This window comes from Pseudomonas proteolytica, from assembly GCF_007858275.1.
Taxonomy (GTDB): domain Bacteria; phylum Pseudomonadota; class Gammaproteobacteria; order Pseudomonadales; family Pseudomonadaceae; genus Aquipseudomonas; species Aquipseudomonas proteolytica.
The window spans coordinates 1-54875 of record NZ_VFEV01000036.1 but is presented as its reverse complement, the minus strand read 5'-3'; the positions used below and the strand labels follow the sequence as shown (position 1 = coordinate 54875).

The following is a 54875-nucleotide window of genomic DNA, read 5'->3' as shown; positions in this document are numbered from 1 at the left end:
AGGCGCCTCGCCCGTCACCGGCGTGGTCGCCTGCAGGTGCACGCCCAGCCGTGCCCAATCGCTCTCGTCCAACTCCAGGGTCAAGTCCACGGGCAGCTCGCCGATGGTTCCACGAATTCGCATCATTGCTCGTCCTCCAAGACTTTTCTGACGAGCATGCTCCCATGCGTCTTGCGCTGCGCCAAGCAGACGGTCAAACTCCTCTGGCTTTCGTTATAAGATTACATAACAAAATATTCATTCACGCCCGGGAGTTTTTCTATGCGCCGCCTGTTGCTCGCTTTGCCGTTTGCCCTGTTGCCCCTGGCTGCCCTGGCGGCTGACGAACACGACCACGATCATGACCATGAACACGGCAGCCTTGGCGCCCATGAGCATGGCGTTGCCCGCCTTAACGCGGTGCTCGATGGCAAGGCCTTGGAACTGGAGCTGGAAAGCCCGGCGATGAACCTGGTGGGTTTCGAACACCTGGCCACCACCGACGCAGACAAAGCCAAGGTCGCCGCCGCCCGTAAACAGTTGGAACAGCCCTTGGCACTGTTCAGCCTGCCAAAAGCCGCCGGTTGTGTGGTCAGCAGCCAAGAGTTCGAAAGCCCGCTGTTCGGCGACAAGCCAGAAGACGATCATGACCACGCCACCGATGGCAAAGGCGCCGCTGCCCATGACCATGACCACAGTGAAATCCACGCCCACTACCAGTTCACCTGCACCAGCCCTGCCGCGCTGAAAAACCTCGACCTGGCGAACCTCTTCAAGACCTTCCCCGCCACCCAAAAAATTCAGGTACAACTGATCGGCCCGAGCGGCCAGCAGGGTGTTGAAACGGCGGCCAAGACTGCCACCCTGAAATTCTGACTCCACACGCTCAACTGTAGGAGCTGGCTTGCCTGCGATGGCATCGGCGCGGTGTCGCAGATACACCGCGTAGTCTGCATCGCAGGCAAGCCAGCTCCTACAGGTGACCGCGCTCTGCAGGTGATACTGAGTTCCCATGACCCAAGCACTGATCGAACTGTCCGACCTGGGCTTTAACTGGCCCGGGCACCCCCAGTTGCTGGATATCCCGGTGTTTCGCCTGGAGCCTGGGGAAACCCTGTTTCTCAAGGGCCCCAGCGGTAGCGGCAAGACCACCCTGCTAGGCCTGTTGGGCGGCGTGCAGAAACCCACGCGTGGCAGCATTCGCTTGCTCGGCCAGGAGCTGACCGAGCTGTCGGCCGGCGCCCGTGATCGGTTTCGGGTCGACCACACCGGCTACATCTTCCAGCAGTTCAACCTGCTGCCGTTTCTCTCGGTACGCGAGAACGTTGAACTGCCTTGCCATTTCTCCAAGCTGCGCGCGCAACGCGCGACCCAGCGGCATGGCAGCATCGATCAAGCCGCCGCGACCTTGCTCGCGCACCTGGGCCTCAAGGATGAGGGCTTGCTTGAACGCCGCGCCGACTCGCTGTCCATCGGCCAACAACAACGGGTCGCCGCCGCCCGCGCACTGATCGGCCAACCGGAACTGGTGATCGCCGACGAGCCGACGTCGGCCCTGGACCACGATGCACGGGAAGCCTTCCTTCAATTGTTGTTCGCCGAATGCCGCGAGGCGGGCGCCAGCCTGTTGTTCGTCAGCCATGACCAGAGCCTGGCTTCGCTGTTCGACCGCAACCTGTCGTTGGCCGAACTCAATCGCGCCGCCACGCCGCTCGAGGTTTGAGATGTATTTGTTCCGTCTAGCCATGGCCAGCCTGGCAAACCGCCGCTTTACCGCGATCCTCACCGCCTTCGCCATCGCCCTGTCGGTGTGCCTGCTATTGGCGGTCGAGCGTGTGCGTACCGAGGCGCGCGCCAGCTTTGCCAGCACCATCAGCGGCACCGACCTGATCGTCGGCGCCCGCTCCGGCTCGGTCAACCTGCTGCTGTACTCGGTATTTCGCATCGGCAACGCCACCAACAACATCCGCTGGGACAGCTTCGAGCACTTCGCCGCCAGCCCGCAGGTGAAATGGGCGATCCCCATGTCCCTGGGCGACTCCCATCGCGGTTACCGAGTGATGGGCACTACCGACGCCTACTTCGAACACTACCAATACGGGCGCAGGCAGAACCTGCAACTGGCCAGCGGCCGCGCCTTTGCCACTGACCCTTTTGAAGTGGTGCTCGGCGCCGAAGTAGCTGACGCGCTGCATTACAAACTCGGTGACAAGCTGGTGCTCGCCCACGGCGTGGCGGTGGTCAGCCTGGTCAAGCACGATGACAAACCCTTCACCGTGGTCGGCATTCTGCAACGCACCGGCACCCCGGTGGACCGAACGCTGCATATCAGCCTGGGCGGCATGGAAGCAATCCATATCGACTGGCACAACGGCGTGCCGGCCCAGGGCAAGGGCCGGATCAGTGCCGACCAGGCGCGCAATATGGACCTCACGCCACAAGCCATCACCGCGTTTATGCTGGGTTTGAACAACAAGATTTCGACCTTCGCCCTGCAACGCCAGATCAACGAGTTCCGTGGCGAGCCGATGCTGGCGATCCTGCCGGGCGTGGCCTTGCAAGAGCTGTGGAGCATGATGGGCACTGCGGAAAAGGCGTTGTTCGTGATCTCCCTGTTTGTGGTGCTGACCGGGTTGATCGGCATGCTCACGGCGATCCTCACCAGCCTCAATGAGCGGCGCCGGGAAATGGCGATCCTGCGTTCCGTGGGGGCGCGGCCCTGGCATATTGCGAGCTTGCTGATTTTCGAGGCCTTCGCCCTGGCCCTGGCCGGCGTGGTGGCGGGGGTTGGCCTGCTGTATGTGTGTATCGCTGCGTCCCGTGGCTATTTGCAGGCCAATTACGGTCTGGACCTGCCGCTGGCGCTGCCCAGCCCGTATGAATGGACGCTGCTCGCCGGTATCCTGATCGCCGCCCTGCTGATGGGCAGCGTGCCGGCCTGGCGCGCCTATCGCCAATCCTTGGCCGATGGCCTGTCGATCCGTTTATGAGGAAGGCTTTGATGCGTCATGCCCTGCTTGCGCTGTTATTGATGATCACCCTGCCCGCCTGGGCCGCCGAGCCTAGAGACTTGTCGTGGCAGGAAATGATTCCACCGGACGCTCCGGTGGAGGTGCCGAACATGACGCCGCTGCACGACCTGTCGAACATGGCCGACGCCCTGTCAGCAGAGGCAGCGCCAGCGGCCAAGCAGGATTTGCCCAACGCGCCGGTGGTCGCAACCCTCAACGACCAGCACATCCGCCTGCCGGGCTATATCGTGCCGCTGGAGGTCAGCGAAGAAGGCCGCACCACTGAATTCCTGCTGGTACCGTACTTCGGCGCCTGCATCCATGTGCCGCCGCCGCCGTCGAACCAGATTGTGCATGTCAGGAGCGAGATCGGCGTGAAGCTCGAAGAGCTGTACCAGCCGTATTGGATCGAAGGACAGATGCAGGTCAAGCCTTCCACCAGCGAACTGGCGGATGCGGGCTATCAGATGGAAGCCGAGAAGATCTACGCCTACGAGTTGCCCGAATAGCACCCTCAATCAAATGTGGAAGCAGGCTTATCGGATCACGGTTTCATTGAGCTGAGTCAAAGGCTCACGCGTAACGATCTTTACCATTGGACACAGCCAACTAAAAACGTCCTTTGGAGCCACCCATGCACAAGTCACTGCTCAGCGCTTCCCTCTTCGCGCTTGCACTCGCCGCCCCTCTCGCCCACGCCCACGAAGCTGGCGACATCCTCGTTCGCGCCGGTGCCATCACCGTTAACCCGAAGGCCGACAGCGGCAGCGTCAAGGTTGACCAGGGCCCATTGGCCGGCACCAACCTGGGTGGCAAGGCGACCATGAGCAGCGACACGCAACTGGGCCTCAACTTCGCCTACATGCTGACCAACCACGTCGGTATCGAACTGCTGGCCGCCACGCCGTTCGAGCATGATGTGAAGATCAAGAACACCGCCCTCGGCGCCGCCAACGGCAAGCTCGGTACCCTCAAGCACCTGCCGCCTACCCTGAGCGTCGTGTACTACCCGCTGGACAGCAAATCGGCGTTCCAGCCTTACGTCGGTGCCGGTATCAACTACACCTGGATCTACGACGAACACGTTGGTAGCCGCGCCCAGGGCGAAGGCTTCAGCAACTTCAAGGCCGAGAACTCCTGGGGCTGGGCCGCGCAGATCGGCGCGGACTACATGATCAATGACAAGTGGATGATCAACGGCCAGGTGCGCTACATCGACATCAGCACCAAAGCCACCGTCGACAACAACGCCCTGGCGGCGGGCACTCGTGCCAAGGTCAATGTGGACGTGGATCCGATGGTCTACATGGTCGGTATCGGCTACAAGTTCTAAGCCCGGCTTAACAAACGCCACACAACAATGTGGGAGCCCCTACACAGGAAGGGCTCCCACATTTTTTTTGTGTTCAGTCAGCTAGTTATGCCGGTAGAAGCGATCGAGTAGCGCCGGCAGTCCCGCGCGCCACGCCCGGGGCTTGATGCCAAAGGTGTGCAGGATCTTCTTGCAGGCCAGCACCGCATGTTGCGGTTCGTCGGCGGCGTCTGGCCGGGCGGCGTGGGCTTGGGCGGTTGGCGCTTCGACCGCCAGCGCATGGAAATTGCGCGCTTCGGTGAGGATCGCCTGGCCAAGGGCCACAGGCGTGGTCGCCTCTTGCCCCGCGTAATGGTAGGTGCCCCACAACGGCGCCGCACAATCGAGTTGCTTGAGCACCGAGATAATCACCCGTGCCGCATCGTCCACCGGCGTCGGGTTGCCCCGTCGATCATCGGCCAGCAACAACTCCTCGGACTTCTCGGCACGCGCCAGGAAGCGCCCAAGCGCACCGTCGACACTGTCATCGAGCAACCAGCCAAAGCGCAGCAGCACATGTTGCGGGCAGGTAGCACGCACACTCTGCTCAATGCGCCATAGCGCCTGGCCGCGCAGGCCCAGGGGCACCGGCTCGTCTTTTTCGCTGTAGGCCGTGGCGCGCGAGCCATCGAACACCCGGTAGCTGGACGGTTGCAGCAGCGTGATGTTGTGGTGTTGGCACAGCTGCGCCAGGCGCTCGACGGCAGATTCCTGCCCGGCCAGACGGGCCTCGTTCACGCTCTCGGCCTGGAACCAGTCGAAATAGTAGGCGAGGTTGATCAAGGCATCGGGACGGGTGTCGTCGAGCAATTGGGTAAGACTGGCGGCATCCCAGCCGTCTTGGGGCGGGCGCGGGGCGAGGAAACCGATATCTTCCTCCGCACCGAGGCGAATCAGCGCCTGCCCGAGGGCATTCCCGCCGCCCAGTAACATAAGGCGCATTCGCATAAATTGAGCAGGCCCGGTCTGTTTGGAACGATGGCTATTGTCGACAGGCGTTGATGCCGTGCCGTTGGTATTTGCCAGAATCGTTGCATTTTGCGGGTTTGTAGCGCAACCGTCACTTACTAAGTGGCGTTAGGACAACGCGCCGTTTGTAGGATCGTCGAAACTTTCGCGCGAGCACCACAGTCAGCCATTAACGAACGGAGGCCACTGCCCCGCCAACCCACGGGAGCCACCATGGCTGTGATTCCAGAATGGGTGCCTGTCACGCCCACTGCTGCCATCACCCGCTTCAAGGTGCTGACAGTCAATACCCACAAGGGCTTCACTGCCCTCAATCGACGCTTCATCCTGCCGGAATTGCGCGAAGCGGTGCGGGGTGTCGCAGCGGATGTGGTGTTCTTGCAGGAGGTGCATGGCACCCATGAGCACCACCCCCGGCGCTACAGCAACTGGCCGAGCATGCCGCAGTATGAGTTTCTCGCCGACAGTATCTGGCCGCAGTTCGCCTACGGGCGCAACGCGGTGTATCCCCATGGCGACCACGGCAACGCGTTGCTGTCGAAATTCCAGATCATTCGCTATGACAACCTCGATATCTCCCAGAGCGGCCACGAAAGCCGCGGGCTGCTGCATTGCGTGTTACGCCTGCCCGGCACCGGCCAAGAGGTGCACGCCATTTGCGTGCACCTGGGGCTGCGCGAGGTGCATCGCCAACAACAGCTCAAATTGCTGGCCCAGCGGGTGGCCGAGATCCCCGGCGACGCGCCGCTGATCGTCGCCGGTGACTTCAATGACTGGCGCCAGCAGGCCGATCTGAGCCACAGCGGCCTGCAGGAAGTGTTTGTGCAGGCCCATGGCAAACCGGCGCGTACGTTTCCGGCGCGCCTGCCCTTGCTGCCGCTGGACCGCATTTACGTGCGCAACCTCAAGGTCCATCACGCGCAAGTGCTGACGGCCCGGCCCTGGTCGCACTTGTCCGATCACGCACCACTGTCGGTGGAGATTGAGTTATGAACGGCGCCGTGGAACACATCGCCACCGATCAGCCACCCGATGACGCCAGGGCCAGGGACCCGGACTACGGCTGGCAACCCGGCAACCAGGTGCAACTGCTGGAAAACGGCGAGGCGTACTTCCCCAAAGTCTTCGAGGCTCTGCGCCAGGCTCGCCAGGAAATCCTCCTGGAGACATTCATTCTGTTCGAAGACAAGGTCGGCCATGAACTGCACCGGATTCTGATCGAGGCCGCCCAGCGTGGGGTGAAGGTAGTGGTCAGTCTTGATGGCTTTGGCTGCGGCGAACTGAGCCCCGGGTTTCTCGGCGAGTTGTCCCAGGCCGGGGTCACGGTCCAGATGTTCGACCCGGCGCCCAAGACCCTGGGGTTTCGCACCAACTGGTTTCGCCGCCTGCACCGCAAGATCGTGGTCGTGGACGCTGAGGTGGGGTTTATCGGCGGGATCAATTTTTCTGCAGACCATCTGGCGGACTTCGGCCCCGAAGCCAAGCAGGATTATGCGGTGCAGGTGATCGGGCCGGCCGTGGCGGACCTGCATCACTTTGCCCTGGCGCAAAGTGGCCGCCCGGTGCGCACGCGGCGCGGTTGGCGACGGCGCCAGCAACCGTCCTGGGCGGCCGACGACGGTGAAGGCCTGGTACGCCTGATCTACCGCGACAATCTGCAACACCGCAGCGATATCGAAGAGGCCTACCTGCACGCCCTGCGCCACGCCCGCCAGCGCGTGGTGATCGCCAACGCTTACTTCTTTCCCGGTTACCGCCTGCTGCGGGAACTGCGCAATGCCGCCCGGCGCGGCGTGCAGGTGCAGTTGATCATGCAGGGCCAGCCCGATGTGCTGCTGGCCAAGCTGGCGGCGCGCATGCTCTACGACTATCTGCTCAAGGAAGGCGTGGTGATCCACGAGTATTGCCAGCGCCCCCTGCACGGCAAGGTGGCCCTGGTGGATGAGGCGTGGAGCACCGTGGGCTCGAGCAACCTCGACCCGTTGAGCCTGTCACTGAACCTGGAGGCCAACGTGCTGATTCGTGACCGGGAGTTCAATCAACACTTATTCGAGCGCCTGGAAGACCTGAGCCGCAACCACTGCAAGACCATGCCGGAAAACCGCACCCCGCGCGGCTGGTTGTGGCGGGTGACCGTGGGGTTTGTGGTGTTCCATGTACTGCGGCATTTCCCGGCCTGGACCGGCTGGCTGCCCGCACACAAACCGCGCTTGAAACCCTTCGTGCATGCCGGGAGCCAGGACCATGAGCCAAGCCCACACAGCTGATGCGCGCGCCCATGCGTTCAAACGCTGGAAGAAGCCGCTGACCGTCGCCTTCTTCCTGTTGCTGATCGTGCTCTTTACCCTGCTCGCGCGGCGTATCGACTGGAGCGAAGTATTTGCCACCCTCAGCGACTTCAAGCTACGCACCTTGTGGATCGCGGCCGGGCTGACGCTGTGCAGTTTCCTGGTGTATGCGTGCTTTGACCTGATCGGGCGGACCTACATCCGCCAGCCCTTGCGCTGGAAGCAGATCCTGCCGGTGGGCATCATCAGTTACGCGTTCAACCTCAACCTCAGCGCCTGGGTCGGCGGGATTGCCATGCGCTACCGGCTGTATTCGCGGCTGGGAGTCAGCAACGCCAATATCGCGAAAATCCTTGGCTTGAGCCTGGCCACCAATTGGTTTGGCTATATGGCCCTGGCCGGGGCGGTGTTCAGCAGCGGCCTGGTGACGATGCCGCCGGGCTGGAAACTCAGTAGCGGCGCCCTGCAAGGTGTTGGCGTATTGCTGGTATTGGCGAGCCTCGGCTATCTGGCTGCCTGTCAGTTCTCCAGGAAACGCGCCTGGTCGATTCGCGGGATCGAGATCAACCTGCCGTCGCTGCGCATGGCATGCCTGCAACTGGCCCTCGGTGCGTTGAACTGGTCGCTGATGGCGGCGGTGATCTTTACCTTGCTGCCGGCCAAGCTCGACTACCCGCTGGTGCTGGGGGTGTTGCTGATCAGCGCGATTGCCGGTGTGGTGACGCATATTCCGGCCGGCCTGGGCGTGCTGGAGGCGGTGTTTATCGCCCTGCTGCAACATGAAGCCTCACGGGGCAGCCTGCTCGCCGGGTTGATTGCCTACCGGGCGATCTATTTTATCTTGCCGTTGCTGATCGCCCTGGTGATGTACCTCGCCGTAGAGGCGAAGGCCAAGGCTTTGCGGGTGAAGAAAACACCCGCGTAAACCCGTCATTGGGATTGAATGATGCTCAACCGCTCGCCCACCACCATCTCGGTGATCCAGTCCACCAGGATCGAGGTATAGGCCTGCTGGGACACCGGGTCGCTCAATGAGTGGTCGCCACCGTCGATGATCCGATGCGTCAGCGAATGGGTCTGCTGGCAGGCAGCGCGGTAGCTCATGATGGTGGCATGGGGCACGTGGTCGTCGGTTTCCGACTCGACGATCAACACATCCCCGGTAAAGGCAGCACAGGCGTGCAGTGCGCGATTGGTTTCGGCGTGCACCAGCGTGCTGCGGTAATCCATCAGGTCGGCTTTATCCAGGTCGCGCTTGGGGGTGTGCCATTGCTGGTCGCGGTACAGCGCCGGCACGCGCAGTGCCAGCCAGCGAACCGGGCGCAGGGAGGTGAGGATCGCTGCCAGGTAACCCCCGTAGCTGGTGCCCACCACCGCCACCGCCGAGGTGTCGATGGCCGGGTGCGCCAGCAGGCGATCATAGGCCGCGAGCAAGTCCCGCAGGTTGTCCTCCCGGGTGACCCGCGACAAGGGAATGCCATTGCCAGCATGCCCGCGCAGATCAAAGGTCAGGCACACACAACCGAGGCCGGCGATGCCCTTGGCCCGCTCCAGGTCGCGCTCTTGGCTACCGCCCCAGCCGTGCACAAACAACACCCCGGGCACTTTTGACTTGGGGCTGAGAAAGGTACCGCTCATCTGTTCATCGTCGATATCAATGGTGATGGTTTCGCTTCTAGCCGTCATAGGGTTGGACCGTTACGTACTTGAGAAGAAAGTCGCTGTTTTCTGCCGGGCCGCGATAGATCTCGATGGCATTGGCGGGCAATGGCTGGTCGATATAGGTCTCCACGGACGATACGCGAATCGCGCGCAGGCCGGGATCGTTGATAAAGCTCTGCAACGCCGCGACCTCCGCGCTGCTGGCGCCGCCCATGCGCCAGGACTGCTCCAGCACACCACTGCGCTGCGTACCTTGGCTGTCCAGGCCCTGGGCAATGTCGTAATTGCGCCGCGAGGCATAAAAACCAGGATAGGCCTCATCGGCGGCGTTATCGAAGACTTGTGCCTGCTCAATGGCCAGGCGCACATCCTCGCCAAGCGACAGGGTCAGCAGCTCTTCGTAGTACCCCGGCACCACCAGCAGGTTGGAGCCACCGTAGACGGCTTCGCCCTGCCCGTCCTGGGTCAGGTATTGCTCGCCGCAGTAACTGAACACCCGCCCGCCAATAAAGCTTTGGCCGACGCTGTGAGTCACCACATCTTGTAGGTCTTGTTCCAGCACCACACCTTGGGCGAACAGGTCTGCCACATCGGCGCGGGCCAGGATTGCGTCGAATTGCTTGAGGCTGTCGACCACCTCTTGGCCCCGACCAGCGCAGGCATGCACCGGCTTCAGGCGAATCGGCCCGAGCTCCAGCAACGGCATGGCGGCCGCGCGAGCATCTTGCACGGCAAACACGCTCAGGCCGTCGAGCACCACGGCGCGTACCCGCTCGGCAAACAGCGGCGACCAGCCCTCGGGCGCCACCGCGTCAGGGCCATGCAGGCCGTGGGTAATGGCTTTGGTGCAGATGAAATCATGGTCAACGTAACCGCCCCACAAGTCCTCCGGGCCCTTTACGCCCAGGCTCAATGCCTGGGCCGGGCCGACCAGTGTCTGGGTGGGCAGCAGGTACAGGTCTGCCTGGCCGTGCTGGTCGACGCTGTAACTACCGCCGTAGTCAAGCCCGAGGATTTGCGCCAGCCAGCGAGCGAGGGCGCGGTTGGTTTCCACTTCGTGAAGGGGCGCGGCGGGCCGGATCGAGTGGGCCACCACGATTTTTTTACGGTTGGTCGGGGTCATGCGTCCCCCTTGGGCGAGGCTTGCAGGTGTGTAGCACCAGGGTTGCAGGGTTCAGGCCAAGCTACGCTCGGGGCAAAAGGTTGGCAGATCAAGCGGTTAGCGGGAAGGAGATGGCATTTGGCCTGCCTCATTCTGCACGAAGCGTGATCAAGGGTCCGGCGTTCTGCACGATGCAGGGCCTGGCAGCGAGCAAAAATGTGGGAGCGGGGTGTCCGGTCGTCAAGCGGGGGCTTTTACCCCGAATCGGTTGCGGTAATCGCTGGGCGCAAGGCCGGTGATTTTTTTGAAGATTGCGCGAAAGGCGCTGGGGTCTTGATAACCCACGGTCCAGGCGATGTGGTCAATGGTGGTATTGGTAAATTCAAGCATCTGCCGCGCTTTGCCGACCCGCAGGTGCTGGCAGTATTCGGTGGGTTTGAGGCCGGTGGCAGTGCGAAAACGGCGCAGGAAAGTGCGTTCTTCCAGGCCGGCTGCCTGCGCCATTGCCGCAAGCGAAACATCCACCGCCCCGCTGGCCTGCAAGGCGTGCTGGACCTTGAGGATCGCCCCATCACCATGGCTCAGGATCGGTGCAAAATTGCTGCCGCACTGGCTGGCGCTGTCACTGTGTTCAATCACCAGAAAACGCGCGGTGCCGGCCGCGATGCTCGGGCCCATGAGGCGGTCGACCAGGCGCAGGCCCAGTTCGGACCAGGCCATCAGCCCGGCGGTGGTAATCAGGTCGCCATCATCGACGATAGGTTTGTCGGCCTCCAAGCGCACCGCGGGAAAACGCCTGGCAAAGGTGCTGGCCGAAGACCAGTGGGTGGTGGCGCTGCGCCCATCGAGCAAGCCGCTGCGCGCCAGCATGATCGAACCGATGCACACGCCTCCCAGCACCGTGCCGGCTGCATGTTGCTCGCGCAGCCACTGCAACAGCCGGGGCGGTGCCTGTTCTTCGCAGAATTCACCAATCGAGGGCGGTACCAGCACCGCCATCAAAGGTTGTTCGGGCCCAGGCAAGCTGTCGAAAGCCCGAACAGGAGTACCATCGCTATCAACCTGCCAATGGCTGATACGCAACACGGGCAACTGCTCGGCCTGATGCTCGGCGGCGATGCGGTTGGCGACCCCAAACAGGTCGGTCAAACCGTGTACAGCAGCCATCTGCGCACCGCTGTAAATCAGCACGCCAAGCTCGACGATCGAGCGTTCCAGAGCCATTGTCAGTTTTCCCCCTGTTATTGTCGGTGCAGCCAATCCCTGAGCCTCGCGCCAGCCACGATACTGGACGCATCAACCCATCACGAGAAAATACTCATGGCCAAGCAAGCACTTATCCTAATTGATATCCAGAACGACTACTTCCCCCAGGGCAAATGGCCACTGGTTGGTGTCGAGGCTGCCGCAGACAAGGCACGACAGCTGCTCCAGGCGTTTCGCCAGGCAGGTGATGCGGTGATCCATGTGCGCCATGAGTTCACCGCCGACGACGCCCCCTTCTTCACGCCTGGCTCCGAAGGCGCGCACTTGCATCCCAAGGTGCTGAACGAGAATGACGAACCGGTGGTGCTCAAGCATTTTGTAAATGCGTTTCGCCAAACCAACCTGCGCGAGGTGCTGGAACAGCGCAGCATCACCGACCTGGTGGTGGTGGGCAGCATGAGCCATATGTGCATCGACGCCGTGGTTCGGGCGGCGGCGGACTATGGCTACACCGTTACCGTGATCCACGATGCCTGTGCCACCCGTGACCTGGAATTCAATGGCAAGACTGTTGCGGCGGCCCAGGTGCATGAGGCCTACATGGCGTCGCTGGCATTTGCCTATGCCAGCGTGGTTTCGGCGGACGAGTTCCTCAAGGCCTGAAAGCTGACTGTCAGCGCGTGGCGATAATGAACAGGCGTGGAAACGGCAGCAACACTGTGCCATCGGCCAGGGCCGGGTAAGCCTCGCGGATGCGCGCCAGATAGGTGTCAAGGAAGGCGCCTTGCTCGGCCTCATCCAGCAACGCCAGGAATGGCCGCAGGCCCGTGCCCTTGAACCACTCCACCACCGCCTCATGGCCGCTGAGCGGGTGGTAATAAGTGGTGTGCCATACATCCACGGCACTGCAATGCTTGCTCAGCAATTCAAAGTAGTAACTCGCCGGGTGACGCGCTTCATGTTTGACCGCGCCGATCTTCCCCGCCCACGGCCCTTGCGCTGCCACTTCACGGGCCAGGCGATGGGCGGGTTCGTTGAGGTTGTCTGGGGTTTGCACCGCCAGCGTACCGCCCGGTGCCAGTTGCGCCACCAGGTGCGGGTAGAGGCTGGCGTGGTCGGGCACCCACTGCAGCGAGGCGTTGGCAAGGATCACATCGAACTGTTGCGCAGGCTGCCAGGCGCCGATATCGGCCTGCTCAAAGCGCAGCGCCGGCAAGCGTTTGCGGGCATCGGCCAACATGTCGTCGGAGCTGTCCATGCCACAGACTTGCGCTCGCGGGAACCTCTGGGCCAACACTTGCGTGGAGTTGCCTGGCCCACACCCCAGGTCGACGGCGGTACGCACCTCGGTATTGGGTATGGCCGCCACTAGGTCGTGGACGGGGCGGGTACGCTGCTGTTCAAACAACGTGTATTGCTTGGCTGACCAGGTCATCACGGCGTTCCTACTTTTTTGTCGGTGGGCACAGCCTAAATCTTGTGAGCCACGAGGACAAACTCCTGGATTGGTGGCGCAGGCAATGGCGCCATTGCATCTGGCAACGTGCCTTCACGGGTTAAAGCGGTTTTGAGCGCGGGTGATTAGCGCAGCATTAAAAGCTGCTTATCTTCCCGGCGCGACACTCGCGAAATCGGACTAACCTTATTTTCGACCAGCCTAGGTGCGACCTTTGAAATGGTCACGAATAAAAGAGGCCAGCGTAGTGTCCACGGACGATTTTTCTGGCTATCGCAGCCACATCAATACGTCATTGGAGCTATGCCATGGCTTATCTTAAAACACGTGAAGGCAACGATATTTTTTACAAAGATTGGGGTAGCGGCCAACCCGTAATGTTTTGCCACGGATGGCCGCTAAACAGCGACAGTTGGGAGTCGCAGATGTTGCATTTCGCCAACAACGGTTTTCGTGCCATTGCGCATGACCGCCGAGGGCATGGCCGCTCAAGCCAGCCCTAGGATGGCAATGACATGGACCACTACGCCGATGATCTGGCGGAACTGATCGAACACCTGGATCTGACCAACCTGATACTTTTCGGGTTTTCTACCGGCGGGGGTGAAGTTGCCCGCTATATCGCGCGTCATGGCACTGCCCGTGTAGCAAAGGCAGGGTTGATCTGCTCGGTAACGCCCCTGATGTTGCAGACCCCCAGCAACCCATACGGCACTCCAATCGAGGTTTTCGATGGGATGCGTGCCAACTCCATCGCTAATCGCTCGCAGCTGTATCTTGATCTGGCCAGTGGCCCATTCTTCGGATTCAACCGCGCGGGTATCGAACGTTCCCAAGGCTTGATCAATTCGTTCTGGATGCAGGGTGTAATGGGCGGGCACATCAACACCTTCGATAGCATCAAGGCATTTTCAGAGACTGACTTTCGGGAGGACCTGACGCACTTCAGTATGCCGACGCTCATTATCCATGGCAGTGACGATCAAATCGTGCCAATCCGTCCATCGGCACTGGAGAGCCAACGTTTGATTCCACACGCCCTTTTGCAGGTGTATAGCGGCGCACCTCATGGGCTGACCGACACTCACAAGCAGCGAGTTAACGACGATATGTTGAACTTCGCACAGCTTTGAGCTGAATAATGGGCATGAAAAAACCGCGTAGCCTGGTCGGCGGCGCGGTTTTCAATTTGCAGCGTTTGGCTTCGATACCTTAGAACGGGATATCGTCATCAAAGCTGTCAAAGTCAGCGGCCGGCTGCGGTGCCGCCTGCTGTGGCGCTGGACGCGACTCACGCTGTGGCTGCTGGCTTGGCTGCGGACGCGACTGCTGTGGACGCGGCGCCGAGTTGGACATACCGCCCTGGCCCTGTTGGTCGCCCTGTGGACGGCCGCCCAGCAGTTGCATGGTGCCTTGCATGTCGACCACGATTTCGGTGGTGTAACGCTTGATACCGTCTTTTTCCCACTCGCGGGTCTGCAGTTTGCCTTCGATGTAGACCTGCGAACCCTTGCGCAGGTATTCACCGGCGATCTCTGCAACCTTGCCGAACATCGATACACGGTGCCATTCGGTTTTCTCGACCTTCTGGCCGGTCTGCTTGTCGGTCCATTGTTCGCTGGTCGCCAGACTCAGGTTGGTCACGGCGTTACCGTTAGGCAAGTAGCGAACTTCGGGATCCTGGCCGCATGTACCGACCAATATGACTTTGTTAACCCCACGGGCCATAACGTTCTCCTAGGCTGGGCGCGCTGTCGGCACTGGGTTGACCAGTTGCTCGAGCGTCGCGCGATCCAATAGTTCGGTGTCCAATTTGATGTAAATGGCCGCCTCTTCAGCGACCACGACTGCATCTGTTACCCCTACGACGGCCTTCAGGCGCTCTACCAGACCGCTTTCACGGATCGCCTCGGGCGATAGCGGCAAACGCAGACTTGTGACGTAGGGAGGTTCGCGCATGGTAACAGCAAAGACCAGCCAAAGTGCAGCCAGCCCGGCGCATCCGAGGAACACAACCGACAAACCGCCATGCTGGAACATCCAGCCGCCCATGATGCCGCCCAGCGCCGAACCAAGGAACTGACTGGTGGAATACACCCCCATTGCCGTGCCTTTGCCGCCTGCCGGTGAAACTTTACTGATCAGCGAAGGCAGTGACGCCTCCAGCAGGTTGAACGCGGTGAAAAACACCACCGTGCCGATTACCAGTGCCCGTAGGCTGTCGCCGAACTGCCAGAAGAATAGTTCAGTGAGCATCAATGTCGCGACGGCGCCGAGCAAAACTCGTTTCATTTTGCGTTTCTTCTCGCCGTAGATGATGAACGGGATCATGGCGAAGAATGAAATCAACAAGGCGGTGAGGTAGACCCACCAGTGCTGCTCCTTGGGCAACCCGGCTTTTTCCACCAGGGCCAGGGGCAAGGCGACGAAGCTGCACATCAGCATCGCATGCAATACAAAGATACCTAAATCCAGGCGCAGCAGGTCGGGGTGCTTGAGCGTCGGCAGCAATGCTTGCTTTGCCACGCCCGATTCACGGTGCTGCAGCGGCCCGGTGGAGCGCGGCACCATAAAGGCCACGATCACGATCCCGACCAGCGCCATGCCGCCGGTGGCCAGGAACAGGCCGTGCAAGCCGAACGCGCGGGTCAGCAGCGGGCCAACCACCATCGCAACGGCAAACGAAAGACCGATGGTCATGCCAATCATGGCCATGGCCTTGGTGCGATGCTGCTCGCGGGTCAGATCTGACAGCAGCGCCATCACCGCCGCAGAAATCGCCCCGGCACCTTGCAGGATACGTCCGGCGATCACGCCCCAGATCGAATCGGCATTGGCTGCCAGCACGCTGCCCAGGGCGAACACGATCAGCCCCAGGTAGATCACCGGCCGGCGGCCAATGCGGTCGGAAATGATCCCGAACGGAATCTGGAAAATCGCCTGGGTCAGACCATAGGCACCAATCGCCAGGCCAATCAAGGCCGGGGTCGCGCCAGCGAGGTCCATGCCATAGGTCGCCAGTACCGGCAACACCATGAACATGCCCAGCATACGGAAGGCGAACACCAGGGCCAGACCGCTTGCCGCTCGGGTCTCGCCGCTACTCATGCGTTCGCTGTGGGGATCGTGCATGGAAAAACCTCGTGTGAACCGGCGGCGATTCTACCAGTCCCATCGATTGAGAGGGTATATGCGGCGCTTTGCCGCGCAGCTTTCATGTAAGGCTGAAATGGGCAAACCGACAGTGTATATTCATCCAGTCTTTAGCCGTATACTCCTGCATTATTTATACGCCCGCCGTGCGAGGCCATCTTGGACAAGATCCTGATTCGTGGGGCTAGAACCCACAACCTGAAGAACATCGACCTGACCCTGCCCCGGGACAAACTGATTGTCATCACCGGCTTGTCCGGGTCCGGCAAGTCATCGCTGGCGTTCGATACGCTGTATGCCGAAGGCCAGCGTCGTTATGTGGAGTCGCTGTCGGCCTATGCCCGGCAGTTCCTGTCGATGATGGAAAAGCCTGATGTCGACACCATTGAAGGCCTGTCGCCAGCCATTTCCATCGAACAGAAGTCGACTTCTCACAACCCACGCTCCACCGTGGGCACCATCACCGAAATCTACGACTACCTGCGCCTGCTGTACGCACGCGTAGGTATTCCACGCTGCCCGGATCACGATATCCCGCTGGAAGCCCAGACCGTCAGCCAGATGGTTGACCTGGTGCTGGCCCAGCCGGAAGGCGCCAAGCTGATGCTGTTGGCGCCGGTGATCCGCGAGCGCAAGGGCGAACACCTGTCGGTCTTCGAAGAGCTGCGCGCCCAGGGTTTTGTCCGCGCCCGGATCAACGGCAAGCTGTATGAGCTGGACGAAGCACCGAAGCTGGATAAGCAGAAGAAGCACACCATTGATGTGGTGGTCGACCGCTTCAAGGTACGTGCCGACCTGCAGCAACGCCTGGCGGAGTCGTTCGAGACCGCGCTGAAGCTGGCGGACGGTATCGCCCTGGTCGCACCGATGGACGACGAGCCCGGTGAAGAAATCATCTTCTCTGCACGCTTCGCCTGCCCGATCTGCGGCCATGCCATCAGCGAACTGGAACCCAAGCTGTTCTCTTTCAACAATCCGGCCGGCGCCTGCCCGACCTGTGACGGGTTGGGGGTCAAGCAGTTCTTCGATATCAAGCGTCTGGTCAATGGCGACCTGACGCTGGCGGAGGGCGCCATACGCGGCTGGGACCGGCGCAATGTCTACTACTTCCAGATGCTCGGGTCGTTGGCTGCCCACTATAAATTCAGCCTGGAAGTACCGTTCAACGAGCTACCTGCAGAGCAGCAGAAAGTCATCCTGCATGGCAGCGGCTCGCAGAACGTCGATTTCAAATACCTGAATGACCGTGGCGATATCGTCAAGCGCTCCCACCCATTCGAAGGCATCGTGCCCAACCTGGAGCGCCGCTACCGGGAAACCGAGTCGGCCAGCGTGCGCGAGGAACTGGCCAAGTTCCTCAGCACCCAGCCCTGCCCGGATTGCCGTGGCACCCGCTTGCGTCGCGAGGCACGCCACGTATGGGTGGGCGAGAAAACATTGCCCGCAGTGACCAACCTGCCCATCGGTGATGCCTGCGAATACTTCGGTGTATTGAAGCTGACCGGGCGACGCGGCGAGATTGCCGACAAGATCCTCAAGGAGATCCGCGAGCGCCTGCAGTTCCTGGTGAATGTGGGCCTGGATTACCTGTCCCTGGACCGCAGTGCCGACACCCTGTCCGGCGGCGAAGCCCAGCGCATTCGCCTGGCCAGCCAGATCGGTGCAGGCCTGGTGGGCGTGCTGTACATCCTCGACGAGCCTTCAATCGGCCTGCACCAGCGCGACAATGATCGCTTGCTGGGCACGCTCAAGCACCTGCGTGATATCGGCAACACGGTGATCGTGGTCGAGCACGATGAGGATGCCATTCGCCTGGCGGACTATGTGGTCGATATCGGCCCCGGCGCTGGCGTCCATGGCGGGCACATCGTTGCCCAGGGCACGCCAGCCGAAGTCATGGCCCACCCGGACTCCCTGACCGGCAAATACTTGTCTGGCCGGGTCAAAATCGAGGTGCCAGCCAAGCGTACGCCACGCAACAAAAAACAGGCGCTGCACCTCAAGGGCGCGCGCGGCAACAATCTGCGCAATGTCGACCTGGAAATCCCCTTGGGCCTGCTGACCTGCGTCACCGGTGTTTCCGGGTCAGGCAAATCCACGCTGATCAACAACACCCTGTTCCCCCTCAGCGCCACGGCGTTGAACGGCGCCACCACCCTGGAAGCTGCAGCGCATGACAGCATCAAGGGCCTGGAGCTCCTGGACAAGGTGGTGGATATCGACCAGAGCCCGATTGGTCGCACCCCCCGCTCCAACCCGGCGACCTATACCGGGCTGTTCACGCCGATTCGCGAACTGTTCGCCGGCGTGCCGGAGTCCCGATCCCGGGGTTATGGGCCTGGGCGCTTCTCCTTCAACGTCAAGGGTGGGCGCTGCGAGGCGTGCCAGGGCGACGGCTTGATCAAGGTGGAGATGCACTTCCTACCGGACATCTACGTGCCATGCGATGTGTGCAAGAGTAAGCGCTACAACCGCGAGACCCTGGAGATCAAATACAAGGGCAAGAACATCCATGAAACCCTCGAGATGACCATCGAGGAAGCGCGGGTGTTCTTTGACGCCGTGCCGGCCCTGGCACGCAAGCTTCAGACCCTGATGGACGTGGGCTTGTCGTATATCAAGCTGGGGCAGTCAGCAACAACACTGTCCGGTGGCGAAGCGCAGCGGGTCAAGTTGTCTCGTGAACTCTCCAAGCGCGATACCGGCAAGACCCTGTACATCCTCGACGAGCCAACCACCGGTCTGCACTTCGCGGATATCCAGCAATTGCTCGACGTGCTGCATCGTTTACGCGATCACGGCAACACCGTGGTGGTGATCGAGCACAACCTGGATGTGATCAAGACGGCCGACTGGCTGGTGGACCTTGGGCCGGAAGGTGGCTCCAAGGGTGGGCAGATAATTGCAGTGGGTACGCCGGAGCAGGTTTCCGAGATGCCGCAATCCCATACTGGCTACTATCTGAAGCCGCTGCTGGCGCGCGACCGGGCCTGATTGCCAGGCCCAACAAAAAGCCCCTGTCACCATAGCGGTGACAGGGGCTTTTTTATTGCCGGCTGAATCAGAACTGCGATTGCAGGTAGTTCTCCAGGCCGATCAACTTGATCAGGCCCAACTGCTTTTCCAGCCAGTAGGTGTGATCTTCTTCAGTGTCGTTCAACTGTACGCGCAGGATTTCCCGGGTCACGTAGTCGTTGTGCTTCTCGCAAAGCTCAATGCCCTTGCATAGCGCGGCGCGGACTTTGTACTCCAGGCGCAAGTCGCTGGCGAGCATCTCAGGCACCGTAGTGCCGGTATCCAGGTCGTCAGGACGCATACGCGGCGTGCCTTCGAGCATCAGGATACGACGCATCAGCGCGTCGGCGTGCTGTGCCTCTTCTTCCATTTCGTGGTTGATACGCTCGTAGAGCTCAGTAAAGCCCCAGTCTTCGTACATACGCGAGTGAATGAAATATTGGTCACGAGCTGCCAGTTCGCCCGTCAGCAACGTGTTGAGGTAATCGATTACGTCGGGGTGACCTTGCATCGCCCTACATCTCCCTGCTTGAAAGGCCCTAGTTTGAACCATGCTGACCTGCAGGTCACGGGACGAACGGCAGAAAAGTGAAGATTTCCGGAGAAAAGTAGCTGAAATAACGCAAAAACCGCCCAAATGAGGGCGGTTCTGCTTATCACTTAGAGTTAGTTAAGCGCTACACCCAGTGCAGTTGCGATTCCTTCTCCATAAGCTGGATCGGCCTTGAGGAAGTGTTGCAGTTGACGCTGAACAACATCACTGGAAACCCCAGCCATTGCACCAGCAATGTTGTTGATCAACAGCGCTTTTTGCTCAGCGTTCATCAGGCGGAACAGCGCACCGGCATGGCTGTAGTAATCGGTGTCTTCGCGGTGATCGTAACGATCCGCCGCGCCACTGAGTGCCAAGGCAGGTTCTGCGTACTGCGGAGCCTGCTTAGGCGCATCCCCATAGCTATTAGGCTCGTAGTTGGGAGCCGCGCCACCGTTGCTGCCAAATGCCATGGAGCCATCACGCTGGTAGTTATGGACCGGACTGCGCGAAGCATTCACCGGCAGGTGCTGATGGTTAGTGCCAATCCGGTAGCGGTGCGCGTCAGCGTAAGCGAACACACGGCCTTGCAGCATGCGGTCCGGCGACAGACCGACACCTGGCACCATGTTGCTTGGGCCGAACGCTGCCTGCTCCACTTCGGCGAAGTAGTTCAGTGGGTTGCGGTTCAACTCCAACTCACCGACCTCAATCAGCGGAAACTCTTTTTGCGACCAGGTCTTGGTCACGTCGAAGGGATTCTCGTAGTGAGCGTTGGCCTGGGCTTCAGTCATGATCTGGATGCAGACGCGCCATTTCGGGAAGTCACCACGCTCGATGGCCTCAAACAGATCGCGCTGGGCGTAATCCGGGTCAGTACCCGCAATGCGCGCCGCATCGGCAGGCGCCAGATTCTTGATGCCTTGCTTGGTCTTGTAGTGCCACTTCACCCAGTGACGCTCGCCATTGGCGCTGATCAAGCTGTAGGTATGGCTACCGAAGCCGTGCATGTGACGGTAGCCGTCCGGGATGCCACGGTCTGAAAACAGAATGGTGACCTGGTGCAGCGCCTCAGGCGAATGCGACCAGAAGTCCCACATCATCTGCGCGCTTTTCAGGTTGCTTTGCGGCAGGCGCTTTTGGGTGTGGATAAAGTCAGGGAATTTCAGCGGGTCACGGATAAAGAACACCGGGGTGTTGTTACCGACAATGTCCCAGTTGCCTTCTTCGGTGTAGAACTTCAACGCAAAGCCACGTGGGTCGCGCTCGGTATCTGCGGAGCCGCGCTCGCCACCGACTGTCGAGAAGCGCAGGAAGGTCGGCGTCTGCTTACCAACAGCTTCAAACAGCTTGGCGCTGGTGTACTGGGTGATGTCTTTGGTGACCGTGAAGGTTCCGTACGCTCCCGAGCCTTTGGCGTGTACACGACGCTCTGGGATGTTTTCACGGTTGAAGTGGGCAAGCTTCTCGATCAGGTGGAAGTCGTCGAGCAGCAACGGGCCACGCGGGCCGGCGGAACGGGAATTCTGATTATCGGCAACGGGAGCGCCGCTGGCGGTTGTAAGGGTTTTCTGGCTCATGCTCAATTTCCTCAGGTCAGTCTTGGAACTGCCGGCTAATCGGCTTGGAAGAAGTATTGACCAGGAAGATGACACCATCAAATTTATTAAATCATGCCTATCGATAGTTAATTACTAACGATGTAATGGCTCGCATAGCCAAAACTCAATCAAGACCCGCCATGGGCTTTTCTATCGCCCACAAAAAACCGGGCACTAGGCCCGGTTTTTCGTAGCAGACTGTCGTCTTACTCGGCGGATACAGCTTCGCCAGCAGTAGCACGATCAACCAACTCGACGTACGCCATAGGCGCGTTGTCGCCAGTGCGGAAACCGCACTTGAGGATGCGCAGGTAGCCACCCTCACGGGTAGCATAACGCTTGCCCAGGTCGTTGAAGAGCTTACCAACGATAGCTTTCGAACGGGTACGGTCGAAAGCCAGACGGCGGTTAGCCAGGCTGTCTGTCTTGGCCAAAGTGATCAGCGGCTCAGCAACGCGACGCAGTTCTTTGGCTTTCGGCAGTGTAGTTTTGATCAGCTCGTGCTCGAACAGCGACACCGCCATGTTTTGAAACATGGCCTTGCGGTGCGAGCTGGTACGGCTCAGGTGACGACCACTTTTACGATGACGCATGGTTCATTCCTTACCAAACTCACGTTCGGTGATTACGACGATCAGGCAGTCGCCTTGTCGTCCTTCTTAAGACTTGCAGGCGGCCAGTTGTCGAGGCGCATGCCGAGGGACAGACCGCGGGAGGCCAGAACGTCCTTGATTTCAGTCAAGGATTTCTTGCCCAGGTTCGGAGTCTTCAACAGTTCTACTTCGGTGCGCTGGATCAGGTCACCGATGTAGTAAATGTTTTCCGCCTTAAGGCAGTTAGCCGAACGTACAGTCAGTTCCAGATCGTCAACCGGGCGAAGCAGGATCGGATCGATCTCGTCTTCCTGCTCGATTACCACTGGTTCGCTGTCACCTTTGAGGTCGACGAACGCAGCCAACTGCTGTTGCAGAATGGTTGCAGCGCGGCGAATAGCCTCTTCAGGATCCAGAGTACCGTTGGTTTCCAGATCAATAACCAGCTTGTCCAGGTTAGTACGCTGCTCGACACGGGCGTTTTCCACCACGTATGCGATGCGGCGAACCGGGCTGAACGAAGAGTCAAGCTGCAAGCGACCAATGCTGCGGCTTTCGTCTTCATCGCTCTGACGCGAGTCGGCCGGTTCATAACCACGACCACGAGCTACGGTGAGCTTCATGTTCAAAGCGCCGTTAGACGCCAGGTTAGCGATTACGTGATCGGGGTTAACGATCTCGACATCATGATCCAGCTGAATATCGGCAGCGGTAACCACCCCCGAACCCTTCTTCGACAAGGTCAGCGTAACTTCGTCACGGCCGTGCAGCTTGATAGCCAGACCTTTAAGGTTCAACAGGATTTCAATTACGTCTTCCTGTACACCTTCGATGGCGCTGTACTCGTGGAGCACACCGTCAATCTCGGCCTCGACTACTGCACAGCCGGGCATTGAGGACAACAGGATGCGGCGCAGCGCGTTGCCCAGGGTGTGGCCAAAACCACGCTCGAGAGGCTCGAGAGTGATCTTGGCGCGGGTTGGACTGACAACCTGCACATCAATGTGGCGGGGTGTCAGGAACTCATTTACCGAAATCTGCATGGATGCACCTATTTTCTAGCCCTTACTTGGAGTAGAGCTCGACAATCAGGCTTTCGTTGATGTCGGCGGACAGATCACTGCGAGCAGGAACGTTCTTGAAAACGCCCGACTTCTTCTCAGTGTCTACTTCTACCCATTCTACGCGGCCACGTTGGGCACACAGATCGAGAGCTTGGACAATGCGAAGTTGGTTTTTTGCTTTCTCGCGAATCGCGACCACGTCACCAGCACGAACCTGGTAGGACGGGACGTTAACGGTTTGGCCGTTTACGCTGACGGATTTGTGCGATACCAGCTGACGGGATTCGGCACGAGTCGAACCAAAGCCCATACGGTATACAACGTTGTCCAGACGGCATTCGAGCAGTTGCAGCAGGTTTTCACCGGTTGCACCTTTCTTGCCAGCAGCTTCTTTGTAGTAGCCGCTGAACTGACGCTCGAGAACGCCGTAGATACGACGGACCTTCTGCTTTTCACGCAGTTGGGTGCCGTAGTCGGACTGGCGACCGCGGCGTTGGCCGTGGATACCAGGTGCTGCTTCAATGTTGCACTTCGATTCGATCGCGCGCACGCCGCTCTTCAGAAAGAGATCGGTGCCTTCGCGACGAGCGAGTTTGCATTTTGGACCAATGTAACGAGCCATTCTTTACAATCTCCTGGATTACACGCGGCGCTTCTTCGGCGGACGGCACCCGTTGTGCGGGATTGGCGTCACGTCGGTGATGCTGGCGATCTTATAGCCACAGCCGTTCAAAGCACGGACAGCAGACTCACGACCTGGACCTGGACCCTTGACGTTAACGTCGAGGTTTTTCAGGCCATATTCCAGCGCAGCTTGACCAGCACGTTCAGCAGCTACTTGAGCAGCAAACGGGGTGGACTTGCGGGAACCGCGGAAACCCGAACCACCAGAGGTAGCCCAAGAAAGCGCGTTACCTTGACGGTCGGTGATGGTCACGATGGTGTTGTTAAAAGATGCATGGATGTGGGCGATGCCATCAACCACTGTCTTTTTAACTTTTTTACGAGGACGAGCAGCAGGTTTTGCCATGATAATTTTCCTGTCGATTCGCTGGGGCGATTACTTGCGGATCGGCTTACGCGGACCTTTACGGGTACGCGCGTTAGTCTTGGTACGCTGACCGCGTACTGGAAGACCACGACGATGACGCAGACCGCGATAGCAACCGAGGTCCATCAAACGCTTGATTTTCATGTTGATTTCGCGACGCAGGTCACCTTCAGTGGTGAACTTCGCCACTTCGCCACGCAGCAATTCAATCTGCTCGTCGCTCAGATCCTTGATCTTAGCGGCTGGGTTTACCCCAGCAACTGCGCAAATTTTCTGCGCAGTAGTGCGACCAACACCATAGATGTAGGTCAGCGAGATAACAGTGTGCTTGTTATCTGGAATGTTAACGCCTGCAATACGGGCCATTCAGTGGGACTCCAATTGACAGCTACCTACGCCCCGGAAGCCAAGAAATAGGGCGCGAGATAATATCGCTGTAATAACAAATAATCAACCCGGCAGCGCACTAGCTGCCGGGCTTCAAGCGGATCACACTCAGCCTTGGCGCTGTTTGTGACGCGGTTCCGCGCTGCAAATTACTCGAACAACACCTTCGCGGCGAATAATCTTGCAGTTACGGCACAGCTTTTTCACCGATGCACGAACTTTCATCACCAACTCCTCGAACCTTATGGGGTACTCAGCGCAACATGCCGCTGCCGTAGCCCTTCAGGTTGGCTTTCTTCATCAGGGATTCGTACTGGTGCGAAACGAGGTGCGATTGTACTTGGGACATGAAGTCCATCACAACCACGACGACGATCAGCAACGAGGTCCCGCCAAGGTAGAACGGAACGTTGGCTGCAACCACCAGGAACTGGGGCAACAAGCACACGGCCGTCATATATAGAGCACCGAACAGGGTCAAACGGGTCAGAACGCCATCAATGTAGCGCGCCGACTGCTCGCCCGGACGAATACCCGGAATAAAGGCACCGGACTTCTTCAGGTTTTCCGCTACGTCTTTCGGATTGAACATCAACGCCGTATAGAAGAAGCAGAAGAAAATAATCCCTGCACTAAACAGCAGAATATTCAACGGCTGACCAGGAGCGATCGACTGCGAGATGTCCTGCAACCAGCCCATACCTTCAGACTGACCGAACCAGGCACCCAACGAAGCCGGAAACAGCAAAATGCTGCTCGCGAAGATAGCAGGAATAACACCGGCCATATTCACTTTCAGCGGCAAGTGGCTGGTCTGCGCAGCGAAGACCTTGCGGCCCTGCTGACGCTTAGCGTAGTGAACAGCAATACGACGCTGACCACGCTCAATGAACACCACAAAACCGATAATCGCTACTGCCAGCAAACCGATGGCAACCAAGGCGAAGATATTGATATCACCCTGACGCGCAGACTCGAAAGACTGCCCGATTGCCCTCGGAAGACCGGCGACGATACCTGCGAAAATCAACATCGAGATACCGTTGCCAACACCACGCTCAGTAATCTGCTCACCCAGCCACATCATGAACATCGCACCAGCCACAAATGTGGTTACCGCGACGAAATGGAAGCCAAAGTCACCAGTGAACGCTACGCCCTGCCCTGCCAGACCGATGGACATGCCAACAGCCTGGACAAGAGCAAGAACGACAGTGAGGTAGCGGGTGTACTGGCTAATCTTGCGACGACCAGCTTCACCTTCCTTCTTCAACTGCTCCAGCTGCGGGCTGACGGCGCTCATCAACTGCATGATGATCGATGCCGAAATGTACGGCATGATCCCCAGTGCAAAGATGCTCATCCGCTCCAGCGCGCCGCCGGAAAACATGTTGAACAAGCTAAGAATGGTCCCCTCATTCTGTCGAAACAGGTCTGCGAGTCGGTCCGGGTTGATACCTGGAACCGGGATGTGTGCGCCTATTCGGTAGACGATAATCGCCAGGAACAGAAAACGCAGACGAGCCCAAAGTTCAGACATACCGCCTTTGCCGAGCGCTGAGAGAGCACCTTGCTTAGCCATTTATTCCTCGAACTTGCCGCCAGCTGCTTCGATAGCCGAACGCGCACCTTTGGTGGCGCCGATTCCCTTGCCGATAGTGACAGCGCGAGTCACTTCACCGGACAGCATGATTTTCACACGCTGTACGTTGACGTTGATCACGTTGGCATCTTTCAGGGTCTGCAGAGTAACGATGTCGCCTTCCACTTTAGCCAGTTCGGACAAACGCACTTCTGCGCGATCCATGGCCTTCAGGGAAACGAAACCGAACTTCGGCAGGCGACGATGCAGCGGCTGTTGACCGCCTTCAAAGCCTGGAGCGATGGTGCCACCGGAGCGGGAGGTTTGACCTTTGTGGCCACGGCCACCAGTCTTACCCAAACCGCTACCGATACCACGGCCCGGACGATGCTTTTCGCGACGGGAACCCGGCGCTGGACTCAGATCATTGAGTTTCATCGATTAACCCTCGACACGCAGCATGTAGTAAGCCTTGTTGATCATCCCGCGATTCTCGGGAGTATCCTGGACTTCTACAGTGTGACCGATGCGACGCAGACCCAAACCCTTAACGCACAATTTGTGGTTAGGGATGCGGCCGGTCATGCTTTTGATCAGCGTTACTTTAACGGTAGCCATGATCAGAAGATCTCCTTGACGCTTTTGCCACGCTTGGCGGCAATGGATTCAGGAGATTGCATAGCTTTCAAACCTTTGAAAGTGGCGTGAACCACGTTTACCGGGTTAGTCGAGCCGTAGCACTTGGCCAGAACGTTCTGAACGCCAGCAACCTCGAGGACAGCACGCATAGCGCCGCCAGCGATGATACCGGTACCTTCAGAGGCAGGCTGCATGTACACCTTCGAAGCGCCATGGGCAGACTTCATTGCGTACTGCAGGGTGGTGCCGTTCAGGTCAACTTGGATCATGTTGCGACGAGCAGCTTCCATTGCCTTCTGGATCGCAGCAGGCACTTCACGCGACTTGCCACGGCCGAAGCCAACACGGCCCTTACCATCACCAACCACGGTCAACGCGGTGAAGGTGAAGATACGGCCGCCTTTAACGGTCTTGGCTACGCGGTTAACTTGAACCAGCTTCTCAATGTAGCCTTCGTCGCGCTTTTGGTCGTTATTTGACATAACTTAGAACTCCAGCCCAGCTTCACGAGCAGCATCAGCCAGCGCTTTAACGCGGCCGTGGTACTTGAAGCCAGAGCGGTCGAAAGCCACTTGCGAGACGCCAGCGGCCTTAGCACGCGTAGCGACCAGCTGGCCAACCTTAGTGGCCGCGTCGATGTTGCCAGTGGCACCATCACGCAGTTCTTTATCCAAAGTCGAGGCGCTTGCCAGGACTTTGTTGCCGTCGGCCGAGATGACCTGGGCGTAGATGTGCTGCGACGAGCGGAACACGCAGAGACGCACGACTTCGAGTTCGTGCATTTTCAGGCGTGCTTTGCGAGCGCGACGCAGTCGAGTAACTTTTTTGTCGGTCATTTGCTATGCCCTACTTCTTCTTGGCTTCTTTACGACGGACGACTTCGTCCGCGTAGCGCACACCTTTGCCTTTGTACGGCTCTGGTGGACGGAAGTCGCGGATCTCGGCAGCCACTTGACCTACCAGCTGCTTATCGATGCCCTTGATCAGGATATCGGTCTGGCTAGGAGTTTCAGCGGTGATGCCTTCCGGCAGTTCGTAATCCACTGGGTGCGAGAAGCCAAGGGCCAGGTTCAAAACCGTGCCTTTTGCTTGCGCTTTGTAACCAACACCGACCAGCTGGAGCTTACGCTCGAAGCCTTGGCTTACGCCTTGGACCATGTTGTTTACCAACGCACGCGTGGTACCGGCCATTGCGCGAGTTTGTTGATCGCCATTGCGAGCAGCGAAACGCAGCTCACCAGCTTCTTCAACGATCTCAACGGACGAATGGATGTTCAGTTCAAGAGTACCCTTGGCACCCTTCACCGAAAGCTGTTGGCCTGCGAATTTTACTTCGACACCGGCTGGCAGCTTAACGGGGTTCTTAGCGACGCGAGACATGCTTATCCCCCCTTAGAACACAGTGCAAAGAACTTCGCCGCCGACACCGGCAGCGCGCGCAGCACGATCCGTCATCACACCTTTGTTGGTGGAGACGATAGACACACCGAGACCGCCACGAACTTTCGGCAGATCTTCAACGGACTTGTACTGACGCAGGCCTGGACGGCTAACGCGCTTCACTTCCTCGATGACCGGACGGCCTTCGAAGTACTTCAGCTCGATGGACAGCAGTGGCTTGATTTCGCTGCTGATCTGATAACCCGCAATGTAGCCTTCGTCTTTCAGGACTTTGGCAACAGCTACCTTCAACGTGGAAGATGGCATGCTTACGACGGACTTTTCAGCCATCTGGGCATTACGGATACGAGTTAGCATGTCCGCTAACGGGTCCTGCATACTCATGGGCTAGACGCTCCTAATACAAAAAAATTAGCCTTGCGGCTACATATGTCACCGAGAATCTCCGAGCATAAAACACACGGGCTCAGGCGAGCCGCGTATTTTAGACACACTCCGGAAATGAAACAAGCCCCAAAAGGGGCTTGTTCCAGATTCTAGGCCACCGGTGGTCAGTATCTTGCGATCCTGACCACCTGGACTTCGAAAGTACTTACCAGCTGGCTTTAACCAGACCTGGTACGTCACCACGCATTGCCGCTTCACGCAGTTTGTTACGGCCGAGGCCGAACTTGCGGTAAACGCCGTGTGGACGACCGGTCAGGCGGCAGCGGTTACGCATGCGCGAGGCGCTTGCGTCACGTGGCTGCTTCTGCAGAGCTACTGTAGCTTCCCAACGCGCCTCTGGACTTGCGTTCAGATCAACGATGATAGCTTTCAGTGCTGCACGCTTCTTGGCGTACTTGGCAACCGTGAGCTGACGCTTCAGCTCGCGGTTTTTCATGCTCATCTTGGCCATGGTCCTACTCCAATCAGTTGCGGAACGGGAATTTGAACGCACGCAGCAGAGCGCGGCCTTCATCATCGTTCTTGGCAGTGGTGGTCAGGGTGATGTCCAGACCGCGGAGAGCATCGATCTTGTCGTAGTCGATTTCCGGGAAGATGATCTGCTCTTTCACGCCCATGCTGTAGTTACCACGACCATCGAAGGACTTGGCATTCAGGCCGCGGAAGTCGCGAACCCGAGGCAGGGAGATCGACAGCAGACGATCCAGGAACTCGTACATACGCTCACGGCGCAGAGTCACTTTGACACCGATCGGCCAACCTTCACGGACTTTAAAGCCAGCGATGGATTTCCGAGCGTAAGTCACAACGACTTTTTGACCGGTGATCTTTTCCAGGTCAGCAACAGCGTGCTCGATGACTTTTTTGTCACCGATCGCTTCGCCCAGACCCATGTTCAGGGTGATTTTGGTAACGCGCGGAACTTCCATCACGTTCGAAAGCTTAAGTTCTTCCTTAAGCTTCGGAGCGATTTCCTTCCGGTAAATCTCTTTTAGTCGTGCCATGGTCTTATCTACCTAGCAGTGTTCAAGCATCAACCGCTTTTTGGGTCGACTTGAAGACACGAATTTTCTTACCGTCTTCTACTTTGAAACCAACGCGGTCAGCCTTGTTGGTTTCGCCGTTGAAGATGGCGACGTTAGAAGCGTGCAATGGCGCTTCTTTCTCGACGATACCGCCCTGTACGCCCGACGCGGGGTTAGGCTTGGTATGACGCTTGACCAGGTTCAGACCACCAATGACCAGACGGTCATCAGCAAGAACCTTCAGCACCTTACCGCGCTTACCTTTGTCTTTGCCGGCGATCACGATGATCTCGTCGTCACGACGAATCTTTTGCATGTCGGATCTCCTTACAGCACTTCTGGGGCGAGCGAGACGATCTTCATGAACTTCTCAGTACGAAGTTCACGGGTCACTGGCCCAAAGATACGGGTGCCGATCGGCTCTTGCTTGTTGTTCAGAAGAACAGCAGCGTTGCCATCAAAGCGGATAATGGAGCCATCAGCACGACGTACGCCGTGACGAGTGCGGACTACAACAGCAGTCATCACTTGGCCTTTTTTCACTTTACCGCGAGGAATTGCTTCCTTGACGGTAACTTTGATGATGTCACCGATACCAGCGTAACGACGATGGGAGCCACCCAGCACCTTGATGCACATAACACGGCGAGCGCCGCTGTTATCGGCCACATCGAGCATGGATTGAGTCTGAATCATATAATTTCTCCGACCCCTAGTCCTTAGACTTCCACAGCGCGTTCGAGAACATCAACCAGCGCCCAAGACTTAGTCTTGGCCAGCGGACGAGTTTCACGAATAGTGACTTTGTCGCCGATGTGGCACTGGTTGGTTTCGTCGTGCGCGTGCAGCTTAGTCGAACGCTTAACATATTTACCGTAGATCGGGTGCTTAACGCGACGCTCGATCAAAACGGTGATGGTTTTGTCCATCTTGTCGCTGACAACACGGCCAGTCAGCGTACGGACAGTCTTTTCGGCTTCAGCCATGATCACTTACCTGCCTGCTGGTTGAGCACAGTCTTCACGCGAGCAATGTCACGCTTAACTTGCGAGAGCAGATGAGACTGCCCCAACTGGCCAGTTGCTTTCTGCATACGCAGATTGAACTGGTCGCGCAGCAGGCCGAGCAGTTGCTCGTTCAGCTGCTGTGCGGATTTTTCACGAAGTTCATTCGCTTTCATCACATCACCGTCCGTTTAACAAAGGCGGTGGCGAGCGGCAGCTTTGCAGCAGCCAGGGCAAAAGCCTCACGCGCCAGCTCTTCAGTTACACCCTCGATTTCATACAGGACTTTGCCTGGCTGAATCTGGGCTACCCAGTATTCCACGTTACCCTTACCTTTACCCATCCGAACCTCGAGAGGCTTTTTGGAGATCGGCTTGTCCGGGAATACACGGATCCAGATCTTGCCGCCACGTTTTACGTGACGGGTCAGTGCACGACGCGCTGACTCGATCTGACGAGCGGTGAGACGACCACGAGCTACAGACTTCAGCGCGAACTCGCCGAAGCTGACTTTGCTACCGCGCTGAGCCAGACCACGGTTGTGGCCTGTCATCTGCTTGCGGAACTTCGTACGCTTAGGTTGCAACATTTGGCGTACCCCTTACTTAGCAGCTTTTTTACGAGGCGCTGGTGCTTGTGGTTTCAGTTCTTCTTGGCGACCACCAATTACTTCGCCTTTGAAGATCCAAACCTTTACACCGATCACACCGTAAGTGGTGTGAGCTTCGTAGTTGGCATAGTCGATGTCGGCACGCAGGGTGTGCAACGGCACACGACCTTCGCGATACCATTCAGTACGTGCGATTTCAGCACCGCCGAGACGACCGCTCACTTGGATTTTGATGCCCTTGGCACCAATACGCATTGCGTTCTGCACGGCGCGCTTCATAGCACGACGGAACATTACGCGGCGCTCCAGCTGCTGAGCTACGCTCTGCGCAACCAGCATACCGTCGAGCTCCGGCTTGCGGATCTCTTCGATATTGATGTGCACAGGCACACCCATTTGCTTGGTCAGGTCCTGACGCAGTTTCTCAACATCTTCACCTTTCTTCCCGATAACGATACCTGGACGAGCGGTGTGGATGGTGATACGTGCAGTTTGAGCCGGACGATGGATATCGATACGGCTTACGGACGCGCTTTTTAGTTTGTCTTGGAGATACTCACGCACCTTCAGATCAGCGAACAAATAGTCCGCATAAGTCCGACCGTCTGCGTACCAGACGGAGGTGTGCTCCTTGACGATTCCCAGGCGAATGCCAATGGGATGTACTTTCTGACCCATCTCTTCGACTCCGTTACTTGTCAGCAACCTTGACAGTGATATGGCAAGACCGCTTGACGATGCGATCAGCACGGCCTTTGGCACGCGGCATGATACGCTTCAGCGAACGCCCTTCGTTGACGAAAACGGTGCTGACCTTCAGGTCATCAACGTCTGCGCCTTCGTTATGCTCGGCGTTGGCTACGGCCGACTCCAGCACTTTCTTCATGATCTCGGCGGCTTTCTTACTGCTGAAAGCCAACAGGTTGAGCGCTTCGCCCACCTTCTTCCCGCGGATCTGGTCGGCGACCAAGCGGGCTTTCTGGGCGGAGATTCGAGCGCCCGACAACTTAGCGGCTACTTCCATTTCCTAACCCCTTAACGCTTGGCTTTCTTGTCTGCCACGTGCCCACGGTAAGTGCGGGTACCGGCAAACTCGCCCAGTTTGTGGCCGACCATGTCTTCGTTAACGAGAACTGGGACGTGTTGACGACCGTTGTGTACTGCGATGGTCAAACCGACCATTTGTGGCAGGATCATAGAACGGCGCGACCAGGTCTTAACTGGTTTGCGATCGTTCTTTTCCGCCGCCACTTCGATCTTCTTCAGTAGGTGAAGATCAATAAAAGGACCTTTTTTCAGAGAACGTGGCACTGTCGTATCCCTCTATTTACTTGCGACGACGGACGATCATTTTGTCGGTACGCTTATTACCACGAGTCTTCGCGCCCTTAGTCGGGAAGCCCCATGGCGATACCGGATGACGACCACCAGAGGTACGACCTTCACCACCACCGTGTGGGTGGTCAACCGGGTTCATGGCAACACCACGAACGGTTGGGCGAACGCCACGCCAGCGTTTGGCACCAGCTTTACCCAGCGAACGCAGGCTGTGCTCGGAGTTCGAGACTTCGCCCAGGGTCGCACGGCATTCAGCCAGTACTTTACGCATCTCACCAGAACGCAGACGCAGGGTCACGTAGACACCTTCACGAGCGATCAGCTGAGCCGAAGCACCAGCGGAACGAGCGATCTGTGCGCCTTTACCTGGCTTCAATTCGATGCCGTGTACGGTGCTACCAACTGGAATGTTACGCAGTTGCAGAGCGTTGCCCGGCTTGATCGGTGCCAGGGCACCTGCGATCAGCTGGTCGCCAGCACTCACGCCTTTAGGCGCGATGATATAGCGACGCTCGCCATCTGCGTACAGCAGCAGAGCGATGTGAGCAGTACGGTTTGGATCGTATTCGATACGCTCGACAGTGGCAGAGATGCCATCTTTGTCGTTGCGACGGAAATCGACCAGACGATAATGCTGCTTATGGCCACCACCGATGTGACGAGTGGTAATACGACCATTGTTGTTACGACCACCAGTCTTCGATTTCTTCTCGAGCAGCGGTGCGTGAGGAGCGCCTTTATGCAGCTCCTGGTTGACCACCTTGACCACAAAACGGCGGCCAGGGGAAGTCGGTTTGCATTTAACGATTGCCATGATGCACCCCTTCCTTACTCAGCACTGCTGCTGAAATCGAGATCTTGGCCTGGCTGAAGGGAGATAACTGCCTTCTTCCAGTCATTACGCTTGCCCAGACCGCGAGCAGTGCGCTTGCTCTTACCCAGAACATTCAGGGTAGTAACACGCTCTACTTTCACGCTGAACAGGCTTTCGACGGCCTTCTTGATTTCCAGCTTGGTTGCGTCAGTTGCAACCTTGAAAACGAACTGGCCTTTCTTGTCAGCCAGAACCGTAGCCTTTTCGGAAACGTGCGGGCCAAGCAGAACTTTAAATACGCGTTCCTGGTTCATCCCAGCAGCTCCTCGAATTTCTTCACGGCCGACACGGTGATCAACACCTTGTCGTATGCGATCAGACTAACTGGATCGGAACCTTGCACGTCACGTACATCAACGTGTGGCAGGTTGCGAGCAGCCAGGTACAGGTTCTGATCAACAGCTTCGGACACGATCAAAACGTCGGTCAGATTCATGTTGTTCAGCTTGCCCAGCAGATCTTTGGTTTTTGGACCTTCAACAGCGAAGTCCTGAACCACGACCAGACGATCAGTACGCACGAGTTCAGCAAGGATGGAGCGCAGTGCTGCGCGATACATCTTCTTGTTGAGCTTCTGAGAGTGATCCTGTGGACGAGCTGCGAAAGTGGTACCGCCGCCACGCCAGATTGGGCTACGGATAGTACCGGCACGAGCACGGCCAGTACCTTTCTGACGCCAAGGGCGCTTACCGCCACCACGAACGTCGGAACGGGTCTTTTGCTGCTTGCTACCTTGACGGCCGCCGGCCATGTAGGCCACGACTGCTTGGTGAACGAGCGTCTCGTTGAATTCGCCGCCAAATGTCAGTTCGGAAACTTCGATCGCTTGAGCGTCATTTACATTTAATTGCATGTCAGCTTCCCCTTAACCGCGAGCCTTGGCCGCTGGACGTACAACCAGGTTGCCGCCAGTAGCGCCAGGAACAGCACCCTTGACCAACAACAGATTGCGTTCAGCGTCGACGCGCACTACTTCGAGGGACTGCACGGTCACGCGCTCAGCGCCCATATGACCGGACATTTTTTTGCCCTTGAATACACGACCAGGAGTCTGGCACTGGCCAATAGAGCCCGGGACGCGGTGGGAAACGGAGTTACCGTGAGTGTTGTCTTGGCCACGGAAATTCCAACGCTTGATCGTACCCTGGAAGCCTTTACCTTTGGACTGACCGGTTACATCAACCAGTTGACCAGCGGCGAAGATTTCAGCGTTGATCAGATCGCCAGCCTGGTAGTCACCATCTTCAAGACGGAACTCCATGACAGTACGACCAGCTGCAACGTTTGCTTTAGCGAAGTGACCTGCTTGAGCAGCAGTCACGCGCGAAGCACGACGCTCGCCGACAGTGACTTGCACTGCACGATAGCCATCGGTTTCTTCAGTTTTGAACTGGGTGACGCGATTCGGCTCGATCTCAATGACCGTGACCGGAATGGAGACACCTTCTTCGGTGAAAATACGGGTCATACCGCATTTACGACCGACTACACCAATAGTCATGTTGTAAACCTCATGAGTGTACGGGGCTTTCACCCGCTATGGCCGCCCATTTCAGAGCGTTACACGACTAAGACCCGAGTCTTAGCCGAGGCTGATCTGTACTTCCACACCGGCCGCCAGATCAAGCTTCATAAGAGCATCAACGGTTTTATCCGTTGGCTGGACGATGTCCAGAACGCGCTTATGAGTACGGATCTCGTACTGGTCACGCGCGTCTTTGTTGACGTGCGGGGAGACCAGAACGGTGAACCGCTCTTTGCGGGTAGGCAGTGGAATAGGACCACGCACTTGTGCCCCAGTACGTTTCGCGGTTTCCACGATTTCCTGGGTGGATTGGTCGATCAGGCGATGGTCAAAAGCCTTCAACCTGATACGGATTTGCTGATTTTGCATTGGATTTCAGACTCCGGCTGCTATTCCCAGCGAGCGCAATACGCCCGTTAAAAGGAGGCGCAATTCTATAGACGCCCCAGATAGGTGTCAACCCAATAAAAAAGGCCTCCGCTAAGCGGAGGCCTTCTCAAAAAACCGAGCTACCTCAGAAGAGATAATTACTCGATGATTTTAGCTACAACACCAGCACCAACGGTACGGCCGCCTTCACGGATAGCGAAGCGCAGACCGTCTTCCATTGCGATGGTTTTGATCAGGGTGACAACCATTTTGATGTTGTCGCCTGGCATTACCATCTCAACGCCTTCCGGCAGTTCGCAGTTACCAGTTACGTCGGTAGTACGGAAGTAGAACTGTGGACGGTAGCCTTTGAAGAACGGAGTGTGACGACCGCCTTCTTCTTTGCTCAGCACGTACACTTCAGCTTCGAACTTGGTGTGCGGCTTAACCGAACCTGGCTTAACCAGAACCTGGCCACGCTCAACGTCGTCACGCTTGGTACCACGCAGCAGAACGCCGCAGTTCTCGCCAGCACGACCTTCGTCGAGCAGCTTACGGAACATTTCAACACCGGTGCAGGTGGTGACGGTAGTGTCACGCAGACCAACGATTTCCAGTGGATCCTGAACCTTGACGATACCGCGCTCGATACGGCCAGTTACAACAGTACCGCGACCGGAGATCGAGAATACGTCTTCGATTGGCATCAGGAACGGCTTGTCGATAACACGAACTGGATCTGGGATGTAGCTGTCCAGAGTCTCAACCAGTTTACGAACGGCAGTGGTGCCCATTTCGTTTTCGTCGTTACCTTCCAGAGCCATACGAGCAGAACCGATGATGATCGGAGTGTCGTCGCCTGGGAAGTCGTAAGTGCTCAGCAGATCGCGCACTTCCATCTCAACCAGTTCCAGCAGCTCAGCGTCGTCTACCAGGTCAGCCTTGTTCAGGAAGACCACGATGTACGGAACGCCAACCTGACGGGACAGCAGGATGTGCTCACGGGTTTGTGGCATCGGACCATCAGCGGCCGAGCAAACCAGGATTGCGCCGTCCATCTGGGCAGCACCGGTGATCATGTTCTTCACATAGTCAGCGTGACCTGGGCAGTCAACGTGAGCGTAGTGACGGATCAGCGAGTTGTATTCAACGTGCGCGGTGTTGATGGTGATACCACGAGCTTTTTCTTCTGGCGCGCTGTCGATTTTATCGAAATCAACGATTGCGGAACCGAATACTTCGGAGCAAACGCGAGTCAGAGCAGCAGTCAGAGTGGTTTTACCATGGTCAACGTGACCGATGGTGCCAACGTTGACGTGCGGTAGGGAACGATCAAATTTTTCTTTAGCCACGACAATTAACTCCTTGCCTAAAGGACTGAATCAGCCTTGTTTTTTGGATACAGTTTCAGCGATATGCGCCGGAGCTGTGTTGTATTTTTTGAATTCCATAGAGTAGCTTGCGCGACCCTGGGACATGGAACGAACGTCGGTCGCATAACCGAACATCTCACCCAACGGAACCTCGGCGCGAATCACTTTGCCGGAAACCGTGTCTTCCATACCCAAGATCATGCCGCGACGACGGTTAAGGTCGCCCATGACATCACCCATATAGTCTTCAGGTGTAACAACTTCTACCGCCATGATTGGCTCAAGCAACTCACCACCGCCCTTCTGGGCCAGTTGCTTGGTTGCCATGGAAGCAGCCACCTTAAACGCCATCTCGTTGGAGTCGACGTCGTGGTAAGAACCGTCAAAAACGGTTGCTTTCAGGCCGATCAGCGGATAGCCGGCAACAACACCGTTCTTCATCTGCTCTTCGATGCCCTTCTGGATAGCAGGGATGTATTCCTTAGGAACCACACCACCTACTACTTCGTTCACGAATTGCAGACCTTCCTGACCTTCGTCAGCAGGAGCAAAACGGATCCAGCAGTGACCGAACTGACCACGACCGCCGGACTGACGAACGAACTTGCCTTCGATTTCACAGTTCTTCGTGATGCGCTCACGATAGGAAACCTGAGGCTTACCGATGTTGGCTTCGACGTTGAACTCACGGCGCATCCGGTCAACCAGGATGTCCAGGTGCAGCTCGCCCATGCCGGAGATGATCGTTTGACCAGTCTCTTCATCAGTCTTGACGCGGAAAGATGGATCTTCCTGAGCAAGCTTGCCCAGAGCGATACCCATTTTTTCCTGGTCATCCTTGGTCTTAGGCTCTACGGCAACCGAGATAACCGGCTCCGGGAAGTCCATGCGAACCAGGATGATTGGCTTAGCAGCGTCGCACAAAGTCTCACCAGTGGTGACGTCCTTCATGCCGATCAGGGCCGCGATGTCACCAGCGCGTACTTCCTTGATCTCTTCGCGGGCGTTTGCGTGCATTTGCACCATACGACCCACGCGCTCTTTCTTGCCTTTAACCGAGTTGATCACGCCGTCGCCGGAGGCCAACACGCCCGAGTAAACGCGGACGAAGGTCAAAGTACCCACGAATGGGTCAGTAGCGATCTTGAACGCCAGAGCCGAGAACGGCTCGCTGTCGTCAGCATGACGCTCCATCTCTTCTTCCTCGTTATCAGGGTTGGTACCCTTGATAGCAGGAATGTCGGTTGGAGCAGGCAGGTAGTCGATAACGGCGTCGAGAACCAGGGGAACACCCTTGTTCTTGAAGGAAGAACCGCAAACAGCCAAGACGATCTCACCAGCAATAGTACGCTGACGCAGAGCGGCCTTGATTTCCACGTTGGTGAGTTCTTCACCTTCGAGGTACTTGTTCATCAGCTCTTCGCTGGCTTCGGCAGCAGCCTCAACCAGGTTATTGCGCCACTCGTCAGCCAGTTCCTGCAACTCTGCAGGGATAGGCTTGCGAACAGGAACCATACCTTTGTCGGCGTCATTCCAGTAGACGGCTTCCATGGTGATCAGATCGATCTGGCCCTGGAAGTTGTCTTCGGAACCGATAGCCAATTGGATTGGCACCGGAGTGTGACCCAGACGCTGCTTGATCTGACCGATCACGCGCAGGAAGTTCGCACCAGCACGGTCCATCTTGTTTACGTAAACAAGACGCGGAACACCGTACTTGTTGGCTTGACGCCATACGGTTTCCGACTGAGGCTCAACACCCGAAGTACCGCAGAACACAACGACCGCGCCGTCGAGTACACGCAGGGAACGTTCAACTTCAATAGTGAAGTCAACGTGGCCCGGGGTATCGATTACGTTGAAGCGATGCTCGTCTTTGTACTGCTTGGCAGAACCTTTCCAGAAGGCGGTAATAGCAGCAGAAGTAATGGTAATACCACGCTCCTGCTCCTGAACCATCCAGTCTGTGGTCGCGGCGCCATCATGCACCTCGCCCATTTTGTGACTTTTGCCGGTGTAAAACAGTACGCGCTCGGTGGTGGTGGTTTTACCAGCATCCACGTGAGCAACGATACCGATGTTACGGTAGCGGCTAATCGGAGTAGTACGAGCCATAAAGCCCTCGCAAAATTAGTGAAGCTAAGATTAGAAGCGGTAGTGCGAGAAAGCTTTGTTAGCTTCAGCCATACGGTGCACGTCTTCACGCTTCTTAACAGCAGCACCTTTACCTTCAGCAGCGTCCAACAGCTCGCCGGCCAAACGCAGAGCCATAGACTTCTCGCCGCGCTTACGGGCGAAGTCTACCAACCAGCGCATTGCCAGGGCGTTACGACGGGACGGGCGAACTTCAACCGGAACCTGGTAAGTAGCACCGCCTACACGGCGCGACTTCACTTCGACCAGCGGAGCGATGGCGTCGAGAGCTTTCTCGAAGATTTCCAGGGGGTCGCTGTTCTTGCGTTCTTTAACCTTTTCCAGCGCGCCATAAACGATACGCTCGGCAACGGCTTTCTTGCCGCTTTCCATCACGTGGTTCATGAACTTGGCCAGGATTTGGCTTCCGTATTTTGGATCGTCAAGCACTTCGCGCTTGGCTGCTACGCGTCTTCTTGGCATGGATAAGCCCTCAAACGGTCTTCAGGTTCGTTCGGAATCGGTGCCCTTGCGGGACGCCTCCGACCTTACTCTTATCGACTCAGAAAATAAGATGATTCAGTTTACAAAAAGCCGCTACTACTTAGGCTTCTTGGTACCGTACTTCGAACGACCCTGGTTACGACCTTTAACGCCGGAAGTATCCAAGGAGCCGCGTACGGTGTGATAACGAACACCTGGCAAGTCTTTTACACGACCGCCGCGGATCAGTACCACGCTGTGCTCTTGCAGGTTGTGGCCTTCACCGCCGATGTACGAGGAAACCTCGAAACCGTTGGTCAGGCGCACACGGCATACTTTACGCAGTGCCGAGTTAGGTTTTTTCGGCGTAGTGGTATACACGCGAGTGCATACGCCACGACGTTGCGGGCAGTTCTGCAGCGCAGGCACGTCGGATTTCTCGACGATACGCTTACGCGGCTGACGTACCAGCTGGTTGATAGTTGCCATCTACTAGCTCCACTGTTGTCTTGCGACGCTATTGTCTTGCAAGAAAAGCAAAATGGCAGGAACGAATTCCCGCCAAATTTAGGGGTACAAGAGTCTAAAGAGGATCTTGCCCCCAGTCAAGGCAAGGCCCCGACCTCCCCCTCCACCGAAACCCGACAAAACTGTCTTGTTCCGACGAACGGGGCTGCCAGGGCCCGGTCTTATTTATCGCAGAACTCAGTTACCGCTAGAGTTCAGCGCTTCGGTCAGTGCAGCTTCCACTTCACTGGCGCTTACGCGCAGCGGCTTGTCGAGTTCACGGCGACGCTTACGCTCGCTGTGGTAGGCCAAGCCGGTACCGGCCGGGATCAGACGACCCACAACCACGTTTTCTTTCAGGCCGCGCAGGTAGTCGCGCTTGCCGGTTACCGCCGCTTCGGTCAGTACGCGAGTGGTTTCCTGGAAGGAAGCCGCCGAGATGAACGATTCGGTGGACAACGACGCCTTGGTGATACCCAGCAGAACACGAGTGAACTTGGAGACAAACTTGTCCTCCGTGCTCAGGCGCTCGTTTTCTACCAGTACGTGAGTCAGTTCCATCTGGTCGCCCTTGATGAAACTCGAATCGCCGGATTCAGCGATTTCAACTTTACGCAGCATCTGACGCAGGATGGTCTCGATGTGCTTATCGTTGATCTTCACGCCCTGCAGACGGTAAACGTCCTGGATCTCGTTGACGATGTACTTGGCCAGCGCACTCACACCCAGCAGACGCAGGATGTCGTGTGGATCGCTCGGGCCGTCGGAGATAACTTCGCCGCGGTTTACCTGTTCGCCTTCGAAGACGTTCAGGTGACGCCACTTCGGAATCAGCTCTTCATACGGATCGCTACCGTCGTTCGGGGTAATGACCAGACGGCGCTTGCCCTTGGTCTCTTTACCGAACGCGATGGTGCCGCTGACTTCAGCCAGGATCGACGCTTCTTTCGGACGACGAGCTTCGAACAAGTCGGCAACACGCGGCAGACCACCGGTGATGTCGCGGGTTTTCGAAGTTTCTTGCGGGATACGAGCGATAACATCACCGATCGCGATCTTCGCACCATCCGCTACACCGACCAAGGCGTTGGCTGGCAGGAAGTACTGAGCGATAACGTCAGTGCCTGGCAGCAACAGATCCTTGCCGTTGTCATCGACCATCTTCACGGCAGGACGGATGTCTTTACCGGCAGCTGGACGATCTTTGGCGTCGAGTACTTCAATGTTGGTCATACCGGTCAATTCGTCAGTCTGACGCTTGATCGTGATGCCTTCTTCCATGCCCACGTAGGTCACGGTACCTTTCATTTCGGTAACGATTGGGTGAGTGTGCGGATCCCACTTGGCCACGATTGCGCCAGCGTCGACCTTGTCACCTTCTTTAACCGAAATCACAGCACCGTACGGCAGCTTGTAACGCTCACGCTCACGACCGAAGTCATCAGCGATTGCCAGCTCACCGGAACGGGACACAGCAACAAGGTGGCCATCCACTCGCTCAACGTGCTTGAGGTTATGCAGGCGGACGGTACCGCCATTCTTCACCTGAACGCTGTCAGCTGCGGAGGTCCGGCTAGCCGCACCACCGATGTGGAACGTACGCATGGTCAGCTGGGTACCCGGCTCACCGATGGACTGGGCAGCGATAACGCCGACCGCTTCACCGATGTTCACCTGGTGACCACGAGCCAAGTCACGGCCATAGCACTTGGCGCAGATGCCGTAGCGGGTTTCGCAGCTGATCGGCGAGCGAACAATCACTTCGTCGATGCTGTTGAGTTCGATGAACTCGACCCACTTCTCATCTACCAGGGTGCCGGCAGGAACGATAACTTCCTCGGTACCTGGCTTGAATACGTCACGGGCAATAACACGGCCCAATACGCGCTCACCCAGCGGCTCTACAACGTCACCGCCTTCAATGTGCGGAGTCATCAGCAGGCCGTGCTCGGTGCCGCAATCGATCTCGGTTACAACCAGATCTTGTGCAACGTCTACCAGACGACGAGTCAGGTAACCGGAGTTAGCGGTTTTCAACGCGGTATCCGCCAGACCTTTACGAGCACCGTGCGTGGAGATGAAGTACTGAAGTACGCTCAAACCTTCACGGAAGTTCGCAGTAATCGGCGTTTCGATGATGGAACCATCCGGCTTGGCCATCAGGCCACGCATACCGGCGAGCTGACGGATCTGCGCAGCAGAACCCCGTGCGCCCGAGTCGGCCATCATGTACATCGAGTTGAAAGACTCTTGATCGACTTCGACGCCATGGCGGTCGATGACCTTCTCTTTCGAGAGGTTGGCCATCATCGCCTTGGACACTTCGTCGTTGGCCTTGGACCAAAGGTCGATCACTTTGTTGTACTTCTCGCCCTGGGTTACCAGGCCGGAGGCGTACTGGCTCTCGATCTCTTTCACTTCGTCAGTGGCGGCACTGATGATGCGGGCTTTTTCATCCGGGATAACGAAGTCGTTAACGCCGATGGAAACGCCGGAAATGGTCGAGTAAGCGAAACCGGTATACATCAACTGGTCAGCGAAGATCACGGTCTCTTTCAGACCAACCACGCGGTAGCACTGGTTGATCAGCTTGGAGATCGCCTTTTTCTTCATCGGCAGGTTGACGACGTCGTAAGACAGACCTTTTGGCACAACCTGGTACAACAGCGCACGGCCGACAGTGGTGTCGACGATACGGGTGTTGCTCACGCTGCCGCCGTCACGGTCGTTGACGGTTTCGTGGATCCGCACCTTGACCTTGGCGTGCAGTGCGGCTTCGCCGGCACGGAACACACGGTCAACTTCTTGCAGGTCAGCGAATACACGACCTTCGCCCTTGGCGTTGATCGCTTCACGGGTCATGTAGTACAGACCCAATACAACGTCCTGCGACGGAACGATGATTGGCTCACCGTTGGCTGGCGACAGGATGTTGTTGGTCGACATCATCAACGCACGCGCTTCCAACTGGGCTTCCAGTGTCAGCGGTACGTGCACGGCCATTTGGTCGCCGTCGAAGTCGGCGTTGTACGCAGCACAGACCAGAGGGTGCAGCTGGATAGCCTTACCTTCGATCAGTACCGGTTCAAACGCCTGGATACCCAGACGGTGAAGGGTCGGTGCACGGTTGAGGAGAACCGGGTGTTCGCGAATCACTTCAGCAAGAACGTCCCAAACCTCTGGCAGTTCGCGCTCGACCATTTTCTTGGCCGCTTTGATGGTGGTCGCAAGACCGCGCATTTCCAGCTTGCCGAAGATGAACGGCTTGAACAGCTCCAGCGCCATCTTCTTAGGCAGACCGCACTGGTGCAGACGCAGGGTCGGGCCTACGGTAATTACCGAACGACCGGAGTAGTCAACACGCTTACCGAGCAAGTTCTGACGGAAACGACCTTGCTTACCCTTGATCATGTCAGCCAGGGATTTCAGAGGACGCTTGTTGGAACCTGTGATAGCGCGGCCACGACGACCGTTGTCGAGCAAGGCATCGACCGCTTCTTGCAACATACGCTTTTCGTTGCGCACGATGATGTCCGGAGCGGACAGATCAAGCAGGCGCTTCAAGCGGTTGTTACGGTTGATCACGCGGCGGTACAGGTCGTTGAGGTCGGACGTCGCGAAACGACCACCGTCCAACGGTACCAGCGGACGCAGGTCTGGCGGCAGAACCGGCAGAACGGTCAGCACCATCCACTCTGGCAGGTTGCCGGAACCCTGGAAGGCTTCCATCAACTTCAGACGCTTGGACAGTTTCTTGATCTTGGTTTCGGAGTTGGTTTGCGGGATTTCTTCGCGCAGACGACCAATCTCGTGCTCCAGGTCGATAGCGTGCAGCAGTTCGCGGACAGCCTCGGCACCCATGCGGGCATCGAAATCGTCGCCGAACTCTTCCAGCGCTTCGAAGTACTGCTCGTCGTTCAGCAGCTGACCCTTTTCAAGGGTGGTCATGCCTGGATCGATAACGACATAGCTCTCGAAGTAGAGAACGCGTTCGATATCACGCAGGGTCATGTCCATCAGCAAACCGATACGGGACGGCAGCGATTTCAGGAACCAGATGTGGGCAACCGGCGAAGCCAGCTCGATGTGCGCCATGCGCTCACGACGAACCTTGGCCAGCGCGACTTCAACGCCGCACTTCTCGCAGATAACACCACGGTGCTTCAAGCGCTTGTACTTACCGCACAGGCACTCGTAATCCTTTACCGGGCCAAAGATCTTGGCGCAGAACAGGCCGTCACGCTCAGGTTTGAACGTACGGTAGTTGATGGTTTCCGGCTTTTTAACTTCACCGAACGACCACGAACGGATCATCTCAGGCGATGCCAATCCAATACGGATGGCGTCGAACTCTTCGACTTGACCCTGGTTTTTCAGCAAATTCAGTAGGTCTTTCAAGGCCTTTCCTCCTGGCGGAGCAGAGAGCGGGCTAAACAGCCCCGCTCTCGATTCGCGTCACGTGTTATTCGGTTTCCAGATCGATATCGATGCCGAGGGAACGAATTTCTTTGATCAACACGTTGAAAGACTCGGGCATGCCCGGCTCCATACGGTGATCGCCGTCCACGATGTTTTTGTACATCTTGGTACGGCCGTTCACATCGTCCGACTTCACTGTGAGCATTTCTTGCAGAGTGTATGCAGCACCGTATGCTTCCAGTGCCCAGACCTCCATCTCCCCGAAACGCTGACCACCGAACTGAGCCTTACCACCCAGCGGCTGCTGGGTAACCAGGCTGTACGAACCGGTAGAACGAGCGTGCATCTTATCGTCTACCAAGTGGTTCAGCTTCAGCATGTACATGTAGCCAACAGTAACCGGGCGCTCGAACTTGTTGCCGGTACGGCCGTCGAACAGCTGCATCTGGCCGCTTTCTGGCAGGTCTGCCAGTTTCAGCATGGCCTTGATTTCGCTTTCCTTGGCACCGTCGAACACCGGGGTAGCCATTGGAACGCCGCCGCGCAGGTTCTTCGCCAGATCCAGAATCTCCTGGTCGGAGAAAGTGTCCAGCTCTTCTTTGCGGCCGCCGATCTCGTTGTAGATCTCGTGCAGGAACTTACGCAGGTCTGCGACCTTGCGCTGCTCTTCGATCATACGGTTGATCTTCTCGCCCAAACCTTTAGCCGCGAGGCCCAGGTGGGTTTCAAGGATCTGACCAACGTTCATACGCGAAGGTACGCCCAACGGGTTGAGGACGACGTCGACCGGGGTGCCATTGGCATCGTGCGGCATGTCTTCAACCGGCATGATCACGGAGACCACACCTTTGTTACCGTGACGACCGGCCATCTTGTCGCCCGGCTGGATGCGACGACGGATTGCCAGGTAAACCTTGACGATTTTCAGCACGCCTGGAGCCAGGTCATCGCCCTGCTGCAGTTTGCGCTTCTTGTCTTCGAACTTGTCGTCCAGCAGACGGCGGCGATCAACGATATAGGCCTGAGCCTTCTCGAGCTGCTCGTTCAGAGCATCTTCAGCCATGCGCAGTTTGAACCACTGCCCATGCTCAAGACCGTCGAGGATTTCGTCGGTGATGTCCTGACCTTTCTTCAGACCTGCGCCGCCTTCGGCCTTGTGGCCTACCAGTGCGGAACGCAGACGTTCGAAGGTCGCGCCTTCAACGATACGGAACTCTTCGTTCAGGTCCTTGCGGATCTCGTCGAGCTGGGTCTTCTCGATGGACAGTGCACGAGCATCACGCTCAACGCCGTCACGGGTGAAGACCTGTACGTCGATGACAGTACCCTTGGTACCGGTAGGTACACGCAGGGAAGTGTCTTTAACGTCGCTGGCTTTTTCACCGAAAATGGCGCGCAACAGCTTCTCTTCCGGAGTCAGTTGAGTCTCGCCTTTCGGGGTGACCTTACCAACCAGGATGTCGCCTGCGCCAACTTCAGCACCTACGTAAACGATACCGGCTTCGTCCAGCTTGTTCAGTGCAGCCTCACCCACGTTCGGGATGTCTGCAGTGATTTCCTCAGGCCCAAGCTTGGTGTCACGCGCCACACAGGTCAGTTCCTGGATGTGGATCGTGGTGAAGCGGTCTTCCTGAACCACACGCTCGGACAGGCAGATGGAGTCTTCGAAGTTGAAGCCGTTCCACGCCATGAACGCGATGCGCATGTTCTGACCCAGAGCCAGCTCACCCATATCGGTGGACGGGCCGTCGGCCATGATGTCGCTACGCTGAACGCGATCACCCTTGCTCACCAGCGGACGCTGGTTGATGCAGGTGTTCTGGTTCGAGCGGGTGTATTTGGTCAGGTTGTAGATGTCGACACCGGCTTCGCCAGTTTCAACTTCGTCATCGGCAACACGAACCACGATACGACTGGCATCAACGGAGTCGATCACGCCGCCACGACGAGCCACGACACAAACGCCGGAGTCACGGGCTACGTTACGCTCCATGCCGGTACCTACCAGCGGCTTGTCGGCACGCAGGGTCGGTACAGCTTGACGCTGCATGTTGGAACCCATCAACGCACGGTTGGCGTCATCGTGTTCCAGGAACGGGATCAGCGACGCTGCGACCGAAACTACCTGCTTGGGCGATACGTCCATCAAGGTGACGTCTTCCGGCGCCTTGACGGTGAACTCGTTCAAGTGACGAACAGCTACCAACTCGTCGATCAGGACTTTCTTGTCGTTCATCGTGGCCGAAGCCTGAGCGATCACGTGATCAGCTTCTTCGATGGCGGACAGGAACACGATCTCGTCGGTGACCAGAGCGTCTTTCACCACACGGTACGGGCTCTCGAGGAAGCCGTACTGGTTGGTGCGCGCATAAGCGGCCAGGGAGTTGATCAGACCGATGTTCGGACCTTCCGGCGTTTCGATCGGGCATACACGACCGTAGTGCGTCGGGTGAACGTCACGAACCTCAAAGCCAGCACGCTCACGGGTCAGACCGCCCGGGCCCAGTGCAGAAACACGGCGCTTGTGGGTGATCTCGGAGAGCGGGTTGTTCTGGTCCATGAACTGCGAGAGCTGGCTGGAACCGAAGAACTCTTTCACCGCCGCAGCCACTGGCTTGGCGTTGATCAGGTCTTGCGGCATCAGGCCTTCGCTTTCAGCCATCGACAGACGCTCTTTGACCGCACGCTCAACACGTACCAGGCCAACGCGGAACTGGTTCTCGGCCATTTCGCCTACGCAGCGAACACGACGGTTACCCAGGTGGTCGATGTCATCGACGATGCCTTTGCCGTTACGGATGTCGACCAGGGTCTTCAGCACCGCAACGATGTCTTCCTTGCACAACACGCCCGAACCTTCGATCTCGGTACGACCGATACGACGGTTGAACTTCATCCGGCCTACAGCAGACAGGTCATAGCGCTCTGGGCTGAAGAACAGGTTGTTGAACAGGGTTTCGGCAGCGTCTTTGGTTGGTGGCTCGCCAGGACGCATCATGCGATAGATCTCGACCAGCGCTTCCAATTGGTTGCTGGTGGAGTCGATCTTCAGGGTGTCGGAGACGAACGGACCGCAGTCGATATCGTTGGTGTACAGGGTCTCGATGCGAACAACCTGAGCCTTGGCGATTTTTGCCAGGATCTCGGTGTTCAGCTCGGTGTTGCACTCGGCCAGGATCTCGCCTGTAGCCGGGTGAACGATGACCTTGGCAGTGGTGCGACCCAGGACGTAGTCCAGAGGCACGTCCAGCGACTTGATACCGGCTTTTTCGATCTGGTTGATGTGGCGCGCAGTAATACGACGGCCAGCCTCAACGATGACCTTGCCCTTCTCATCCTGGATGTCCAGGACCGCAATTTCACCACGCAGACGCGAAGCAATCAGTTCCAGGCTGAGGGTTTCATCCTTCAGGCTGAATACGTTGGTGGTGTAGAAAGCGTCCAGCACCTGCTCGGTGGTATAGCCGAGCGCGCGCAGCAGTACCGAGGCCGGCAGCTTGCGACGACGGTCGATACGCACGAACACGCAGTCTTTCGGGTCGAACTCGAAGTCCAACCACGAACCACGGTACGGAATGATCCGCGCGGAGTACAGGAGCTTACCGGAGCTGTGCGTCTTGCCACGGTCGTGATCGAAGAACACGCCCGGGGAACGGTGCAGCTGGGAAACGATTACACGCTCGGTACCGTTGATAACGAAGGTACCGTTCTCAGTCATCAACGGGATTTCGCCCATGTAGACTTCTTGCTCTTTGATGTCCTTGATCGCTTTGTTCGACGATTCTTTGTCGAAAATGATCAGACGAACTTTTACCCGCAAAGGTACGGCGTACGTAACACCGCGCAACACGCATTCTTTGACATCAAATGCCGGTTCGCCCAGGCGATAACCGACGTACTCCAGCGCAGCATTGCCGGAGTAGCTGATGATCGGGAAAACGGATTTGAAGGCCGCATGCAGGCCCACGTCGCGGAACTGATCTTTGGTCGCTCCCGCCTGCAAGAATTCACGATACGAATCCAGCTGGATAGCCAGAAGGTACGGGACATCCATGACGTCCGGCAACTTGCTAAAGTCCTTGCGGATACGTTTTTTCTCAGTATATGAGTAAGCCATCAGCGTTCCCCAGCTTGGTCACCTGCTTGTTTGGCCCTCCCGACGGGAGCAGCCAGAAAATCTTGCAAACCCCATGGTTTGCACCACCGCATCGGGTGGCTACAGCGCGTTAGTGGCGGCGACCGAGTCGACAGCCAAGAACGGAAAAAGGCCGGTGGCAAGAGCCACCAGCCATCAGCCTTCAGCTTAACGCTTGGGCTGGAAACGCAAGGTCGATGCTTACTTCAGCTCGACTTTAGCGCCTGCTTCTTCCAGAGTAGCTTTGGCTTTGTCAGCAGCGTCTTTCGACACAGCTTCCAGAACCTGGGCAGGAGCGCCGTCAACTACAGCCTTGGCTTCTTTCAGGCCCAGACCGGTCAGTTCACGTACTGCCTTGATCACGTTTACTTTCTTCTCGCCAGCTTCCAGCAGCATGACGTTGAATTCGGTTTGCTCTTCAACAACGGCAGCAGCAGCAGCTGGACCGGCGGAAGCAGCGGCAGCAGAAACGCCGAATTTTTCTTCGAAAGCTTTGATCAGCTCAACAACCTGCAGAACCGACATTTCAGCTACGGCGTTGAGGATATCGTCTTGGGAGATAGACATTGCTGTATTTCCTGAATTGGGGGACGGCCTACGCGGCCATCGAAATAAACAAAAATACGCGAGAGAAAGTGCTCAGCCTTAGGCTGCGGCAGCTTCTTTTTGCTCGCGAACTGCAGCCAGAGTACGAGCCAGCTTGCTGGTAGCGCCTTGAATCACGCTCATCAGCTGCGAAATAGCTTCGTTACGGGTCGGCAGTGTTGCCAGTACGTCGATTTGGTTAGCTGCGAGGAACTTGCCCTCGAACGCAGCTGCCTTGATCTCGAACTTATCCTGACTCTTGGCGAATTCCTTGAACAAACGGGCAGCAGCGCCTGGATGGTCCTTGGAGAACGCGATCAGAGTCGGGCCGGTGAACACGTCGTTGAGGACACTGTATTCAGTGTCAGCAACAGCGCGCTTGAGCAGGGTGTTACGTACAACACGTACGTATACGCCAGCTTCACGAGCCTCTTTACGGAGTCCGGTCATAGCGCCTACTGTCACACCACGGGCATCAGCCACGACAGCGGACAGAGCAGCTTTGGCAGCCTCGTTGACTTCAGCGACGATGGCCTTCTTGTCTTCGAGATTAATTGCCACGGGTTTAACTCCTGCTTGTTACCGTTTCATCTGGCCTAGGCCGGATGTCGTTTTGGTGTCTGATTCGGTAAGGAACCGGGAGCACCATCTGCGTAGGCTTGATGGTTTAAGACTTGCGTCGCCTACGGTCTTGGATAGCCCCCGCCAGGCAGGGACCCCAATTTTTCAACTGGCACGATCACTCGCGCCAATTTGTGTCTTATACGTCCAGCGAACCTTGGTCGATGACCAGACCTGGGCCCATAGTGGTGCTCAGGGTAACGCGCTTGACGTAGATGCCTTTCGAGGAAGCTGGCTTGATACGCTTCAGATCAGCGATCAGGGCTTCAACGTTTTCCTTCAGCTTGACGGCGTCGAAGCCAACCTTGCCAACGGAGGTGTGAATGATGCCGTTTTTGTCGGTGCGATAACGAACCTGACCAGCCTTGGCGTTTTTAACCGCGGTGGCTACGTCTGGCGTTACGGTACCGACTTTCGGGTTAGGCATCAGGCCACGTGGGCCCAGGATCTGACCCAACTGACCTACAACGCGCATTGCATCCGGGGAGGCAATTACTACGTCATAGTTCAGGTCGCCGCCTTTCATTTCGGCAGCCAGGTCGTCCATGCCAACGCGATCGGCGCCAGCGGCCAGAGCAGCTTCAGCTGCCGGGCCTTGGGTGAAGACAGCAACACGTACAGTCTTGCCAGTACCGTGTGGCAGCACAGTAGCGCTACGAACGACCTGGTCGGATTTACGTGGGTCAACACCCAGGTTTACAGCAACGTCAACGGACTCGCTGAACTTGACAGTCGACAGCTCGGTCAGCAGGGCGGCAGCGTCTACAAAGTTGTAGGACTTGCCCGCTTCGATTTTGCCGGCGATAGCCTTTTGGCGCTTGGTCAGCTTAGCCATTACACACCCTCCACGTTAAGGCCCATGCTACGAGCAGAACCGGCGATGGTACGCACGGCTGCATCCATATCAGCTGCAGTCAGATCCGCGTTTTTGGTTTTCGCGATTTCTTCCAGCTGAGCACGAGTTACAGTGCCAACCTTAACGGTGTTCGGACGAGCGGAACCGCTAGTCAGACCAGCAGCTTTCTTCAACAAAACCGAAGCCGGGGTCGACTTGGTTTCGAAAGTGAAGCTACGGTCGCTATATACAGTGATGATCACTGGAGTCGGCAAACCTGGCTCAATACCCTGAGTACGGGCGTTGAAGGCCTTGCAGAATTCCATGATGTTCACGCCGTGCTGACCCAGAGCTGGACCGACGGGTGGGCTAGGGTTGGCCTGAGCGGCCTTCACTTGCAGCTTGATGTAAGCGGTAATCTTCTTGGCCATGAGGCACTCCAATTACGGGTTCAAGCGCCTCGAAAGGCTCCCCGGTTACTTGCGCGTTTATCCCAGTGACGACAAAACCCCACAGCCTAAGGCTGCGGGGTTGGGATGCTTTGTCAGCTAGACCTTCTCGACCTGGCTGAACTCCAACTCTACCGGAGTAGAGCGACCGAAAATGAGCACCGCCACTTGGATCCGGCTCTTTTCGTAGTTAACTTCTTCGACAGTACCGTTGAAATCAGCAAACGGACCATCTGTGACACGAACAACTTCGCCCGGCTCGAACAACGTCTTCGGCTTCGGCTTGTCGCTACCGTCAGCAACACGACGCAGAATCGCTTCTGCCTCTTTGTCGGTGATCGGCGCAGGCTTGTCAGCGGTACCGCCGATGAAGCCCATCACGCGAGGAGTGTCCTTGACCAAGTGCCAAGTACCCTCGTTCATGTCCATCTGTACCAGCACATAGCCAGGGAAGAACTTGCGTTCGCTTTTGCGCTTCTGGCCATTCCGCATTTCAACCACTTCTTCAGTGGGAACCAGAATTTCGCCGAAGCCATCTTCCATGCCTGCCAGCTTTACGCGCTCTAGCAAAGAGCGCATGACATGCTTCTCGTAACCCGAGTAAGCATGCACAACGTACCAACGCTTAGCCACGGGACACCCTTAGCCAACAATCAAGGAAACAAGCCAGCCGAGCAGGGAATCTAGCCCCCACAACAGCAACGCCATAACCAAAACAACAGCCACAACAATCAGCGTGGTCTGCGTGGTTTCTTGGCGAGTCGGCCAAACGACTTTACGTATTTCGGTGCGAGCTTCCTTTACCAGTACAGCGAAAGACTTACCCTTTACAGTCTGCAGACCAATGAAGACAGCCACAGCAGCAAGAGCGAGCAATACGAGTACGCGATACAGGATCGGCGAAGCAGAATAGTACTGATTGCCAACAACGCCTACGACCACCAAAGCGACGACAGCGAGCCACTTAACCAGATCGAAACGAGAGCTTTGAGCTTCAGCCTTAGGAGTCATCTATGAAGATCCTGTGAAAAGAAAGCCAGATACACCACGTGAATCTGGCAGGTCAGGAGGGAATCGAACCCCCAACCTACGGTTTTGGAGACCGTCGCTCTGCCAATTGAGCTACTGACCTAAAACAAAATCAGGCCGACCATTATGCAGGCCTGAAAAAGACTTTACAACAACCAACCCCAAGAGACTTGAAACAACCCAGCAAAACCAGGTAAAACAGAATCAAGCCGAGACAGCTGTTAAAACAAAGGCAGATATTTTCATATCTGCCTTGTTATATGGAGCTCTTGAGCGGATTTGAACCGCTGACCTCACCCTTACCAAGGGTGTGCTCTACCAACTGAGCTACAAGAGCGAAACATCTTGCACAACCTGCAAACTTGGAGCGGGTAGCGGGAATCGAACCCGCATCATCAGCTTGGAAGGCTGAGGTTCTACCACTAAACTATACCCGCGGAGCTTGCAGCTCACGCTAAAAATGGTGGAGGGGGAAGGATTCGAACCTTCGAAGTCGTAGACGTCAGATTTACAGTCTGATCCCTTTGGCCGCTCGGGAACCCCTCCTAAGCGAGCCGGCATTTTACATTACGCCGACCTTCTGTCAAGCATTTTCTCATTAAAAATATGAGGTTAGCTGCGTGACGATCGCCTCACACCAACTTCCCTAAAGGGTCATCACTGTGGAGCGGGCGCCATTCTATGCAAACTATTCGACAGTTGCAATGCCTTCGCACGGCATTATTTTATGTTTTAACTCATTGAATTCATTAGCAAGGCTTTCAAACGGCAGATCGTCAGCCAGGCGGCGACTTTCAGGCGCCACGCGCAACCAAAAAGCAGGCACACCTGCGGCAAGCATTTGCTGGATCCTCACCTTGATATCCAGGCTGATCAGGCGCTGCTCAAGGAACTGCGCCTGCTCCTGACTGGCAAAACCGCCGATATACAAGCAACCAGCGGGCACCTCTGGAGCCCGAGACCGATCACGGCGCGTCATTGCTTCAGCTGACTCACTCAGCAACTGAATATCCTGCTGAGAGCCCTTGTATAGCGCCAGGGGCGTTACATCCTTCGCACGCAACGGAGCCTCTTGCTGGTGCCAGACGTAATAAAAGACATTGAGAACCAGCAACAACAGAAACAACCAACGCATAAAAACCTCAAGACAAAGGGCACGCCATCGCCAAGCCAACAAATACCAGGTCCGGAACGAAGCGAGCACCCGGCAAGGCGTCGGCTACCAGCTCAGCATCCCCACCCGTAAGGAAAACCGAGAAATCCTCCCCCCAGTAACTGCGGGCCAACTCCAGCTGTGAGTGAGCAAAACCGCGGAGCATAAGCGTACAACCCCGCTCAACGGCTTGCGCAGTCGTACGCCCAGGCACCAGGCTTTCCAGCGCACGCTCAGCTGCAACGTCGTCATACCGTATTTTACGGGTATGGGTTCGCAGCTGATTACGCATCAGCGGCATGCCAGGACAGATAAATCCTCCAAGATGCTCCCCATCTGCCGTAATAAAATCGGCCGTGGCGGCTGTACCAAAATCTAGTACCAGGCATGCTCCAGAGGCCAACTGGAAGCCCCCAAGCATCGCCAGCCAGCGGTCAAGCCCCAGGCGGGCATACTCGTCATAACCATTGCGCACACCCGCCATCTCACGCGATGGCGCAGCACAACTGATAGAGACACCAAAGGCCGCAACCAAAACGCCGACCAGGCGATCCGTCTCTTCCAGGGCGCGCACGCTGACTAACCTGCAGTGTTGCAGCGAAAGACCGATCAGCGAATGAAGAGCACCCAGCAGCGCCACATCGGAATCAACAACGCCCTCAGCAAAAACGGCTGCCTGGCTTGCCTCGAGGACTCGCCACTTGATGAAGCTATTCCCACAGTCGAGCTCAAGAATCATCACGCAACCTCAGGCTTAACTCACCACCACTGTATGTTTTCTCAACACCATTTACGTCGAGACGCAGGGCACCTTGATCATCAATGCCCAGCACGATGCCGTCTACCTGGTTAACACCTGCGATCAACGACACAGCCTTACCCTGCCAGAGATGATTCTGCTCCCACTCATCCCGGATTACCGAGAAACCAGAGTCCCTATGGCGCTCCAAATAAGCCTGCAATGCCTGACTCAGATGAGCGACCAGATGATTTCGATCCACCGAACGACCTGTTTCGAGCTGTATCGATGTCCACTGCTGATCAACCTCCTCAGCGCTCTGCATGTTGGCGTTAATACCAATACCGAGCACTACATGACAGACATCAGCAGGATCACCGACCAGCTCAAGAAGGATGCCTGCAACCTTCTTCGATCCAACAAGAACGTCATTCGGCCATTTCAAACCTGAGCCATGGACACCAACGTCGCGCAAGGCTTGCATGACCGCCAAGCCCACGACAAGGCTCAGCCCCTCAAGCTGGCGCATCCCCCCATCGATACGAAGCACAAGGCTGTAGTAAAGGTTCTGCGCAAATGGACTGACCCACTTGCGCCCTCGACGCCCCCTGCCCGCAGTCTGCCGCTCCGATAGAACCAGGAATGGCGACGCCTGCCCCGCATCGATTAGACGCAACGCCTCTGCATTAGTGGAGTCGATGGTATCCGATATGAAAATCGAACCAGCGCAGATCGACGAGCTCAAGGTGATCTCGTCAGCATTCAACAGAACCAGAGGGGATGCCAATTGATAGCCCCTCCCCCTGACCTTATGAATTGTCAGATCCAGCTCAACCTCCAGATGCTGGAGCTGCTTCCACACAGCACTGCGACTGACACCCAGGGCTGCGCCTAGCGCTTCACCCGAGTGGAATCGGCCATCTTTCAGAAGTGTTAACAACGTCAGCATGCAAGTCTCGCCTCACAATGAGGCACGCATGATAGCTATGCGTAGAGCCATTGCATAGAAAGCAAGCAAGGACTTCAATTGGACAACCCACCAGCCCTGTCGCACTTTTCGACCGCCCAAAACAAAACCCCAACTGCTTTCGCAATTGGGGTTTCGGAATTTAATCTTGACGATGACCTACTCTCACATGGGGAAACCCCACACTACCATCGGCGATGCATCGTTTCACTA

At 57.2% G+C, this 54875-nt stretch carries 63 protein-coding genes, 4 tRNA genes and 1 pseudogene (1 of these 68 running past the window's edge); 11 read left to right on the top strand and 57 right to left on the bottom strand.

Annotated elements, in window-relative coordinates:
• Window positions 1-126 carry the start of a hypothetical protein gene (locus FIV38_RS22735; RefSeq protein ID WP_029299425.1) on the bottom strand. 225 nt of this gene lie to the left of the window's left edge, so 126 of the gene's 351 nt are visible here — the first part of the coding sequence; it begins with the start codon at window positions 124-126; the stop codon falls past the left edge of the window.
• A 135-nt stretch (window positions 127-261) separates the two neighbouring features.
• Here FIV38_RS22735 and FIV38_RS22730 point away from each other — a divergent pair, with 135 nt between their 5' ends.
• The 5 genes from FIV38_RS22730 (at window position 262) to FIV38_RS22705 (ending at window position 4323) form a co-directional block, all read left to right on the top strand.
• Complete coding sequence (locus tag FIV38_RS22730; RefSeq protein WP_092230759.1) at window positions 262-855, top strand: DUF2796 domain-containing protein; 594 nt, start codon at window positions 262-264, stop codon at window positions 853-855.
• 136 nt (window positions 856-991) lie between these two features.
• On the top strand, window positions 992-1702 hold the full coding sequence (locus FIV38_RS22720) for an ABC transporter ATP-binding protein (protein ID WP_092230762.1): 711 nt from the start codon (window positions 992-994) through the stop codon (window positions 1700-1702).
• Window position 1703: 1 nt separating this feature from the next.
• On the top strand, window positions 1704-2969 hold the full coding sequence (locus FIV38_RS22715; protein ID WP_092230765.1) for an ABC transporter permease: 1266 nt from the start codon (window positions 1704-1706) through the stop codon (window positions 2967-2969).
• A gap of 11 nt (window positions 2970-2980) precedes the next feature.
• On the top strand, window positions 2981-3499 hold the full coding sequence (locus FIV38_RS22710) for a DUF3299 domain-containing protein (RefSeq protein WP_092230768.1): 519 nt from the start codon (window positions 2981-2983) through the stop codon (window positions 3497-3499).
• Between the two features lie 125 nt (window positions 3500-3624).
• Complete coding sequence (locus FIV38_RS22705) at window positions 3625-4323, top strand: OmpW/AlkL family protein (RefSeq protein ID WP_029299417.1); 699 nt, start codon at window positions 3625-3627, stop codon at window positions 4321-4323.
• 81 nt (window positions 4324-4404) lie between these two features.
• Here FIV38_RS22705 and FIV38_RS22700 read toward each other — a convergent pair whose 3' ends face one another.
• Window positions 4405-5289, bottom strand: a complete 885-nt coding sequence (locus tag FIV38_RS22700; protein ID WP_032867470.1) for a sugar nucleotide-binding protein — start codon at window positions 5287-5289, stop codon at window positions 4405-4407.
• Window positions 5290-5523: 234 nt separating this feature from the next.
• Between FIV38_RS22700 and FIV38_RS22695 the strand changes: the two genes are divergently transcribed.
• Genes FIV38_RS22695 through FIV38_RS22685 form a run of 3 tightly spaced genes read left to right on the top strand, consistent with a single transcriptional unit; the run spans window position 5524 to window position 8523 of the window.
• Window positions 5524-6303 carry an endonuclease/exonuclease/phosphatase family protein gene (locus tag FIV38_RS22695; protein ID WP_032867467.1) on the top strand — a complete coding sequence of 260 codons (780 nt, stop codon included), beginning with the start codon at window positions 5524-5526 and terminating at the stop codon, window positions 6301-6303.
• A complete protein-coding gene (gene clsB / locus FIV38_RS22690; RefSeq protein ID WP_070995293.1) occupies window positions 6300-7577 on the top strand; it encodes a cardiolipin synthase ClsB in 1278 nt (425 codons plus the stop codon). The genes FIV38_RS22695 and clsB overlap by 4 nt, the downstream gene beginning before the upstream one ends.
• On the top strand, window positions 7555-8523 hold the full coding sequence (locus tag FIV38_RS22685) for a lysylphosphatidylglycerol synthase domain-containing protein (RefSeq protein WP_092230771.1): 969 nt from the start codon (window positions 7555-7557) through the stop codon (window positions 8521-8523). The genes clsB and FIV38_RS22685 overlap by 23 nt, the downstream gene beginning before the upstream one ends.
• 5 nt (window positions 8524-8528) lie before the next feature.
• Here the strand turns inward: FIV38_RS22685 and FIV38_RS22680 are convergent, their stop codons facing one another.
• From FIV38_RS22680 to FIV38_RS22670, 3 genes are all read right to left on the bottom strand, one after another.
• Window positions 8529-9284: an alpha/beta hydrolase family protein gene (locus FIV38_RS22680; protein ID WP_029299412.1), complete on the bottom strand. Its 756-nt coding sequence runs from the start codon at window positions 9282-9284 to the stop codon at window positions 8529-8531.
• On the bottom strand, window positions 9274-10383 hold the full coding sequence (locus FIV38_RS22675) for a DUF3182 family protein (RefSeq protein WP_092230774.1): 1110 nt from the start codon (window positions 10381-10383) through the stop codon (window positions 9274-9276). The genes FIV38_RS22680 and FIV38_RS22675 overlap by 11 nt, the downstream gene beginning before the upstream one ends.
• Before the next feature lie 219 nt (window positions 10384-10602).
• Window positions 10603-11586 (bottom strand): GlxA family transcriptional regulator, encoded by a 984-nt coding sequence (locus FIV38_RS22670; protein WP_092230779.1) that lies wholly within the window; start codon window positions 11584-11586, stop codon window positions 10603-10605.
• A gap of 96 nt (window positions 11587-11682) precedes the next feature.
• Between FIV38_RS22670 and FIV38_RS22665 the strand changes: the two genes are divergently transcribed.
• Complete coding sequence (locus tag FIV38_RS22665; protein WP_092230783.1) at window positions 11683-12231, top strand: cysteine hydrolase family protein; 549 nt, start codon at window positions 11683-11685, stop codon at window positions 12229-12231.
• A gap of 10 nt (window positions 12232-12241) precedes the next feature.
• On the opposite strand, the gene tam is transcribed toward FIV38_RS22665, so the two are convergent.
• Window positions 12242-13003, bottom strand: coding sequence for a trans-aconitate 2-methyltransferase (tam, locus tag FIV38_RS22660; RefSeq protein ID WP_092230786.1), 762 nt, complete (start codon window positions 13001-13003; stop codon window positions 12242-12244).
• Between the two features lie 329 nt (window positions 13004-13332).
• On the opposite strand from tam, the pseudogene FIV38_RS22655 reads away from it, so the two are divergent.
• A pseudogene (locus FIV38_RS22655) lies at window positions 13333-14157 on the top strand (alpha/beta fold hydrolase).
• Between the two features lie 79 nt (window positions 14158-14236).
• Here the strand turns inward: FIV38_RS22655 and FIV38_RS22650 are convergent.
• Entirely contained in the window at window positions 14237-14752 is a 516-nt protein-coding gene (locus FIV38_RS22650) for a single-stranded DNA-binding protein (RefSeq protein ID WP_017849542.1), read from the bottom strand.
• A 9-nt stretch (window positions 14753-14761) separates the two neighbouring features.
• Window positions 14762-16156, bottom strand: a complete 1395-nt coding sequence (locus tag FIV38_RS22645; protein WP_029299405.1) for an MFS transporter — start codon at window positions 16154-16156, stop codon at window positions 14762-14764.
• A gap of 180 nt (window positions 16157-16336) precedes the next feature.
• On the opposite strand from FIV38_RS22645, the gene uvrA reads away from it, so the two are divergent.
• Window positions 16337-19171, top strand: a complete 2835-nt coding sequence (uvrA, locus tag FIV38_RS22640) for an excinuclease ABC subunit UvrA (protein ID WP_029299403.1) — start codon at window positions 16337-16339, stop codon at window positions 19169-19171.
• A gap of 67 nt (window positions 19172-19238) precedes the next feature.
• On the opposite strand, the gene bfr is transcribed toward uvrA, so the two are convergent.
• From bfr to birA, 49 genes are all read right to left on the bottom strand, one after another.
• Complete coding sequence (bfr, locus tag FIV38_RS22635; protein WP_029299402.1) at window positions 19239-19703, bottom strand: bacterioferritin; 465 nt, start codon at window positions 19701-19703, stop codon at window positions 19239-19241.
• Window positions 19704-19858: 155 nt separating this feature from the next.
• Window positions 19859-21304, bottom strand: coding sequence for a catalase (locus FIV38_RS22630; protein ID WP_092230789.1), 1446 nt, complete (start codon window positions 21302-21304; stop codon window positions 19859-19861).
• A 227-nt stretch (window positions 21305-21531) separates the two neighbouring features.
• Complete coding sequence (gene rplQ / locus FIV38_RS22625; protein ID WP_007918448.1) at window positions 21532-21918, bottom strand: 50S ribosomal protein L17; 387 nt, start codon at window positions 21916-21918, stop codon at window positions 21532-21534.
• 41 nt (window positions 21919-21959) lie between these two features.
• Window positions 21960-22961, bottom strand: coding sequence for a DNA-directed RNA polymerase subunit alpha (locus FIV38_RS22620; protein WP_003176403.1), 1002 nt, complete (start codon window positions 22959-22961; stop codon window positions 21960-21962).
• Between the two features lie 22 nt (window positions 22962-22983).
• Complete coding sequence (gene rpsD, locus FIV38_RS22615; protein WP_003210056.1) at window positions 22984-23604, bottom strand: 30S ribosomal protein S4; 621 nt, start codon at window positions 23602-23604, stop codon at window positions 22984-22986.
• 18 nt (window positions 23605-23622) lie between these two features.
• A complete protein-coding gene (rpsK, locus tag FIV38_RS22610; protein WP_002555466.1) occupies window positions 23623-24012 on the bottom strand; it encodes a 30S ribosomal protein S11 in 390 nt (129 codons plus the stop codon).
• A gap of 30 nt (window positions 24013-24042) precedes the next feature.
• Entirely contained in the window at window positions 24043-24399 is a 357-nt protein-coding gene (gene rpsM, locus FIV38_RS22605; protein ID WP_024077676.1) for a 30S ribosomal protein S13, read from the bottom strand.
• A gap of 129 nt (window positions 24400-24528) precedes the next feature.
• Window positions 24529-24645, bottom strand: a complete 117-nt coding sequence (gene rpmJ, locus FIV38_RS22600; RefSeq protein ID WP_002555468.1) for a 50S ribosomal protein L36 — start codon at window positions 24643-24645, stop codon at window positions 24529-24531.
• A 28-nt stretch (window positions 24646-24673) separates the two neighbouring features.
• A complete protein-coding gene (secY, locus tag FIV38_RS22595; protein ID WP_018612224.1) occupies window positions 24674-26002 on the bottom strand; it encodes a preprotein translocase subunit SecY in 1329 nt (442 codons plus the stop codon).
• Window positions 26003-26440: a 50S ribosomal protein L15 gene (gene rplO, locus FIV38_RS22590; protein WP_016969471.1), complete on the bottom strand. Its 438-nt coding sequence runs from the start codon at window positions 26438-26440 to the stop codon at window positions 26003-26005. It abuts the gene before it with no gap.
• A gap of 3 nt (window positions 26441-26443) precedes the next feature.
• On the bottom strand, window positions 26444-26620 hold the full coding sequence (rpmD, locus tag FIV38_RS22585) for a 50S ribosomal protein L30 (protein ID WP_003176408.1): 177 nt from the start codon (window positions 26618-26620) through the stop codon (window positions 26444-26446).
• Between the two features lie 2 nt (window positions 26621-26622).
• Window positions 26623-27123, bottom strand: a complete 501-nt coding sequence (rpsE, locus tag FIV38_RS22580; RefSeq protein ID WP_003186035.1) for a 30S ribosomal protein S5 — start codon at window positions 27121-27123, stop codon at window positions 26623-26625.
• Between the two features lie 3 nt (window positions 27124-27126).
• Window positions 27127-27477, bottom strand: coding sequence for a 50S ribosomal protein L18 (rplR, locus tag FIV38_RS22575; RefSeq protein ID WP_003186037.1), 351 nt, complete (start codon window positions 27475-27477; stop codon window positions 27127-27129).
• Between the two features lie 10 nt (window positions 27478-27487).
• The gene (rplF, locus tag FIV38_RS22570; RefSeq protein WP_003176412.1) at window positions 27488-28021 is read right to left on the bottom strand and encodes a 50S ribosomal protein L6; all 534 of its coding nucleotides are present in this window, start codon (window positions 28019-28021) and stop codon (window positions 27488-27490) included.
• A gap of 12 nt (window positions 28022-28033) precedes the next feature.
• Entirely contained in the window at window positions 28034-28426 is a 393-nt protein-coding gene (gene rpsH, locus FIV38_RS22565) for a 30S ribosomal protein S8 (RefSeq protein ID WP_017848802.1), read from the bottom strand.
• Window positions 28427-28634: 208 nt separating this feature from the next.
• Window positions 28635-28940 (bottom strand): 30S ribosomal protein S14, encoded by a 306-nt coding sequence (gene rpsN / locus FIV38_RS22560; protein WP_003176414.1) that lies wholly within the window; start codon window positions 28938-28940, stop codon window positions 28635-28637.
• Between the two features lie 13 nt (window positions 28941-28953).
• The gene (gene rplE / locus FIV38_RS22555; RefSeq protein ID WP_003210069.1) at window positions 28954-29493 is read right to left on the bottom strand and encodes a 50S ribosomal protein L5; all 540 of its coding nucleotides are present in this window, start codon (window positions 29491-29493) and stop codon (window positions 28954-28956) included.
• 22 nt (window positions 29494-29515) lie between these two features.
• Window positions 29516-29830 carry a 50S ribosomal protein L24 gene (gene rplX, locus FIV38_RS22550; protein WP_029299388.1) on the bottom strand — a complete coding sequence of 105 codons (315 nt, stop codon included), beginning with the start codon at window positions 29828-29830 and terminating at the stop codon, window positions 29516-29518.
• A gap of 11 nt (window positions 29831-29841) precedes the next feature.
• Complete coding sequence (gene rplN, locus FIV38_RS22545; RefSeq protein ID WP_002555479.1) at window positions 29842-30210, bottom strand: 50S ribosomal protein L14; 369 nt, start codon at window positions 30208-30210, stop codon at window positions 29842-29844.
• A 23-nt stretch (window positions 30211-30233) separates the two neighbouring features.
• On the bottom strand, window positions 30234-30500 hold the full coding sequence (gene rpsQ, locus FIV38_RS22540; protein WP_003176419.1) for a 30S ribosomal protein S17: 267 nt from the start codon (window positions 30498-30500) through the stop codon (window positions 30234-30236).
• Between the two features lie 2 nt (window positions 30501-30502).
• Window positions 30503-30694, bottom strand: a complete 192-nt coding sequence (rpmC, locus tag FIV38_RS22535; protein WP_002555481.1) for a 50S ribosomal protein L29 — start codon at window positions 30692-30694, stop codon at window positions 30503-30505.
• A complete protein-coding gene (gene rplP / locus FIV38_RS22530) occupies window positions 30694-31107 on the bottom strand; it encodes a 50S ribosomal protein L16 (protein WP_003232424.1) in 414 nt (137 codons plus the stop codon). The genes rpmC and rplP overlap by 1 nt, the downstream gene beginning before the upstream one ends.
• Window positions 31108-31119: 12 nt before the next feature.
• On the bottom strand, window positions 31120-31806 hold the full coding sequence (rpsC, locus tag FIV38_RS22525) for a 30S ribosomal protein S3 (protein ID WP_003176422.1): 687 nt from the start codon (window positions 31804-31806) through the stop codon (window positions 31120-31122).
• Between the two features lie 13 nt (window positions 31807-31819).
• Window positions 31820-32152 (bottom strand): 50S ribosomal protein L22, encoded by a 333-nt coding sequence (rplV, locus tag FIV38_RS22520; protein WP_003103908.1) that lies wholly within the window; start codon window positions 32150-32152, stop codon window positions 31820-31822.
• Window positions 32153-32163: 11 nt separating this feature from the next.
• Window positions 32164-32439, bottom strand: a complete 276-nt coding sequence (rpsS, locus tag FIV38_RS22515; protein ID WP_002555486.1) for a 30S ribosomal protein S19 — start codon at window positions 32437-32439, stop codon at window positions 32164-32166.
• Between the two features lie 16 nt (window positions 32440-32455).
• Window positions 32456-33280, bottom strand: coding sequence for a 50S ribosomal protein L2 (rplB, locus tag FIV38_RS22510; protein WP_003176423.1), 825 nt, complete (start codon window positions 33278-33280; stop codon window positions 32456-32458).
• Between the two features lie 14 nt (window positions 33281-33294).
• Complete coding sequence (gene rplW / locus FIV38_RS22505; RefSeq protein WP_002555488.1) at window positions 33295-33594, bottom strand: 50S ribosomal protein L23; 300 nt, start codon at window positions 33592-33594, stop codon at window positions 33295-33297.
• Entirely contained in the window at window positions 33591-34193 is a 603-nt protein-coding gene (gene rplD, locus FIV38_RS22500) for a 50S ribosomal protein L4 (protein WP_029299292.1), read from the bottom strand. The genes rplW and rplD overlap by 4 nt, the downstream gene beginning before the upstream one ends.
• A gap of 12 nt (window positions 34194-34205) precedes the next feature.
• Window positions 34206-34841 (bottom strand): 50S ribosomal protein L3, encoded by a 636-nt coding sequence (gene rplC / locus FIV38_RS22495; RefSeq protein ID WP_003194649.1) that lies wholly within the window; start codon window positions 34839-34841, stop codon window positions 34206-34208.
• 81 nt (window positions 34842-34922) lie between these two features.
• Window positions 34923-35234, bottom strand: a complete 312-nt coding sequence (gene rpsJ / locus FIV38_RS22490; protein WP_003186070.1) for a 30S ribosomal protein S10 — start codon at window positions 35232-35234, stop codon at window positions 34923-34925.
• 158 nt (window positions 35235-35392) lie between these two features.
• Window positions 35393-36586 (bottom strand): elongation factor Tu, encoded by a 1194-nt coding sequence (gene tuf, locus FIV38_RS22485; RefSeq protein WP_029299269.1) that lies wholly within the window; start codon window positions 36584-36586, stop codon window positions 35393-35395.
• Window positions 36587-36616: 30 nt separating this feature from the next.
• The gene (gene fusA / locus FIV38_RS22480) at window positions 36617-38722 is read right to left on the bottom strand and encodes an elongation factor G (protein WP_029299268.1); all 2106 of its coding nucleotides are present in this window, start codon (window positions 38720-38722) and stop codon (window positions 36617-36619) included.
• Between the two features lie 30 nt (window positions 38723-38752).
• Window positions 38753-39223 carry a 30S ribosomal protein S7 gene (gene rpsG / locus FIV38_RS22475; protein WP_002555493.1) on the bottom strand — a complete coding sequence of 157 codons (471 nt, stop codon included), beginning with the start codon at window positions 39221-39223 and terminating at the stop codon, window positions 38753-38755.
• 117 nt (window positions 39224-39340) lie between these two features.
• Window positions 39341-39712: a 30S ribosomal protein S12 gene (gene rpsL / locus FIV38_RS22470; protein ID WP_002555494.1), complete on the bottom strand. Its 372-nt coding sequence runs from the start codon at window positions 39710-39712 to the stop codon at window positions 39341-39343.
• Window positions 39713-39928: 216 nt separating this feature from the next.
• The gene (rpoC, locus tag FIV38_RS22465; protein ID WP_029299253.1) at window positions 39929-44128 is read right to left on the bottom strand and encodes a DNA-directed RNA polymerase subunit beta'; all 4200 of its coding nucleotides are present in this window, start codon (window positions 44126-44128) and stop codon (window positions 39929-39931) included.
• A gap of 64 nt (window positions 44129-44192) precedes the next feature.
• Window positions 44193-48266, bottom strand: coding sequence for a DNA-directed RNA polymerase subunit beta (gene rpoB / locus FIV38_RS22460; RefSeq protein ID WP_029299252.1), 4074 nt, complete (start codon window positions 48264-48266; stop codon window positions 44193-44195).
• Between the two features lie 219 nt (window positions 48267-48485).
• Window positions 48486-48851, bottom strand: coding sequence for a 50S ribosomal protein L7/L12 (gene rplL / locus FIV38_RS22455; protein ID WP_092230792.1), 366 nt, complete (start codon window positions 48849-48851; stop codon window positions 48486-48488).
• A gap of 78 nt (window positions 48852-48929) precedes the next feature.
• A complete protein-coding gene (gene rplJ, locus FIV38_RS22450; protein WP_003176433.1) occupies window positions 48930-49430 on the bottom strand; it encodes a 50S ribosomal protein L10 in 501 nt (166 codons plus the stop codon).
• Window positions 49431-49629: 199 nt separating this feature from the next.
• Window positions 49630-50325, bottom strand: a complete 696-nt coding sequence (rplA, locus tag FIV38_RS22445; protein ID WP_003176434.1) for a 50S ribosomal protein L1 — start codon at window positions 50323-50325, stop codon at window positions 49630-49632.
• On the bottom strand, window positions 50325-50756 hold the full coding sequence (gene rplK / locus FIV38_RS22440) for a 50S ribosomal protein L11 (protein ID WP_003210097.1): 432 nt from the start codon (window positions 50754-50756) through the stop codon (window positions 50325-50327). The genes rplA and rplK overlap by 1 nt, the downstream gene beginning before the upstream one ends.
• Window positions 50757-50873: 117 nt before the next feature.
• Window positions 50874-51407: a transcription termination/antitermination protein NusG gene (gene nusG / locus FIV38_RS22435; protein WP_003176436.1), complete on the bottom strand. Its 534-nt coding sequence runs from the start codon at window positions 51405-51407 to the stop codon at window positions 50874-50876.
• 9 nt (window positions 51408-51416) lie between these two features.
• On the bottom strand, window positions 51417-51785 hold the full coding sequence (gene secE / locus FIV38_RS22430) for a preprotein translocase subunit SecE (RefSeq protein WP_029299242.1): 369 nt from the start codon (window positions 51783-51785) through the stop codon (window positions 51417-51419).
• Window positions 51786-51830: 45 nt separating this feature from the next.
• A tRNA-Trp gene (locus FIV38_RS22425) sits at window positions 51831-51906 on the bottom strand.
• A 158-nt stretch (window positions 51907-52064) separates the two neighbouring features.
• Window positions 52065-52140 (bottom strand) — tRNA-Thr (locus FIV38_RS22420).
• Between the two features lie 26 nt (window positions 52141-52166).
• Window positions 52167-52240, bottom strand: a tRNA-Gly gene (locus FIV38_RS22415).
• 24 nt (window positions 52241-52264) lie between these two features.
• Window positions 52265-52349, bottom strand: a tRNA-Tyr gene (locus FIV38_RS22410).
• Between the two features lie 142 nt (window positions 52350-52491).
• The gene (locus FIV38_RS22405; RefSeq protein WP_029299240.1) at window positions 52492-52938 is read right to left on the bottom strand and encodes a hypothetical protein; all 447 of its coding nucleotides are present in this window, start codon (window positions 52936-52938) and stop codon (window positions 52492-52494) included.
• Window positions 52939-52945: 7 nt separating this feature from the next.
• Window positions 52946-53695, bottom strand: a complete 750-nt coding sequence (locus tag FIV38_RS22400) for a pantothenate kinase (RefSeq protein WP_029299238.1) — start codon at window positions 53693-53695, stop codon at window positions 52946-52948.
• Complete coding sequence (gene birA, locus FIV38_RS22395; protein ID WP_092230795.1) at window positions 53685-54644, bottom strand: bifunctional biotin--[acetyl-CoA-carboxylase] ligase/biotin operon repressor BirA; 960 nt, start codon at window positions 54642-54644, stop codon at window positions 53685-53687. Before birA ends, FIV38_RS22400 begins: the two co-directional genes overlap by 11 nt.
• Between the last annotated feature and the right edge of the window lie 231 nt (window positions 54645-54875).

What these genes read in the sequence shown, in the direction of transcription:
- FIV38_RS22730 (WP_092230759.1), top strand. Translation starts at nt 262, where the DNA reads ATGCGCCGCCTGTTGCTCGCTTTGCCGTTTGCCCTGTTGCCCCTGGCT.
- FIV38_RS22720 (WP_092230762.1), top strand. Translation starts at nt 992, where the DNA reads ATGACCCAAGCACTGATCGAACTGTCCGACCTGGGCTTTAACTGGCCC.
- FIV38_RS22715 (WP_092230765.1), top strand. Translation starts at nt 1,704, where the DNA reads ATGTATTTGTTCCGTCTAGCCATGGCCAGCCTGGCAAACCGCCGCTTT.
- FIV38_RS22710 (WP_092230768.1), top strand. Translation starts at nt 2,981, where the DNA reads ATGCGTCATGCCCTGCTTGCGCTGTTATTGATGATCACCCTGCCCGCC.
- FIV38_RS22705 (WP_029299417.1), top strand. Translation starts at nt 3,625, where the DNA reads ATGCACAAGTCACTGCTCAGCGCTTCCCTCTTCGCGCTTGCACTCGCC.
- FIV38_RS22700 (WP_032867470.1), bottom strand. Translation starts at nt 5,289, where the DNA reads ATGCGAATGCGCCTTATGTTACTGGGCGGCGGGAATGCCCTCGGGCAG.
- FIV38_RS22695 (WP_032867467.1), top strand. Translation starts at nt 5,524, where the DNA reads ATGGCTGTGATTCCAGAATGGGTGCCTGTCACGCCCACTGCTGCCATC.
- clsB (WP_070995293.1), top strand. Translation starts at nt 6,300, where the DNA reads ATGAACGGCGCCGTGGAACACATCGCCACCGATCAGCCACCCGATGAC.
- FIV38_RS22685 (WP_092230771.1), top strand. Translation starts at nt 7,555, where the DNA reads ATGAGCCAAGCCCACACAGCTGATGCGCGCGCCCATGCGTTCAAACGC.
- FIV38_RS22680 (WP_029299412.1), bottom strand. Translation starts at nt 9,284, where the DNA reads ATGACGGCTAGAAGCGAAACCATCACCATTGATATCGACGATGAACAG.
- FIV38_RS22675 (WP_092230774.1), bottom strand. Translation starts at nt 10,383, where the DNA reads ATGACCCCGACCAACCGTAAAAAAATCGTGGTGGCCCACTCGATCCGG.
- FIV38_RS22670 (WP_092230779.1), bottom strand. Translation starts at nt 11,586, where the DNA reads ATGGCTCTGGAACGCTCGATCGTCGAGCTTGGCGTGCTGATTTACAGC.
- FIV38_RS22665 (WP_092230783.1), top strand. Translation starts at nt 11,683, where the DNA reads ATGGCCAAGCAAGCACTTATCCTAATTGATATCCAGAACGACTACTTC.
- tam (WP_092230786.1), bottom strand. Translation starts at nt 13,003, where the DNA reads ATGACCTGGTCAGCCAAGCAATACACGTTGTTTGAACAGCAGCGTACC.
- FIV38_RS22650 (WP_017849542.1), bottom strand. Translation starts at nt 14,752, where the DNA reads ATGGCCCGTGGGGTTAACAAAGTCATATTGGTCGGTACATGCGGCCAG.
- FIV38_RS22645 (WP_029299405.1), bottom strand. Translation starts at nt 16,156, where the DNA reads ATGCACGATCCCCACAGCGAACGCATGAGTAGCGGCGAGACCCGAGCG.
- bfr (WP_029299402.1), bottom strand. Translation starts at nt 19,703, where the DNA reads ATGCAAGGTCACCCCGACGTAATCGATTACCTCAACACGTTGCTGACG.
- FIV38_RS22630 (WP_092230789.1), bottom strand. Translation starts at nt 21,304, where the DNA reads ATGAGCCAGAAAACCCTTACAACCGCCAGCGGCGCTCCCGTTGCCGAT.
- rplQ (WP_007918448.1), bottom strand. Translation starts at nt 21,918, where the DNA reads ATGCGTCATCGTAAAAGTGGTCGTCACCTGAGCCGTACCAGCTCGCAC.
- FIV38_RS22620 (WP_003176403.1), bottom strand. Translation starts at nt 22,961, where the DNA reads ATGCAGATTTCGGTAAATGAGTTCCTGACACCCCGCCACATTGATGTG.
- rpsD (WP_003210056.1), bottom strand. Translation starts at nt 23,604, where the DNA reads ATGGCTCGTTACATTGGTCCAAAATGCAAACTCGCTCGTCGCGAAGGC.
- rpsK (WP_002555466.1), bottom strand. Translation starts at nt 24,012, where the DNA reads ATGGCAAAACCTGCTGCTCGTCCTCGTAAAAAAGTTAAAAAGACAGTG.
- rpsM (WP_024077676.1), bottom strand. Translation starts at nt 24,399, where the DNA reads ATGGCCCGTATTGCAGGCGTTAACATTCCAGATAACAAGCACACTGTT.
- rpmJ (WP_002555468.1), bottom strand. Translation starts at nt 24,645, where the DNA reads ATGAAAGTTCGTGCATCGGTGAAAAAGCTGTGCCGTAACTGCAAGATT.
- secY (WP_018612224.1), bottom strand. Translation starts at nt 26,002, where the DNA reads ATGGCTAAGCAAGGTGCTCTCTCAGCGCTCGGCAAAGGCGGTATGTCT.
- rplO (WP_016969471.1), bottom strand. Translation starts at nt 26,440, where the DNA reads ATGAAACTCAATGATCTGAGTCCAGCGCCGGGTTCCCGTCGCGAAAAG.
- rpmD (WP_003176408.1), bottom strand. Translation starts at nt 26,620, where the DNA reads ATGGCTACCGTTAAAGTAACGCTGATCAAAAGCATGACCGGCCGCATC.
- rpsE (WP_003186035.1), bottom strand. Translation starts at nt 27,123, where the DNA reads ATGTCAAATAACGACCAAAAGCGCGACGAAGGCTACATTGAGAAGCTG.
- rplR (WP_003186037.1), bottom strand. Translation starts at nt 27,477, where the DNA reads ATGACCGACAAAAAAGTTACTCGACTGCGTCGCGCTCGCAAAGCACGC.
- rplF (WP_003176412.1), bottom strand. Translation starts at nt 28,021, where the DNA reads ATGTCTCGCGTCGCTAAGAACCCCGTTAAGCTGCCAGCCGGTGTCGAA.
- rpsH (WP_017848802.1), bottom strand. Translation starts at nt 28,426, where the DNA reads ATGAGTATGCAGGACCCGTTAGCGGACATGCTAACTCGTATCCGTAAT.
- rpsN (WP_003176414.1), bottom strand. Translation starts at nt 28,940, where the DNA reads ATGGCCAAGATGAGCATGAAAAACCGCGAGCTGAAGCGTCAGCTCACG.
- rplE (WP_003210069.1), bottom strand. Translation starts at nt 29,493, where the DNA reads ATGGCACGACTAAAAGAGATTTACCGGAAGGAAATCGCTCCGAAGCTT.
- rplX (WP_029299388.1), bottom strand. Translation starts at nt 29,830, where the DNA reads ATGCAAAAGATTCGTCGTGACGACGAGATCATCGTGATCGCCGGCAAA.
- rplN (WP_002555479.1), bottom strand. Translation starts at nt 30,210, where the DNA reads ATGATTCAGACTCAATCCATGCTCGATGTGGCCGATAACAGCGGCGCT.
- rpsQ (WP_003176419.1), bottom strand. Translation starts at nt 30,500, where the DNA reads ATGGCTGAAGCCGAAAAGACTGTCCGTACGCTGACTGGCCGTGTTGTC.
- rpmC (WP_002555481.1), bottom strand. Translation starts at nt 30,694, where the DNA reads ATGAAAGCGAATGAACTTCGTGAAAAATCCGCACAGCAGCTGAACGAG.
- rplP (WP_003232424.1), bottom strand. Translation starts at nt 31,107, where the DNA reads ATGTTGCAACCTAAGCGTACGAAGTTCCGCAAGCAGATGACAGGCCAC.
- rpsC (WP_003176422.1), bottom strand. Translation starts at nt 31,806, where the DNA reads ATGGGTCAGAAAGTACATCCCATTGGCATTCGCCTGGGAATCGTCAAG.
- rplV (WP_003103908.1), bottom strand. Translation starts at nt 32,152, where the DNA reads ATGGAAGTAGCCGCTAAGTTGTCGGGCGCTCGAATCTCCGCCCAGAAA.
- rplB (WP_003176423.1), bottom strand. Translation starts at nt 33,280, where the DNA reads ATGGCAATCGTTAAATGCAAACCGACTTCCCCTGGCCGCCGTTTTGTG.
- rplW (WP_002555488.1), bottom strand. Translation starts at nt 33,594, where the DNA reads ATGAACCAGGAACGCGTATTTAAAGTTCTGCTTGGCCCGCACGTTTCC.
- rplD (WP_029299292.1), bottom strand. Translation starts at nt 34,193, where the DNA reads ATGCAATTAAATGTAAATGACGCTCAAGCGATCGAAGTTTCCGAACTG.
- rplC (WP_003194649.1), bottom strand. Translation starts at nt 34,841, where the DNA reads ATGACTATTGGTGTAGTCGGTCGTAAATGCGGTATGACCCGTATTTTC.
- rpsJ (WP_003186070.1), bottom strand. Translation starts at nt 35,234, where the DNA reads ATGCAAAATCAGCAAATCCGTATCAGGTTGAAGGCTTTTGACCATCGC.
- fusA (WP_029299268.1), bottom strand. Translation starts at nt 38,722, where the DNA reads ATGGCTCGTACTACTCCGATTAGCCGCTACCGTAACATCGGTATCGTT.
- rpsG (WP_002555493.1), bottom strand. Translation starts at nt 39,223, where the DNA reads ATGCCAAGAAGACGCGTAGCAGCCAAGCGCGAAGTGCTTGACGATCCA.
- rpsL (WP_002555494.1), bottom strand. Translation starts at nt 39,712, where the DNA reads ATGGCAACTATCAACCAGCTGGTACGTCAGCCGCGTAAGCGTATCGTC.
- rpoB (WP_029299252.1), bottom strand. Translation starts at nt 48,266, where the DNA reads ATGGCTTACTCATATACTGAGAAAAAACGTATCCGCAAGGACTTTAGC.
- rplL (WP_092230792.1), bottom strand. Translation starts at nt 48,851, where the DNA reads ATGTCTATCTCCCAAGACGATATCCTCAACGCCGTAGCTGAAATGTCG.
- rplA (WP_003176434.1), bottom strand. Translation starts at nt 50,325, where the DNA reads ATGGCTAAGCTGACCAAGCGCCAAAAGGCTATCGCCGGCAAAATCGAA.
- rplK (WP_003210097.1), bottom strand. Translation starts at nt 50,756, where the DNA reads ATGGCCAAGAAGATTACCGCTTACATCAAGCTGCAAGTGAAGGCCGCT.
- secE (WP_029299242.1), bottom strand. Translation starts at nt 51,785, where the DNA reads ATGACTCCTAAGGCTGAAGCTCAAAGCTCTCGTTTCGATCTGGTTAAG.
- FIV38_RS22405 (WP_029299240.1), bottom strand. Translation starts at nt 52,938, where the DNA reads ATGCGTTGGTTGTTTCTGTTGTTGCTGGTTCTCAATGTCTTTTATTAC.
- FIV38_RS22400 (WP_029299238.1), bottom strand. Translation starts at nt 53,695, where the DNA reads ATGATTCTTGAGCTCGACTGTGGGAATAGCTTCATCAAGTGGCGAGTC.
- birA (WP_092230795.1), bottom strand. Translation starts at nt 54,644, where the DNA reads ATGCTGACGTTGTTAACACTTCTGAAAGATGGCCGATTCCACTCGGGT.